The sequence below is a fragment of the Streptomyces sp. NPDC058579 genome, from assembly GCF_042718575.1.
GTDB lineage: Bacteria > Actinomycetota > Actinomycetes > Streptomycetales > Streptomycetaceae > Streptomyces.
Genome location: NZ_JBHXPI010000041.1, coordinates 1 through 57,671, shown reverse-complemented (window position 1 = coordinate 57,671; position 57,671 = coordinate 1). Strand labels below are relative to the sequence as shown.

Here is a 57,671-nt window from a genome sequence, read left to right as displayed (position 1 = left end):
GTCCATGAGGGGTACGGGCTGCCGCCAGCCACGCCCCGGCGCCGCGCCGGACAGGATGATCAGGCTCTCGGAGTGCCGGCGCATACGGGTCGTGAGGTGGTCCAGGCGGAAGAGGTCCTCCAGCTCCACCGGGTCGTCGTTGCGGCGCTCCATGGTGTCGAGGAGCGCGAGCTGACGGTGCAGCAGCGCCTGGCTGCGGCGGGCCAGGTTGACGTACACGCCGGAGATCCCGTGGAGGACCTGGGCGCGTTCGGCCGCCGACGTGACGGCGGCGCGGTGCACGGCGACGAGCGCCGCGCCGACCTGCCCGACCTCGTCGTCGCGGTGCGCGCGCAGCGGCGCCAGGACGTCGAGGTCGACGGTCTCTCCGGTGTGCAGCTTCCGGATCGTCTCCGGCAGTTCGCGGCCGGCGAGGGTGAGGGCGGAGTTGCGCAGGTCCGTCAGCTCGCGGACCAGGCCGCGGCCGATCCGGACGGAGATGAAGAGGGAGAGCAGCACACCGAGCAGACCGAGTGCCACGGCCACGCCCGAGCCGCCGAGGACGGCGAAGGAGACGGGGCTCGTTGCGTCGATCGCGGCCGTGCTCACCTTCGTCTGAGCCGCGCCGAGCTGCTGGAGCACCGCGTCGGCGGACGCCTTCCACTCGACGGACCCGGCAAGCCGCCCGGCCGCCGACGCGCCGCCCGCGGCGCGCATCCGGTCCTCGGTGGCGCGCAGTTCACGCATCGCGCTGCCGTTGAGGACCGTACGGTACGCGGCCGCGTCGGCCGGCGGCAGATCGTCCACGGCCGCGAGGAGCCGGCGCTGCGTGTGGGCCGAGCCCACGAACTCCTGGTACTGCTCACGGCTGAAGCGGTCCGACGCCTGCGCGGCGCCCATCAGGGCGTCCTCACGGGCGATCATCTCCCGGGCCCAGGCCAGTTCGAGGACGACCCGGGCCGGGGAGGAGTGCTCCGGTTCGTGCAGTGCGGCCAGCGCGCCCTGGACGGCGAAGCCGTGCTCGATGACGCGCCCGTAGGCGTCGTAGACGTTCTGCCACGCGTCGTCCGAGGCACGGGCCTGCTTGCGCAGCGCCGTCAGGCCGTCGAGGTCCGCGAGGAGCTGGTCGACGCGCCCCGAGAAGTCCGCGCCGACCGCCTGGACGTCCAGGGTGGACGCCTGGGCGCCGCGGCGGAGGGCGGCGGAGGCGGCGTCGGTGTCCTTCTCCAGACCTCCCTGGGACTCGGCCCGCTCCGTGCTCGGGGCGGCGAGGTGGCGCAGGGCTCCGGCGCGCTCGGCCTGGAGCGAGGCGACGAGCGAGTCGATCGGTTTCAGCAGGGTGGAGTTGGCCTCCTGGACGCGGCTCAGCTCCGAGACGCCGGTCGCGGTGGTGACGGTCGCGTACGCCCACAGCGCCATCAGGGACACGGCGGGGACCATCAGGAGGCAGACAATCTTCGCCCGGATAGAGCGTGGCACCAGACGTGCTCTCATCGGTTCCTCGAACAGTCAGGGGCAGGGGGGCAGGGGACAGGGGGCGGTGCTCAGTGGGCCGGCACGTCCGCGGTGTCGAGCGACGCGGCCGCGGCCGCCTCCGTGGCCTCGGCGTTCGCGGCGTTCTCCCGCGCGGTGGGCGACAGGGCGACGAAGGCGGAGGCCAGGAAGAGGAACGAGCCGAGGACCACGGCGAGGGGGAAGACGAACTCCGTCGCCGTGACCCCGTCGAGCACCGTGCGGCGCGGGGCGAGCTCGATCATGACGGCGCCCATCCCGGTGTAGTGCATGCTGCTCACCGCGACCCCCATCACCAGGGAGGCGATCACCGCGCCGGCCGCGCCGCGCACCGTGAGCGCCGCCCACAGCGCGGCGGTCGCCGCGACGACGGCGATGACGAGCGAGAGGACGACCAGCGGCGGGTCGTAGCTGACGGTCCCGTTCAGACGCAGCGCCGCCATGCCGAGGTAGTGCATGGCGGCGACACCGAGTCCGGTGCCGAGGCCGCCGAGCAGCAGGGAACGCCACCGGTTGCGGCCGTGACCGACGGTGAAGACACCCGCGCCGACCACGGCCATCGCGACCACGAGGCTGAGGAGGGTGAGCGGGACGTCGTAGCGGATCGCCGAGCCGGCGACGCCGAAGCCCAGCATGGCGATGAAATGCATGGTCCAGATGCCCGAGGCGATGGCGACGGACGCCGTCACGAGCCAATTGCGCCGCGAACGGCCTTCGGCCGCAAGCGCCCTGACGGTGCACCGCAGTCCGAGTGCGGATCCGACACAGGCCATCGCATAGGCGAGGACCGGGGAAAGCCAGCCGGCGCCGAAGTGGTGCAGATGCGCCACAGTCCCTCCGTTCACGTTTCACGGGTTCAACTTCGCGGCGACGGACGCTAGCACCGAACGTGACGGGGGAAATTCGGCAAAAACAATCGGGACTCTGATTCGGTTCGCGGGGGCGCACGGAGTGCTGCCCTACCAGCGAGTTCAGTGAGCGTCAATGCGCGTCATCCGGACAGATCCTCGACCCGGGAACCGTGTGATCCGCTCGTCGAGTGATGTGGATCACCGGAATTCCCAAGGAAATTCATCCGAGGGGGACCACGGGGTCTTGACGACCTCGCGGGCCGTGGAACGCGAGGTGCAAAAGGGAACACCGCACGGAGCCCAGTTGACGGGGGATTCGGCACTCCGTGCGGTGTCAGTTCAATTCTGAGCGGTACGCGGACGGTTCCGCGGTGTCCTTGGTGACGGGTCTCGCTGACGAAAGTCACGGGTCACCACGGGTCGACGGACTCCTCGACCACCCGGAGGCTCTGCCCGTCCGCGTCGGCGGCCCCGCTGATCCGGCCGCCCTTCGAACGGGCCACCGCGTGAAGGAACGCCACCGTCTCCGCCGTGATGACCTCACCCGGCATCAGGACCGGGACACCGGGCGGGCAGGCCGTGACCGTGGCGGCGGAGACCATGCCCACCGCGGTGGCCGAGGGCACCACCCGGTCGGTACCGAAGAAGGCCTCGCGGACGGTGAGCCTGCCGGGCCCCGGTTCGGGGAGCGCGAGCCGCAAGGGCTGCGGGAGGTCGGTGTGGAGGACCGGCAGGGCGTGGAGCGCGTCGAGGAACCCCTCGGCGTCCGGCTCGACTTCGGTGCCGAGCACGACGGAGAGGACCGTCTCGGTGGCCGTCTCGACGGTGACACCGCGGGCCACCCCCGCGAGCCTGCGGAAGGCCTGGTGGCCGGAGATGCCGCCGTCACGCGTGTTGACGGTGATGCGGAGCGGTTCCGTCGCGGCGATCCCGCCGATGCCGGCGAACCCCTCGTCGACCAGGGAGAACCGGCCCTCCTTCCGTACGGCGGCGCGAACCGTGACGGCCGCCTCCAGCGAGTCGAGGACGTGGTCCCAGCTCCGCGCGGGCTGTTCGGCGGGCGGCACCTCCCCGCTCGCACGGCCGGCGAGGTCCACCGCGCGATCGATGAGCGGCCGCAGCAGGTCGGCGTGCGGCCCGTCTCCCAACCGGAGCACGGGAGTCGCGCCGCGTACGACCGTGAGGTCGGCGCCGTGCGCGAGCGCGTCCGGCAGTACTTCCGGATGCCCACCGAACAACGGGGACCGCCAGGTCTCGTCGACGATCAGCGGAATCCCCGCGCCATGGGCCGCGTCGGCGAGCGCGCGGATGTCCGCCACGGCTCCGTACCGGGTGGGGGAGACGATGTGGGCCACGGCAACGTCGGGGCGTTCCTCCGCAGCCTCGGCCAGGTCCTCGGCCCGGACGCAGTGCGCGATCCCGTGGACGAGGTCGACCGAAGGCCGTAGGAAGGCCGCGTCGAGCCCGGAGAGAACGAGACCGTCGAGGACGGAGGCCGGGGCGTCCCGCTGGACGACCATGCTCCGGCCCAGGGCGGGCACGACCAGAGCCGTGATGAAGTGTTCCAACGGGCTGCCGTGCGACAGCACCCAGATCTTCCGCGCGGGCCTGACCTCGGTGGGGGACATGTCTGCCGTACCTCTCCCCACCGACTTGCGGCTTCAGCGAACGGTCGACGCCGTCCGGACAGGTGGGGGTACGCCTCCGCACGGCATCCCTTCCATCGTCACCGGCGTCCGACGGCCCCCGACCTGTCGAAGGTCAGGGCCGGGTCCCGACCTCCGACAGGCCGAAGGACCCGGAGGGCCCGGAAGGCCCGGAGGACAAACCCCTAGGGCTCTTACGGCTAGTCGCTGGAGAGGCCCGACCGGTAGGCGATCCGGGCGGCCTCGACGCGGTTCGAGACGCCGAGGCGGGCCAGGAGCTGGGTCACGTGGGACTTGACCGTGCCCTCGGTCATCCCCAGTTCGGCGCCGATGCCCGCGTTGGACAGGCCGCGTCCCAGGAGACGCAGGACGTCGACCTGGCGGGCGGTCAGCGAGGCGATGAGCGGGTCGTCCTCGGCGGGGGTCCGGTCCGCCCCTCGGGTGGTGAGGTCGATGACGTGGCCGGTGACGGAGGGGGCGAACACGGCGTGGCCGGCGGCGATGTCCCGCAGCGCGCCGAGCAGGTCCGCCGGCGGGGTGTCCTTCACCAGGAACCCGACCGCGCCGGCGGCGAGTGCCCGCTCGACGTATTCGTCCTGGCCGAACGTGGTGAGGACGAGCACCGCGGGCGGCGTCGGCGACTCCCGCAGGAGCCGTGTCGCGGCGATGCCGTCGAGCCCCGGCATGCGCAGGTCCATGACCACGATGTCGGGCTGCAGGGCGCGCGCCCGCTCGATCGCGGAGCGCCCGTCCCAGGCCTCCGCGACCACCCGGACGTCCGGGCTCGCGTCGATGATCCTCCGAAGACCGTCGCGGACCGCCGGATCGTCGTCCGCGACGAGCACGCTGATCATGACCTGAACCTCATCCCCTCATGCTCGCCCAGTCCCCGGCCGGGGGCGACGGGACGGCCTGGACGGGGCAGCACCGGCGGCGCTCACCGAGCCCCGTCGGCAGGGGCTGGATACCGTGACAGCATGGCCGCGCCCCCGCACTCCCGCTGGCCACCTAGGCGCGTGGATGCCTTGGTCACCCTGGTCGTCGTCGCCCTGGGCATCGGCGACTCCTGGGTGAAGCCGTCCAGCGGCCTGCTGACCGGGCTTCCCACACCGGTGATCGCGGCCTGCGCCGCGCTCGTCGGCGCCACGCTGTGGTGGCGCAGGCGACGGCCGTACCTGGTCGCCGACTTCGTGCTCGTCATGCACGTCGTGTCCTTCACCCCGGTGGCCCTGGCCGTCGCGATGTACACCGTCGGCAGCCTCGACCGGCGCCTGAAGGTCCTCATCGCCTACGGAGTGGTCGGCTTCGCCGCTGGTCTCGTGGGTCTGCATGGCGGGCTGCCGACCGCCGGCGTGCGGGAGGCCGCCTATTCGCTGGCGGCCATCGTCGGCCCGCTGGCCGTCGGCTACGCGGTCGGCGTACGACGTGACCTGACGGCGACCGTCCAGGCCCGCGTCGCCGACCTGGAGCGCGAGAACCAGCTCCTGGACGAACGGGCCCGGACCGAGGAGCGGGCGGAGATCGCCCGGGAGATGCACGACGTGGTGGGCCATCGGGTGAGCAACATGGTGCTTGCCGCCGGCGCCCTGGAGGTCGGCCCGGGCGGAAGCGAGCCGGAGACCGTCCGTACCGCCGCGCTCATCAGGTCCGACGGCTGGCAGGCGCTGGAGGAGTTGCGCGAGATCCTCGGCGTACTCGCCCCGTCCCGTACGGCCGCGGGGAAGCAAGGGACGGCCTCCGAACCGGACGCGGAGGGGCTGTCCGACCTGGTGGACCATGCGCGGGAGCGCGGACAGCAGGTGGAGCTGCGGGTGGACGGCCACCCCGAGACCCTGCCGCCGGCCGTGCAGCGCGCGCTCCACCGGATCGTGCGGGAGTCGCTCACCAACGCCTCGAAGTACGCACCCGGTGCCACCGTGCGCGTGGACGTGGACTGCCGCGCCGACGGCGTCTATCTGAAGGTCGCCAACACCGCTCCCACGGGGCCGCCCCCGGTCGATCTGCCCAGCGGGGGCCACGGCCTCGTCGGCATGACCGAGCGCGTGACCCTGCTCGGCGGGACACTCACAGCGGGGCCGCACGACGGCGGCTTCCTGGTCTCGGCCGTCATCCCGCACCGCCGAGGAGCGTCATGAGCATCCGGGTCCTGATCGCCGACGACAACGAGATCACCCGCCGCGGGCTGCTGTGGATCATCGACACCAGCGGGGACATCGAGGTCTGCGGGCAGGCGGCGGACGGGGAGGAAGCCGTGGCCCTGGCCGAGGAGACCCGGCCCGACGTGGTCCTCCTCGACGTGCGCATGCCGCGTGTCGACGGCCTCGCGGCCCTCGGCCGACTGCTCGCGCGGCCCGAGCCGCCACGGGTGCTGATGCTCACCACCTTCCACGAGGACGAAGGGGTACGGACGGCCTTGCGGGCCGGAGCGGCCGGCTTCCTGCTCAAGGACACTCCGCCCGAGGCCCTGCTGCGCGCGATCCGCGACGTCCACGGGGGCCACGCGGTCCTCGGCCCGCCCGTCGCCAAGCGGCTGGTGGACGGCCTCGCCCGCAGCGCGCCGTCGATCGGCCCCGAGGAGCAGGAGCGGCTCGACTCACTCACGCCGCGCGAACTCGACGTCCTGCGGCTGCTCGCCGTCGGACTGACCAACAGCGCGATCGCGGCCGAACTCGGCACCACCGAGGGCACGGTCAAGGGATACGTCAGCTCGGTCCTGGCCAAGCTGCAGACGGAGAGCCGGGTCCAGGCGGCGCGGACGGCCTACCGCGCGGGCCTGGACAGGGACTGATCACTCCCGATGAGTGTCCCGATCGGGGCTGATCGATCCGTCTTCGGATACGAAGGTCTATCGATCAGACTGATCGGAAGAATTTTCCGTCGCCTCGCCGCAGGAAGCGCGTACCCGCAGCTCAGGCAGCAGATCGACGTGCCGACGAGCCCCGCCCGAGGTCCCCGCGGCCCGTTCGCGTACCCGCTGGAGCAGTAGCTCGGCGGCGGTCGCCCCGACCTCGTACTTGGGCGGGGCCACCGCCGTGAGCGGGAGGTCGGAGAGCGCCGCCACATCGTCGTCGTACGCCACGAGGGCGAGATCCTCCGGGACGCGGAGGTGGGGCGCGCGGCTGCGCAGGCTCTGCAGGAGCAGGATCGCGTCGATGTCGCTGAGTACGAGCGCGGCGGTGACCTCGCCGCTGTCGACCAGGGCGGCGAGCCGCTCCGCCACGGTGTCGATCCGCTCCGTGTCGACCTCACCGCCCTGCAGCGCGAGGGGTTCGACCGGGGGGCCGGACACGCCGAAGGCGCGCAGCGCCGCCTCGTAGCCGCGCCGTACCTGTACCGCGGTCGGGCTCTCCCCGGCGACCAGGGCGATCTTCCGGTGCCCGATCTCGACGAGGTGGCGCACGGCCACGCCCGCGCCCGCCGCGTGGTCGGTGCAGACGTGGTCGAGCCCGGCGACGCGGGTGCCCACCTCGCCGCGGCGCTCCACGAGGACCGCCGGCAGCGTGAGCTCGCCACCCGTGGTGGCCGCCCCGCCCGCGTCCTCGGCCCCGCCGGTGCCGGTCGGCCAGCTGGGTGTAAGGAGCAGCCCGTGGACACCGGCTTCCAGCATGCGGTCCACCTGGGCCGCGTCCTGCTCGGGCCGGTAGCCGGAGTAGCCGAGGATGAGCCGGCCGCCGACCGCGGCGACGGTCTCCCGCGCGCCCCGGATGATCTCCCCGAAGTAGTGCTGGGACTGCGGGACGACCATCCCGATCACCGGCGCTTCCGGCTCCGGCGCGGTGGACGGGCGGAGCTCGGGAATCGGCTGTGGCGCCTGCCCCCGAGGCGCCGGTGTGCCCGGCCAGTGGACCGCTCCGCGCACCCGGTCGAGTCGTCCGCGTGACGCCAGCGTCTCCACGTCCCGGCGCGCGGTGACCAGGGAGATGCCGAGGTGGTGGGCGAGGTCGGAGACGCGCAGACTGCCGTGCTCCCGCACGAGTTCCACGATCCGCTCGTGACGTTCGTCCACCGTGTATCGCACACCGTCTCCCCGCGTTCCGTGACTCCGCGCCGACTCCGCGCCGACTCCGCGCTCAGCTCTCTGCTCAGCTCCGAGCGATCACCCTACTTCTTCCGATCAAACCGCGTGTTTTCGTACCATCGCTCAAGCGATCTTGACGATCGAAAGAGCGATCAATATGGTCGCGTCATGACCTCGCTGTACATCCGCACGGCCGAGCAGATCATGCGGGACGCCCGCGATCACGCCGGTGGCGGGCCCGGGCTACGCAGAATTCCGAGCGAGCGCGACCTCGCCTCCTCACTGCGGGTGAACCGGCAGACGGTGCGGCGCGCCCTGGAACACCTCCGTACGGGCGGGCTGATCCGCACCGACCGGAGCGGCACCTACGCCTACACCGGGAAGGGCGCACCGGACCGGCCCGCCGTGGGCCTGGGCTCACAGCCTCTGTACCCCGGCGGGGCCGACTTCAGCGGCCTGACCGTCCGTGCCGCCGCCACCCTCTCGTACGAACCCGTACCACCGCCCATCGAGGCGCTGCTGGGGCTCTGCCCGGAGCGGCCCACGCTGGTCCACCGGCACCAGCTCGTGCTCGGCTCGGGGGAGACGGTGCAGCGGGCGGTCTCGTACTTCTCGCCCACCGCCCTGTCCCACGTGCCCAAACTGAGCCGGCGCGTCCGCCGGGTCCGCCGCCAGCCGCACGGCCCTCAACCCGACCTGCGCCACCTGTACCTGTGGATGGCGGAGGCCGGCCTGCGGCCCGTGCGACGGGACCGGGTGCGGGTGAACCCGGGCCAGTGCGGCGAACTCTGGCTCTCCATACGGAAGCTGGTGCACGACCAGCACAACCGGCTCCTGGAGGTCACGGACCTGAACATCGACCCGCAGCGCGGGGAGGTCGGGTACGAATTCGCTCTTCCCGCCCTCCCCTGACGCTGGCCTCCCCTGACGCTGGCCTCCCCTGACGCTGGCCTCCCCTGACGCTGGCCTCCGCTGGCGCTCGCGTCCGCTGAAGCGCCGCCGGCGCCTACAGCCAGGTGCCGAAGCGGCGGACGTACCAGGTCTTCACGAGCTGGGTGAGCGCGCAGTACGCGAGGAGGACGCCGACCAGCCACGGGAAGTAGCCGAGCGGCAGGGCGACGAACCCCAGGCTCGCCGCGAGCGGCGAGAAGGGCAGGAACAGCCCCGTGGCGACCCCGAGCACGGTCATGGCCAGCACGGGCCACGAGGCGCGGGACTGGATGAACGGGATCTTCCGGGTCCGGATCATGTGGACGACCAGGGTCTGCGAGAGCAGGCCCTCGATGAACCAGCCGGACTGGAAGAGCGACTGCTCGGCCACCGTGTTCGCGGCGAAGACGTGCCACATGACCAGGAACATCGCGATGTCGAAGATCGAGCTGATGGGCCCGATCGTCAGCATGAACCGGCCGATCCCCTTCGCGTCCCAGGTACGCGGCTCGCGCAGGTACTCCTCGTCCATCCGGTCCCAGGGCGTGGCCAGCTGGGAGATGTCGTAGACCAGGTTCTGTACGAGGAGCATGATCGCGAGCATCGGCTGGAACGGGATGAACGCGCTCGCCACGAGGACCGAGAAGACGTTGCCGAAGTTCGACGAAGCCGTCATCTTGATGTACTTGATGGTGTTGCCGAAGGTCGTCCGGCCCTGGACCACGCCCTGTTCGAGGACGGTGAGGTCCTTCTCCAGGAGGATGATGTCGGCGGACTCCTTGGCGATGTCGACGGCCGTGTCCACCGAGATGCCGACGTCGGCGTCGCGCAGCGCCGCCGCGTCGTTGATCCCGTCGCCGAGGAAGCCGACCGTGTGGCCCTCGGCCTGCAGCGCCCGTACGACGCGGGCCTTCTGAACCGGGTTGACCTTCGCGAACACCGTGGTCCGGGCGGCCAGTTCGCGCAGCGCGGCGTCATCGAGGGCGTCCAGGTCGGCCCCCGTGACGACGCGGCCGGCGTCCAGGCCGACCTCCGCGCAGACCCGGGCCGCGACCAACTCGTTGTCGCCGGTGACGACCTTCACGGTGATGCCGTTGTCGGCGAGGCCGCGCAGGGCGTCCGCCGCGTCCGCCTTCGGCGGGTCGAGGAAGGCGAGGAAGCCGACGAGGGTCAGCTCCGCCTCGTCGGCCACGCCGTACGTCTCGCGGCGCGCGCCCATGGTCCGGGTGGCGACGGCGAGGACCCTCAGGCCCTGCCGGTTGTGGTCCTGGGCGGTGCGGGTGACGCGCCCACGGAGCTGGTCCGTGAGTGCGACGGTACGGCCGCCGTCGCGCAGGTGGGTGCAGAGGGCGACGACCTCTTCGACGGCTCCCTTGGTGATGAGGACGTGGCCGGGCGGCGCGGCGGCCTCGTCCGGGGTGAGGGCGTTGCGGCGCAGGACCACGGACATGCGGCGCCGGGCGAAGTCGAAGGGGATCTCGTCGACGAGGGTGAAACGGGAGTCGACGACGACCTCCTCGGCCTCGTGGACGCGGTCGATGACGGCCTGGTCGAGCAGGTTGCGCAGACCGGTCTGGAAGTGGGCGTTGAGGTATCCGTACTCGAGCACGTCGGCGTTCTCGGCGCCGTGGACGTCCAGGTGGCGGGCGAGGACGATCCGGTCCTCGGTGAGGGTGCCGGTCTTGTCCGTGCACAGCACGTCCATCGCGCCCAGGTTCTGGATCGCGTTGAGCTGCTTGACGACGACCTTCTTCTTCGCCATCGCCACCGCGCCGCGCGCCAGGTTGGTGGAGACGACCATGGGCAGCATCTCGGGGGTCAGCCCGACGGCGACGGCGATCGCGAACAGGAAGGCCTCGTGCCAGTCGCCCTTGGTGACTCCGTTGATCGCGAAGACCACGGGGACCATGACCAGCATGAACCGGATCAGCAGGAAGCTGACCTTGCGGACGCCGACGTCGAAGGTGGTCTGCGGGCGCGAGCCGACCAGGGACCCGGCCATGGAACCGAAGTACGTGTCGGAGCCGGTGGCCACGACGACACCGGTCGCGGTGCCTGAGGTGACGGAAGTGCCCATCAGACAGAGGTTGTCGGCCTCGGCGGGGTCGAAGCCCGTACGACGGCCAGGGTCCGGCGCCGTCCCGGTGTCGGCCTTGGCGACGGGCAGCGACTCGCCGGAGAGCGAGGCCTGAGAGACCATCAGGTCCTTGGCCGTCAGCAGGCGCAGGTCGGCCGGGACGAGGTCGCCGGCCGCCAGTCGCACCACATCACCGGGTACGACCTGGTCGATCGGGATCTCGACGGTGGTGGGGGCCGCACCGCGTCCGGCCCGGCGCTGGACGGCGGTCGTCGTGGTGACCAGCGCCTTCAGCGCGTCCGCGGCCCGGCCGGACCGGTACTCCTGCCAGAAGCGCAGCAGCCCGCTGATCGCGACCATCGTCGACAGGATGACGACACCCGGGTCGGCGGGGTCCTGCCAGTACATGACGGCGGCCAGGAAGAGGAGTACGGCGATGAACGGGTTGCAGTAGGCCTTGACCAACTGCGTGGCCCAGCCGGGCGTCCGCTCCTCGGCGACGACGTTGCGGCCGTGGACCTGCAGACGGTGGGCGGCCTCACGGTGCTCCAGGCCTTCGCGGCCGGCGGCGAGGTCGGCAAGCACGTCGGCGGAGCTCCGGCCCCCGACCTCGTGGAGCCGTCCGGCGGCGGCGCTCGTACGGGCCTGCAGCTCGGCGAAGCCGCGCTCGCGGCGCAGCGCGCCGGAACGGCGGGGCGAGGACTTCTTCTGGGTGGTGAGCAGGGCCATGGTGAGCCTCCCTCCCGAGATCCGGGCGCGGCAGGGCCGGGCGCGGCTCAGGGAGTGGTCGTGCTGAAGGGGTGGGTCCACCGGGCGGGGGCGGCCGACGGGACGTGGCGCGTCGGCGCGGCACGCGGCGGACAGGCGGCCGGTCTGGCGCTCAGGCGCTCAGGAGACCAGCGGGGTACGGCAAGGACTTCCTTCGGGACTCATCCCGAACACCTCCTTGCTCCGTACCGACAGAATTGCCGCCTCGGCCTGCTCACGCGGCACGGCGACATATCGACCGTAGCCGCGCCCAAGCGGCGCGGAGGATGACGAAAGTCGCGACGTGTCATCGGCCAAAAGGGTGATTTCACGTCCCTGACCTGCAGTTTCCTCGGCGATCCCGCGGAGCGACCGCGGCCGACCCCTTTTGCTGTCTCTTTATCGACCGATAGCTACGACAGGGGGTTCACGCGCGCGGAATGCCCCCGCCCCATTTAATGGAAATGTGGCGCGGCAGCGAGAGGTGACTCGGTGACTGGTGAGGGATCAGAGCCTGCGGTGATCAGTGTGCTGGTCGCCGACGACAGTGAGATCGTTCGCCGGGGACTGAGCGAGATCCTCGCGTCGGCCGACGACATCCATGTCGTCGGCCAGGCGTGGGACGGTCACAGCGCCGTCGACCTCGCACGCCGGATGAGCCCGGACGTGGCTCTCGTCGACATCCGCATGCCGGGCATGGACGGCCTGGCCGCCACCCGGGAACTGCGCGCGCTGCCCGCGGCGCCCCGCGTCCTGATCCTCACCACGTTCGGGGCGGACGAGTACGTCGAGGAGGCGATCGCGGCCGGGGCGGGCGGCTTCCTGCTGAAGAACAGCCCTCCCGAGGAGCTGCTGAGGGCCGTCCGGTACGTCGCGACCGGCCAGGGGATCCTCGACCCCGCGGTGACGGGGTGGGTGATGGAGCAGGTGGCCCAGCAGAGCACCCGGCTCACGGCAGAGGAACAGGGACTGCTGGACGGTCTGAGCGACAAGGAACGCCGACTGCTGGGCCTGATCGGCCGCGGGCTGTCGAACGCCGGTATCGGCGAGGAGATCCACGCCAGCGAGGGAACGGTGAAGAACCAGGTCAGCCGCCTGCTGGCCAAGATCGGCGCGGGCAACCGCGTACAGGCGGCCCGCCTGGCGTACCGGGCGGGCCTGGAGGACTGAGGGGGTCGGACAGAGGTCCGGACAGGGGTCGGGACAGAGGTCCGGACGCGGTCGCGGCGGGTTCAGGGTACGGGCGAGGCAGCCCGCCGAGCCGAGGGGTGGACGTCAGGCCCGGCATGAGAAGGAGCCGCATCCAGCCGGTCACGCGGCGGCCGGGACCTGGAACCAGACCCACTTCCCCTGAGAACCCACCGTCGCCACGCCCCACGCCTCGGCCAGCATGTCGAGCAGGTCGAGACCGCGCCCGGTCTCCAGACCCGCGTCCTCGGCCGCGGTCACGTGGCAGGAGCGGACGCCGCCTCCCAGACCGGGCTCCGCGTCGAAGACGGCGCCGGTGATGACCCCGGTGCCTTCGTCGAAGCCGACCGCGACCTGGATCTCCTCGCCCGTGGCGTAGCGGACGGCATTGCCCACGACCTCGGAGAGCAGGAGCTCGGCGGTGTCGCTGCCGCTGTGGTCGCCAGGAGCGACGGCCTTCAGCACCACACGGGCCTCGGCGGCCGCACGCGGGTGACGGGACAGGACGGCCGTACCGCACAGCTCGTTCATGATGGCTCTCCACATCGAAGTGGTCGGCCCCCCTGGCTTCCTCTTCCAGCGTGACCGCGAAAAGGCCGCCGATCCGCTCACTTTCTCCCTCGCCTCGCGGTACGCACGTCACTGGGGGGAGTGACGATCGTCATCGCCACCACGCACGTCACAGGGAGACGCCGAGACCGCGAAGGTACGCGACGGGGTCGATGTCGCTGCCGTGGTCGGGGCCGGTGCGGACCTCGAAGTGCAGGTGCGGGCCGGCTCCGGGTCGCTCCGTGGCCCAGGAACTTCACGGTAGGAACCTCGCGCCCCGCGGTGCTTCGGCCGTGTGGCCACACCCACCTCGGCCATTCGGCCGAGAAACGTGCCCGGGGCATCGATCCGGTTCCCGCCCCCGCGCCGTCAAGACCGCCAGGTCTCCCCGCCCGGGAACAGGGCGTCCACCTGCCAGCCGCCCTCGGGCATGGGGCCCGCCGTGAGCCGCCCGCCCAGAACGTCAGCCCGCTCGGTCATGCCGACCACCCCGAACCCGTCACGGCGGCGCCGCCGGTCGTCCGAGTGCGGGGCGGACCGGCCGTCGTCGCGGACCGTGACACGTACCCCCGTTGGACCCTCGGCGCGCACCGACACCCGTACCTCGGTCGCGCCGACCGCGTGCTTGCGGACATTGGTCAACGACTCGCGCACGATCCGGTGCACGGTCACCGCGAGCAGCTCGTCGACGCGTTCCCCCACCCCCGGCTCCACCTCCAGGACCGCTCGCGGTCCGGTCCGCGAGAAGGCGTCCACCAGCTCGCGGACCTGCTCCATCCCGGCGACGGGCTCCAGCTGGGTTCCCTCCCGCAACATCCCCACCAGGCGGTGCATGGCCGCCAGCGCCTCGTCGCCCTCCGCCGCGATCCGGGTGAACGCCTCCGCGGCGCGCTCACCCGCTTCCGACGTACCGGCGGTCCAGTGGCCCGCCTGGGCCATCACCACGATGCCCGCGACATGATGGGCCACCAGGTCATGCAACTCCCGTGCCAGGTCCCGGCGTTCATCCGCGCGCACGGCCGCCAGGTCGGTGGCCCGCCGGCCGTCGTGCACGCGCAGGGACAGCGCGTTGGCCGCGACGCCCGCCGTCGCCGCCATCTCCAGGAGGTTCAGCGCGTGCAGATCACGCGGGGGTACGGCCACCGCCGCCACCGCGAGCAGCGGGCCGAGCCGCACCGCCGTCCGTACGTCGCTGCGCCGCAGCACCGGCCACAGCAGGAACAGCAGGGCGATCGACTCACCCACGCCCCAGTTCCGAAGGGGCAGGCCCGCGAGCAGCAGTACGACCGTCGCCCCGAGCGACACCAGCGCCGCCGTCGCCGCCCTGACCTCGAGCCGTACCCGCCGTACCGGCAGCGCGCACAGACAGACCAGCAGACCGGTGACCAGACCGGTCGTACGCTCCGTGGCCGACTCGTAGTCGACCCGCAGGTACTCGGCCACCACGAGCGCGGGCAGCAGCACCGCCAGGAGACCGATCGCGATCCGCTTGCGCACCATGGTGTCCCTCGCAGCCGGCGGTCGGCAGGCACCGTACCTGCCGATTCCGCCCGTGAGCATCCCAACACGGCACGGCCCGGCCGACCGTCGTGACGGGCACCGGCGAGTCGGCGGCGCGCCGGGGGAGTGGAGGGTACGGTGACCCGGATTTCTCGTCCGTTCGTGTGCCCCGGGAGGCATGACGTGACCCGTTCCTACGACGTCATCGTGGTGGGCCTCGGCGCTATGGGCAGCGCCGCCGCCTACCACCTCGCCGGCCGTGGCCGGAGTGTCCTCGGTCTGGAACGGTTCGGGCCGGCCCACGCGCTCGGCGCCAGCCACGGCGGCTCGCGCATCTACCGGCAGAGCTACGCCGAGGGCGAGTCGTACGTCCCGCTGCTCCTGAGGGCCCGTGAGCTGTGGGAGCAGCTGAACGCGGACTCGGGGCATGAGGTGTTCACCACCACGGGCGGGCTGGTCATCGGACCGCAGGACAGCCGGATGGTCGCCGGCAGCGTGCGGAGCGCGAAGGCGTGGGACCTGGCGCACGAGGTGCTGGACAGCGCGGAGATCCGGCGCCGTTTCCCCACCTTCGCTCCGGCTGCCGACGAGGTGGGTTTCTTCGAGCGTGAGGCGGGGGTCGCCCGGCCCGAGCTGACGGTCTCCACGCATCTCGACCTGGCCGCGGCGCGCGGCGCCGAACTGCACTTCGAGGAGCCGGTCCTGCGCTGGGACGTCGACGCCGGTGGCGGAGTCCGGGTCGTCACCGCCCGGGCGACGTACCTGGCGGAACGTCTCGTCATCGCCCCCGGCGCGTGGGCGCCGCGGCTCCTTGCGGACATCGGCGTCCCTGTGCGCGTGGAGCGCCGCGTCATGTACTGGTTCGCCCCCGAGGGCGGTACGGCGCCCTTCGTACCGGAGCAGCATCCCGTGTACGTCTGGGAGGACCGCACAGGCACCTCGATCTACGGATTCCCCGCCCTGGACGGCCCGGACGGCGGCGCCAAGGTCGCCTTCCACGAGGGCGTCGCCGCCCCGATCGACCCGGACACGCTCGACCGGGACATCCACCCGCACGAGGTGGAGGAGATGCGCACGTACCTGCGCACGCGCATCCCCACACTGGCCGGGGACCTCATCAAGGGCGCCGCCTGCACGTACTCGCTGACGCCGGACGAGCACTTCGTCGTCTCCGCACACCCCCGCCACCCCGAAGTCACCGTGGCCTGCGGATTCTCCGGCCACGGCTTCAAGTTCGTCCCGGTGATCGGCGAGATCCTCGCCGACCTCGCCACCGACGCCGCCACGCCCCACCCCATCGACCTCTTCGACGCCGGCCGCCCTCGGACCTCCGCCGTCGGCGGTTAGTAGGAGAGGGGGACAGAAAGCGCTTGCTGACCACCCCTGGAACGGCTCGGCGTGTTGGGCGTACAGTACGGCCCCATGACGGTCATTCCCACTGACGCCCAGCTCGCCTGGCAGGAAAGCGCTTTCGGGCTCTTCCTGCACTTCGGCGTCAACACGTTCCACGGCAAGGAGTGGAGCGACGGGACGCTCGACGCCGCGACCTTCGACCCGACGGGGCTGGACGCCCGGCAGTGGGCGGAGACCGCGGCCGAGGCGGGAGCGGGGCATGTGATCCTGACCGCCAAGCACCACGACGGATTCTGCCTCTGGCCCACCGACACGACCCCCTACTCCGTGGCCTCGTCGCCGTGGCGCGGCGGGCGCGGAGACGTCGTCGCGGAGCTGGCGGAGGCCTGCCGTGAGGTGGGCATCGGACTCGGGCTCTACCTCTCGCCGTGGGACCGCAACGCCGCCTGCTACGACGATCCGAAGGCGTACGACGCCTTCTACGTCCGGCAGTTGACCGAGCTCTGCACCCGCTACGGACCACTCACCGAGCTGTGGTTCGACGGCGCCGGATCGGAGAACCGCAGCTACGACTGGGACGCCTTCATGGCCGTCGTCGACACCCACCAGCCCGACGCCATGGTCTTCAACATGGGCCGTCCCAACCTTCGTTGGGCGGGCAACGAGGACGGTCTCGCCGCCGACCCCTGCTGGTACGCCACCGACGCCACGGGCATCAGCATCTACGACGACGGCGCCCAGGGCCTCGACGGGGTGCGCTACCTGCCGCCGGAGTGCGACGTACCCATCCGGCGGCACTGGTTCTGGCAGCCCGACGACCTGCACACCCTCAAGAGCCGGGAACACCTGCTCGCCATCTGGTACCGGTCCGTGGGACTCGGCGCCGGTCTCCTGCTCAACGTTCCGCCGGACCGTCGCGGCCTCATCGACGCGGCCGACCGGACCCGTCTGCTCGACTTCACCGCCGAGCTGCGACGCCGCTTCGCCGAACCCCTGCGGGGCGAACTCAGCCCCGCCGGCGAGGGCGAGATACGCGTCCGTTTCCCCGGACCGGTCACCTTCGACCACCTTCAGCTGCGCGAGGAGCTGGCGTCGGGCCAGCACATCACCGGGCACGAGGTCCTCGCCGACGGCGACCCCGTCGCGGAGGGCGGCACCGTCGGAGTACGACGGGTCCACGCGACGCGGACCACGACGGCGAGCGAGCTCCGCGTCCGCTTCCAGGGCGGCGGCACCCTCTCCTCGGTCACCGCCTACCGCACCGGCCACACGGCCAGGCCCGATCTGCAGCCCCAGCCCGCCTTCATGGCGGACAAGTTCGACGAACCCGACCCCCGTTGACCCCGCGGCGTCCGGATGCGAAACGATGGCCGGATGAACGCGCAACGGGGAAGCACGACAGAAGAATCCATCGGCGAGCTCGCCCGGCGACTCGTCGCGGCCGACACCGACGGCTGGACGCCGGAGGGACTGCAGGCGGCCGCGGCCGAGTTGGGGTGGGCCTGGGGCGGCACGCCGGAGGCTCCGGTGCTGGCCACCGGTCGGGCCGCGGGCGATGCTCGAGTCCGCCCGGTCGGCCGGTACGAGAAGCGGTACGTCTTCGGCGAGTCGTACGTGGAGATCGCCGTCCCGGTGGCGCTTCCCGCCCCGGACGCCGCGGCGCAGGCAGCCGCCTTCCGGGCCGCCAAGGAGGAGTTGACCGAGGCATTGGGTACGCCGTCCATCATGGGCTCGCACGGTGAGATGGGCCCGTTCTACGACAGCGAACCGTCCTGGGGAGCGCCGTTCCTGCGCTGGCGTGGCCAGCAGGACACGCTCGAACTGCGCGCAGGGAAGGCGGGGCCGGAGCTGGTGCTGCAGCCGACCGGCCCTGCGGAGAACTGGTTCTGGCGGCAAGGCGTCGGCGAGGAGCACGCGATCAGCGGCTTCTTCGGCAGCAACCGCGACCGGGCCAACATCGGCCTCGGCTTCCCGGGCGGCTGGACCGCCCAGAGCTGGGAGACCGTCACACGGTCGCTCGCGGACTTCCTGGGCGCGCTGCCCGCCGAGACCACCGCCCTGGGCATCCGGATCGCGATGCCGCTCTACGGGCGCAACGCACAGAGCGCGCCGCTGCTCTTCGAGGTGACGTGCGACGAGCGGCTCTCGATCGGCTGCTTCGCCCCGGACGACGTGGACGCCGCCGCACTCGGCTGGGGCACGGTCGCCGAACACCCGCACACCGCGTCGGTCTTCGACGACGACGATCCGGTGTGGCGCGTGGACGCGGGCGGCCCCGGCGAACCGAAGAGCCGCGCCCTCGCGGAGATGATGGTCGCGACCGCCAGGGCGGCGGGGGTGAGCGAGCCCACCGACCTGATCGTCGGCGGTGAGGCCGGGTACGTGAACGGCTACGACATCACGTACTACGGCCTGGGCCTGCCGACCGGCTGACCCAGCACCCATCAGGCCCGTCACCCATCGCAGCCATCACCCGTCACACCCATCACCGATCGGCTGAGGGGGCGCACCACAAGCAGGGTGCGCCCCGGGCCCCGTGCCCGTACGTCGTCCCAGCGTGCCGGGAGACTCGAAGCCGGTGGCTCGGCCCTAGAGTGCGCACGTGCGTAGTGAGACCTCCTCGTCGGACCGTCGGCTCAGCGTGTGGCGACGGGGATGGCTCTGGTGGCTGCCGTTCCTCGGGGTGGGCCTCGCCCTGATCGTCGATGTGGCCCTCGGGGGCCGAGAACCGGTGAGCTTCGTGCTCACGGGTGTCCCGCCGCTGGTCGCGGCCACGCGTGGGCCCAAGGGCACGGCCGTGTCGGCCGTGGTGTGCCTGGGACTCCAGATGCTCCTGGCGGCGCGGCGGCCGGGCCACTTCGACGAGGAGCACCACGTGGCCCTGTACGCCGCGACGCTCGTCATCGGAGTGGTCAGCGTCCTCCTCGCCCAGCAGCGGGAACGCGCGCAGCGGCACCTGATCCGCGCGAACTCGGTCGCCGAGGCCATGCAGCGCACCCTGCTGCGGCCCGTGCCGCCCCAGGTCGGAGACGTGCGCGCCGCCGGCTACTACACGGCCGGTGAGGGCGGCACCCTGGTCGGCGGTGATCTCTACAGCCTGTGCGAAACACCCTTCGGCGTACGGGCGGTCATCGGTGACGTACGGGGGAAGGGGCTGGACGCCGTGCAAGCGGTCGCCGCCGTCCTCGGCAGCTTCCGGGTCTCCGCCCACGAATGGCGGAACCTCCCCGACCTGGCCGACCGCCTTGAGCTGAGCATCGACCGCAACGTCCCACGTGAGGCGGCCGGCGATCCGGAACTGTTCGTGACCGCTCTCGTCATGGAGCTCACCGAGGGCACCGTACGCATCGTGGACTGCGGCCACCCGCCCCCGATCGCCGTCGGCCCCCACGGGGCCCGCCCCCTGGACACGATCCCGGAACTCCCCCTGGGCCTTCGCGAGCTCGGTCCCGACGCGTCCCGGACGACCGAGCACCGGCTCCATCCGGGTGAAGCGCTCGTCGTCTACACGGACGGCGTCAGCGAGGCCCGCAGCGCGGAGGGCACGTTCTACCCGGTCCTGGAACGCCTTGCCGCACGCTTCCGTGACGGGTGCGCGGTGGATCCGCACGAGGTCGTCTCGTTCCTGGAGAACGACGTCAAGAAGTGGTCGCCCACGTCCGACGGCGACGATCAGGCCGTTCTCGCCATGACCTTCGTCCCCCGCGAACCGGCCTGAACCCGGATCTCACCCCTGTGGAGGCACGCGACAGCGGCGGCTAGGGTGAGGTGAGGAGCCTGTGGATGCCGGGAGCCGTCATGCGCGGAGAGCGCGGAGACCGCGGACACCGTCCCGAGCCGCCCGACAGCGTGCAGCAGCTTCTGGTCGCTCTCGGGCAGCTCGTCGACCAGGCCGTGGAACGGATCGAGTTCCAGCGGGCCCGCGTCGAGCTGGCTGTGGCCCTGCAGCGCCACATGCTGCCGCCCGGGCTGCCCGAGCTGCCCGGGCTGCATCTCGCCGCCAGGTACGCGCCCGCACGAGACGGTCTGGACGTGGGCGGCGACTGGTACGACGCCTTCGTCATGCACGACGGGTCCCTGGGGCTCACGATCGGCGACGTACAGGGCCACGATGTGGAGGCGATCGCCTTCATGGGCCAGGTGCGTACCAGCCTGCGCGCCCTCGCACAGGCGACGAGCGACACCCGAGAGGTACTTGGCCGCGCCAACGACCTGCTGATCGCCATGGGCGTCGGCCGCTTCGCGACCTGCTGCTTCCTCCGCTTCGACCCGGTCACGCGCGATCTCACGGTCTCCAGGGCCGGCCATGTCCCGATGGTCTGGGCCACGGCAGGCGGTCGGTACGGCATCGCGCTCGACAACGGCGGGCCGCCGCTCGGCATCGTGGCGGGCGAGCGGTACCCCGTGACCCACCGGCGCCTCACCGAGGCAGGGGCGCTCGTGCTGCTCACCGACGGTGTTGTCGAGGGCCCGCACTACCCGATGGAGTCCGGGCTCGCCGAGGTGGCAGCGCTGGTACGCGCGGGGTTCGACGCCGATCCCGACGTGCTGGCGTCCGCGGTCGTCAAGGTGGCCGACCTGACGGGACACCGCGACGACGCCGCGGTCCTCGCCGTCTGTTACGACGGCCCGCGGGACGACGACGGGCCGCAGGACGACGACGGCTGGCATGGCTTCGACGGGCCGCATGGCTTCGACAGCCCGCAGGACCACGACGGCCCCGACGTCCCGGCCTGACCGATGGACGGCGCTGGGTCGCAGGCGGCGGGTTCCGCGTGCAGACTGACGTCGTGCGCAGTGTGGAGATGGGTCGTCACGGGTCCGCAGCTCTGCGCATCCTCGCCGTAGCCGCCGTCTACTACGCCTCGGCTCGGGTCGGCCTTCTCCAGCAGCTGGTACGCGACCAGGTCACGCCCCTGTGGCCGCCGACCGGCGTCGCCCTGGCCGCGCTGTTCATGCTGGGGCTGCGCGTCTGGCCGGGCATCGCACTGGGCGCCTTCCTGGCCAATGTGTCCCTCGGGCCGTCGCTGCTCTCGGTGCTGGTCATCACCCTGGGCAACACCCTGGCGCCGGTCTGCGCCTTCCTGATGCTCCGCAGAGTGGGGTTCAGGACCCAGCTCGACCGCCTGCGGGACGTACTGGCGCTGATCTTCCTCGGGGCGCTCGCCGGAATGCTGATCAGTTCGACCATCGGCAGCGGAGTCCTCGTCCTCTCAGGAGCACTGGACGCCGAGGACTTCTGGCCGACCTGGTCGGTGTGGTGGACCGGCGACGCGATGGGAATCCTGGTCGTCACGCCGTTCCTGTTCGTGCTGCGCAGGGCCCGGTGGCCGTCGCGGGCCGGACCCGGCCGCTGGATCGAGGCGGTGGCGCTGGCGCTCGGCACGGTCCTCGTCACGCTCCTGGCGACCCGCACGTCCGACACGAACCTGCTCTTCCTCGTCTCGCCGTTCCTGATCTGGGCGGCCTTCCGCTTCCGCCTGGCGGGCGCGGCGCCCTGTGCGCTGGCGGTGTCGATCCTCGCGATCCTGGCCGCGGCCGGCAGCCGGGGCCCTTTCGACGGCGAGGACGTCTTCGCGGACATGGTCACGCTCCAGGCCTTCAACGGCACGACGGCGCTGACGGCCCTGCTGCTCGCGGCCGTCATCACGGAACGTGACGAGACGCATGATGAGATCAAGCAGGTCTGCGCGCGGCTCGCGGAGATGGTGGCCCGGCTGGATCCGGGGCCCGAGTCGTACGACGACCCGCCCGAGCTCCTGCCCGAGCCCCCACCTCAGCCACCGTCTCAACCTCCGCCCGAGCCTCCACCCGGGCCGCCTCCCGAGCACCCGTCGCCCTGAAAACCGCCTGCCCGTCCTCGGCCCAACAGACCGAGGACGGGCAGGGGAGGCTGGGGCGGCGGCCTTACGGTGCCATCTCGTACGAACCCGACAGCGCCTCGACGCGCTGCCAGACCCGGCCCGAACGCGCCTCGTCGACGACCGGTCGCCGGACGGCGCCCAGCGACCAGCGCTGCTGCTCGTCGGTGGCCGAGTCCTTGCCGTGCAGCTCGACGGCGTGCGCGGAGAAGTCCCGTACGAGCACGGCGAACAGCTCGTCCAGGACGTCCTCGTCGAGCTCCGTGAGGCGGGCCTGCTCCAGGACCAGCTGGCCGTGGACGACGAGCGCGAAGAGCTGGCCGACGGCGAGCAGCAGGTCGAGGTCGCGGCTCTGCTCCTCGTCGGGCGCAGCGGTGGCCACGAACGCGCACAGGGCGTCGGCCTGCTCGCGGAAGCGGCCGACGTTGGGCAGGTGGGCGTAGGCGTCGTACGCCGTGCGCCAGTCGTGGAAGCGTACGGACCCCAGGCCGCGGGCCGGTCCCTGGCGGAAGAGGAAGGCGTCGTCCGCCGCGTCGAGACGGGTCGGGACGGGCTCGTACGCGACCGGGTCGAGCAGGTGGTTCCGCATGAACTTCAGGATCAGCGCCAGGTTGACGTGGACCGTGCCCTCCAGCTTCGGCAGGCCGCGGATCTCTACGGCCGCCTGGGCGAAGTAGTTGTCCTTCTCGAACCCCTTCGCGGCGATGACGTCCCACATCAGGTCGATGACCTTCTCGCCCTCCGTGGTCACCTTCATCTTCGTCATCGGGTTGAAGAGGAGGTAGCGGCGGTCGTCGGGGCCGGCGGAGCGGAAGTAGTCGACCGCGCGGTCGCTGAACAGCTTCATGCCGACCAGACGGACGTAGGCGTCGGTCAGCTCGCGCCGCACGTGCGGGAAGGCGGTGACGGGACGGCCGTAGAGGATGCGGTTGTGGGCGTGGGTGACCGCCTCGTACATCGCGTGCTCGCAGATGCCGATCGAGGCGGTGCACAGGTTGAACTTGCCGACGTTCACGGTGTTGAGGGCGGCGTCGAAGGCGGCACGGCCGGTGTGCAGGACGTCCTCGGCCGCTACGGGATAGCCCTCGAGGCGGAACTCGCTGACGTACTTCGACGAGTCGACGACGTTCTTCACGAGGTGGTACGCCTCGTGCCGGCTGTCGGCGGCGAAGAAGACGTAGCCGTCGGGGCCCTCGACGTCGGTGCGGCGGCCGAAGACGGAGACGAGCCCGGCGGCGTTGCCATTGCCGATGTAGTACTTCGAACCGGTGGCCCGGAACCCGCCATTGCCGTCGGGCTCGAGGAGCATGTCGGTGGAGTAGATGTCGGCGCCGTGGGTCTTCTCCGACAGGCCGAAGGCGAACACCTCACCCTGGGAGAGAAGTTCGGCCGCGCGGGCGCGGGCGGCGGGGTTCTCGCTCTGCCAGACGGGGCCGAGGCCGAGGATGGTCACCTGCCAGGCGTACCAATAGTCGAGTCCGTAGAAACCGAGGATCTCGTTGAGGGCGGCGATGCGCGCGGTGTCCCAGCGCTTGTCACCCGCGCCCTGACCTTCGCCCTCACCCTCCGCCGCGGAGGACGGCGTAAGGAACGTCGCGAACAGTCCCTCCTTGGCCGAGAAGGCCAGGAAGTCGGCCAGCCAGGCACGGGACCGGTAGTCCGCTATCAGCTGGCGCTTGCCACGCTCCTCGAACCAGTCCACGGTGGCGCGCAGCAGCCGACGGGTCTCGGCGTCGAAGTGTGCCGGGTCGTAGGTGTGCGGGTTGAACAACAGCGAGTCGGCCATGAGCTCCGTCTTTCCGTCCGGTGAGGGATGAGGGATGAGGGGTGGTGCTTCAGCGTTCGGATTCGAGCCGGTGGAGCGTGGCGAGGACGTCGTCGAGCCAGGCGAGCGTCATCCGCTCGTACGCGATACCACCGCGCAGCACGACGTGCTGGAGCTCCCTGCCCGCAGCGCCCGGGTCATCGGGAGGCGCCCCGGGACCCGTGAAGTCCCGTTCCTCGCCCGCGAGATAGTGGGCGAGGCGTTCGGTGTGCGCCTGCCGGTGCCGCTCCACCTCGCTGATCAGCGCGGCGGGGTCGTCGAACGCGGCGCCGCGGATCTTCACGGCGAGGTCGTGCCGGACGCTCTCGGGCTCGATCGGCTCGTGCAGCCAGGTGGAAAGGGCCGCTCGTCCGGGACCGGCGACGGAGTACTCCTTCTTGTCCGGCCGGCCCTGTTGCGGCACGTCCCGGACGTCGATCCAGCCGTCGCTCTCCATCCGCTTGAGGACGCGGTAGATCTGCTGATGGCTGGCGGTCCAGAAGTACCCGATGGACCGCTCGAAGCGCCGGGCCAGTTCGTAACCGGAACCCGGCTTCTCCAGCAGGGAGACAAGAATCGCGTGCTCGATCGCCACGGAGGAATCCTTCTATGCAACTCGTTGCATAGGCAAGCCCGGCCGCCCCGGTGAGACGTGACTCACCACCCCTCACCGGGTGCCTGGCGCACGGTCAGGACTGCTGCCCGCTGATGTTGACGAGCCAGGTGATGCCGTAGCTGTCCGTACACATGCCGAAGACATCACCCCACATCTGCATCTCCAGCGGGACGGAGACCGTGCCGTCGCCGGAGAGCTTGGCCCAGTACCCGCGCAGCTCGTCGTCGTCCTCCCCGCTCACGCTCACGGAGATGGTGTTCCCGGGCCGGAACTCCATCCCCGGGGCGACGTCGCCGGCCATGAGCGTGAAGCCGCTGTCGGTCTCCAGCATGCCGTGCATGATCTTGTCGACGGCGTCCCCGGCCTCCTTCTCGCCGAACTCGCCGTAGGTGTTCAGCGCCAGGGTGCCGCCGAAGACCTCCTTGTAGAACTCCATGGCCTGCCGGGCGTCTCCGTCGAAGGTCAGGTACGGGTTGAGTCGGGACGGCATGAGGCTTCCTTTCGTGGCGATCTGTCAGCTCTGCGTAGATTGACATCTACGCCCGGAAACGCGGATGCCGTGGGGGCTCGCCGACGGTAGGTTGACCCTGCTGGGTGAGGGGTGGGCGAAGCAGGGGGGCGACGCCGATGATGTTCGGGTACTCGGACGACTGGTGGGCGCTGCTCATGCTCCCGACGCTCCTGTGGGTGCCGTTCGGGCCGTTCGCCATGGTCTCGCTGGGGGTGTGGTGCGCCTCGGCGCCCGGTCGCCGGCCCCGGCTGTGGTCGGTCCTCGTCCCGCTGACACCGTTGCTGACCTCGACGATCCTCACCACCTTCCCCTTGGAGAAGTGGGAGCGGCCGAGGCGGGTGGACGGCGGCTTGGACCCGCCGGCGGCCCTGGACGACTTGCTCGGCCATCTGCTCGTGTATGTCGGCGGCATCACGGTGCTGCCGTGGCTCCTTGGCTACGTCATCACCCGCCTGGTGCGCTTCGTACGGGCCCGCCGACGCGGCCCGGCGGAGCAGCCCGAGGCGGACGCGGCGTAAAGGCCGCGCGGCTGCTCGCCGGCTGTGCGAAAGTGCCCCGGTGACCACGCCGGAGAAGACCGAGACGACCGACCACCGACTCCTCCTGGGCTCCATGGGCCTGGGCGGAAGCTGGGACACGAGCCCCCACACGGCCGCCGACATCGACGCCGCGGAGGCCGCCGTCGAGGCGGCCCTCGACAGCGGCATCACCGCCTTCGACCACGCCGACATCTACCGGCACGGGAAGGCGGAAGCCGTCTTCGGCGAGGTCCTGGCCCGCTCGACCGGGCTCCGCGAGCGGATCACCCTGCAGACCAAGTGCGGCATCCGCCTTGCCGACGGGGACCGGCCCGGGATGTACGACCTGCGGGGCACCTCCATCGTCCACCGGGTCGAGGAGAGCCTGGAGCGGCTGCGTACCGACGTCGTCGACGTCCTCCTCCTCCACCGCCCCGACCCGCTGGCCGACCCCGCCGAGATCGGCGACGCCCTGACCTCCCTTCACCGGCAGGGCCTCGTCCGCCGTTTCGGCGTCTCGAACATGAACTCCGCGCAGATCGCCCGGCTCCAGGCCCACCTGGATCTGCCGCTCGTGGCCAACCAACTGGAGATGAGCCTCCACCGGCGCGCCTGGCTGGAGGACGGCGTCCTCGTCAACACCCCCGAGTCCGCCGCCAACGGATTCCCCGCCGGCACCGTCGAGCACTGCCTGACCCACGGCATCACGCTCCAGGCCTGGGGCGCGCTTGCGCAAGGGCGCTACGCCGGGGCCCAGCAGACCCCGCAGGAGACGGCCACGGCCGCGCTCGTCACCTCGCTCGCCGCGGCCAAGGGCACCACGCCGGAGACCATCGTCCTCTGGTGGCTGCGGCGCCACCCGGCCCGGATCGCCCCCGTCATCGGCACGACGAACCCGGGGCGCATCCGCGCCTGCCGCGACGCCGCGACGGCCGAGCCCGCCCTCAGCCACGACGAGTGGTACGCCCTGTGGATCTCCGCCCGCGGCGCAGCCCTGCCGTAGCCGCCGACGCGCCGGGGCCTGCCTCCATCCGTCTCCGTCGCTCTCCGTCCGTCTCCGCCTCTCTCTGCCTGTCTTTGTCGAATCGGCCAATCCGACGGTCCGTGAACGCGCCGCTTCCCCGTTGTTCCAGGTGAGCCATGGCCGCAGGCTCACACGGAACCCGCGGACGAGCGGGTGCACAGGGATCCGAAGGAGACGCCATGGGCTCATTGGCCAGGGAGTTGACGCGGCGCAAGCCGCTCGACCTGATGATCGCGGAGGCCGGCTCCGCGACAGAGTCCGCGACCGCAGGGCCTCCGCTGCGGCGCAGCATGGGGCTGTGGCAGCTCACGCTGCTCGGGATCAGCTCGGTCGTGGGCACGGGGATCTTCTTCGTACTCGGTACGACCGTGCCCAAGGCCGGCCCGGGCGTGGTCCTGTCGTTCGCCCTGGCCGCGGTGGTGGCCGGGCTCGGCGCGCTCTGCTACGTCGAACTGGCCGGTGCCGTCCCCGTCGCCGGCAGCACGTACTCGTACGCGTACGCCTCCCTCGGTGAGGGCGCCGCGTATCTCGTCGCCTCCTGCCTGATCCTCGAATACGGCGTCGCCGTCTCCACCGTGGCGGTCAGCTGGGGCCAGTACCTCAACGAGGTCACCAGCAGCCTCTTCGGCTTCGCCCTCCCGGACGCCATCAGCCAGCCGCCGGGCGCCGGGGGTTACGTCAACATCCCGGCCCTCGTCGTGGTCCTGCTGTGCTCGCTGCTCCTGGCCCGGGGGACGCGGGAGTCCGCCGTCGTCAACGCGGTCATGGTCTGCGTCAAGATCGGTGTGCTGGTCTTCTTCGTCGCCGTCGCGCTGACCGCTTTCAACGGCGACCACTTCTCCGACTTCGCACCTCACGGCATGGGTGGTGTGGCCGTCGCCGCCTCGGGCGTCTTCTTCTCCTTCATCGGGTTCGACGCCGTCTCCACCGCCGGTGAGGAGGTGCGCAATCCGCGCCGCACGATCCCTCTCGCGCTGCTCTTCACCCTGCTCACCGTCACCGCCCTCTACATAGCCGTCGCCGTCGCCGGTGTCGGCGCCCAGCCGGCGGGCGAGTTCGGGAAGCAGGCGGACGCAGGACAGGCCGTCCTTGCGGAGATCCTGCGCGATGTGACCGGCGCCGGATGGCCCGCGCTGCTGCTCTCCGCCGGAGCCGTCGTCTCCATCTTCAGCGTCGTCCTTGTGACGCTGTTCGGCCAGACCCGCATCCTCTTCTCGATGGCGCGCGACGGGCTCGTACCGGAGATCTTCCGCCGCGTCGACCGCAAGCGGCACACCCCGGTGGGCAACACCTGGATCGTCGGCGCGGGGGTCGGGCTGCTCGCCGCGTTCGTCCCGCTGCAGCACCTCGCGGACCTGACGAGCCTGGGCACGCTGATCGCCTTCATCGCCGTGGCCGGCGCCCTCGTCGTCCTCCGCCGGATCGCGCCGGACGCCCCGCGTCCGTTCCGGGTGCCGTTCTACCCCGTCGTACCCGTCCTCTCCGCGGTGTCGTGCCTGTACCTGGCGTGGCTGCTGCCCGGGCTCACCTGGACGCTGTTCGGGTTCTGGCTGCTCCTCGCGGCCGCCCTCTACGTCGGCTTCGGGCGCCGGCATTCGCGGCTGCGCCCCGGAGCGGACGCGCCCGCGCCCGTGCCCGCGCCCGGTTCCGGAGCGGACGGCGGCGTGGCTACGGCCGCCGCCGAGGGGCTGCCGCCGGCCGGTCGGAACGAGCCCGCTCCGCCGCACGTCTGAGTTCGATCCAGGCGACCAGGCGTACGTCGGGGTCGTCGAGATCGATGCGGAAGAGTTCGCGTATCCGCCGCAGCCGGTGGCGCAAGGTGTTCGGATGCACCTGCAGCCGTGCCGCGGCGGACGCGACGTCCCCCACGGCGTCGAGCCAGGCCGTGGCCGTCCTCGCGTACTCCGTCCCCTGCGTCTCGTCGTGGGCCACGAGGTCGTCCACGGCGGAAAGCCGCAGCCAGGGGTCCCGTTCGAGCTCGTCCCCCAACCGGTCGAGCAGGATCTGGTGCCGTACGTCCTCGGCCGTGGCGGCCGGACGGTTCGGCCCGTTCTGCGCGACGGCGCGCAGGACGCCGTCCGCCTCACGGCGCAGCACGGCCGGATTGCCGAGATCGGCGTACGGCCGTGTCACCGCCGCGCACACGTCGTCCCCGACCGCCCGCCGAACGGTGGCGAGCGCGGCATCGGCGAAGCGTCTGCCCGCGCCAGGACCCGTGGCCGGCAGCAGGACGTAGGCGGCGCCGGCCGTGGCCGCGACGGTGGCCTCCGCACGATGAGCGGCGCAGTGCCGCACGAGCACCAGCTCGATGTGCGTCAGCAGCGCGGACTCGACCGCGCCCCGGGGACCGTCCACCGAGACCCGGTCAGGCCGGTCCGGCGGCGCGAAGGCGACCAGGCAGAACTCCCCGCCGGGGCGCAGCCCCAGCAGCTCCGCCGCCTCCTCGGTCGATGGGCCGGAGTTGTTCAGGACGGCCCGCAGGGTGTCTCGCCGCATGCGCCGCTCCGCCTCCGGGAGGTTGAGCGCGCGCAGCAGGTGCGGTGCGGCGAGCCGGGCCGCCTCCACCAGCGCCTTCTCGGCGGTCGCGGTCAGTCCTTCCTCCGGCTCGATCGCCCACAGGGTGCCCAGCGGCAGGGTTCCCGCCCGGATCGCCACGGCGGCCCGGGGCAACTCCTCGCCCATGGCGGGGAATCGGACCGCTCCCGAGGCCGCGAGGACCTGCCGGTACTGCCGCCGCTGCTCCGGCACGTCCGGTACGCGGCGCTGGAGGATGCCCCGTTCGCGTACCGCGTCGATGCGGGACCCGGCGACCTTCGAGTACGCGACGATGTTCTGGTCCAGGTCCTCGATCGCCACCGAGCCGCCGACGACGGCCGCGAGGTCGTCGGCGAGGGCGAAGAGCTCCTCGCCGCCGGCCGGGGCGGAACCGGTCGGAATCCCGCATCCGTGGGCCGCCAGCAGGGAGCTCAAGGCGGCGTCGGCATCCCGCCACGACGTGTCGTCGGCCACCGCGAGGACGGCGATGCCGCAGGACCGCGCCTCCTCGACGAGCGCCGACACGTCGCGGCCGCGCTGCTTCACCACGACTCCGGCGAAGCCCCGGTCCGCCGCGCGGCGCAGCAGCCCCGAGGCGCGGACGTCCAGGACGTTGACGCCGACCAGGAGGAGCAGGGCGCCCGGCGAGGGCGCCAGGTCCTCCTCCGCGTCGTGGATCACGGTGCCGCGCACCGGGACGTCGAGACCGGCGGGCGCCACCAGCGCCCGCGCGGGGGAGTGGCCGAAGCCGTCCACCAGCTCTCTCAACGTGCCCGTTTCCCCGGCCGCCTCGACGGCAGCCATCATTGTCGACTCGGACAACGCAGACCTCGCTTCATGGGCTGATCGGCCATCTCAGGCCTCCTCGGCGGCTGCCAGGATAGCCGTGCACCGTACAGCCGACGACGATGGGAACCCTCGCTGATGAACGTGCCCGCACTCTCGCCCGCCTCCGCCTCCGATCTCGTCTCGCTCTTCCCGCAGGGCTCCCACCTGGACGAAGACGGTCATCTCGTGATCGGTGGGTGCCGCGCGAGCGACCTGGCGGACCAGTTCGGCACCCCGGCCGTCGTGGTCGACGAGAACGCGCTGCGCGCGCGGGCGCGCCAGTACGTGCGGGCGCTCGCCGAGCATTGGCCGAACAGCCAAGCCGTCTTCGCCTCGAAGTCCTTCCCGTGCACGGCCGTCGTACGCACCCTCGTCGAGGAGGGCCTTGGGGTCGACGTGGCCGGAGGCGGTGAACTCGTCGCGGCGCTCGCCGCCGGCGTCGATCCCGCGAAGCTCGTCGTGCACGGCAACGCCAAGACCGACGAGGAACTGGCGATGGCGGTGGAGGCCGGCGCCGGGACGATCGTCGTGGACAACTTCCACGACATCGACCGCCTGGAACGCCTCGTCGGCGACGGCGGGCAACGGGTCCTGCTGCGCGTCATCCCCGAGGTCGACGCCGACACGCACGAGGCCATGGCGACGGGACAGCGCGGTTCGAAGTTCGGCCTCTCCGTCCCCGACGCGATGCGCGCCGCCGCACGGCTGCGCGCCAGTGACCGCCTCCGTCTCGACGGACTGCACGTCCACGTGGGCTCGCAGCTGCTCGACACCGAGCCGTTCCAGCGCGCCGTCGAAGCGCTGGCCCGGCTCGACGAACTCGGCGAACACGCGGTGTACGACCTCGGCGGCGGCCTGGGCGTCCGCTACACGTACGACGACCGCCCCCCGACCGTCGAGGAGTACGTCCGCACCCTGACCGACAGCGCCCGCAAGCACCTCCCGGCCACCGCCCGTCTCGTCATCGAGCCCGGCCGCTCCCTTGTGGCCGAGGCCGCGACGACCCTGTACCGCGTGGTCACGGTCAAGCCGGGCGAGCGGACGCTGGTCGCCGTCGACGGAGGCATGGCGGACAACCTCGAACCCATGCTCTACGGCCAGCGATTCGAGGCCGCCGTCGCCTCACGGGTGGGCGGCGGAGAACCGTGCGACCTCGTGGGCCGGCACTGCGAATCGGGCGACACCCTCATCCGCGGCGTCCACCTGCCGGCCCCCGAGGCGGGCGACGTCATCGCCGTCCCGGTCACCGGCGCCTACTGCTACTCGCTCTCCAACAACTACAACGGCGCCCGCCGCCCACCGGTCGTCTTCGTCCGGGACGGCCAGGCTCGCGCGGTGGTCCGCCGGGAGACCTACGAGGACCTCCTGCGCCGCGATGTTCCCGAGGCCTGACCCGCGGGGCGCGGTGCGCGGCGGCCGGCTCGGTCAGTCGGCGGCGGCCGCACGCCGGATCGCGTCCAGTGTGCGCCGTACGTCCTCGTCGGTGGTCGACCAGTTGCTCACCGAGATGCGCATGACGCGTGTGTCGTGCCAGGTGGAGCCGCTGATCCACGCCGTGCCGTCGTCGAGCAGCCGGGCCAGTACCCGGTCCGTACGGGCGTCGCCGCCGAACTCGGCGCAGACCTGCGTGAACGCGACGTCGTTGAGCACCGTCGCGCCGTCGATGTCGGCGATGCCTGCGGCGAACGCGGAGGCGTGACGGCACAGCCGCTCGACGAGCTCGGCCACGCCCGACCGGCCGAGGGACCTGAGCGCGGCCCACACGGTGAACGCCCTGCCGCGCCTCGACAGCTCGGGAACCTTGTCGATGGGGTCGCCGTGCTCGTGCTGGATGAGGTAGTCGCCCTGCTCGCCCATCGCCGCCCGGAGCGCCGACGGATCGCGCACGATCGCGAGCCCGCAGTCGTACGGGACGTTCAGCGTCTTGTGGGCGTCCGTCGCCCAGGAGTCCGCGTCCGCGCTGCCCGCCGTCAGGTGGGCGTAGCGCGGCGAGGCGGCCGCCCACAGCCCGAACGCGCCGTCGACATGCACCCAGGCGCCCGCCTCGCGCGCGATACCGACGCACTCCGCGAAGGGGTCGAAGGCGCCGGAATGGATGTCACCGGCCTGGAGGATCACGATCGTGGGGGAGGGGTCCTGGCTGTCGCCGGCCGTCAGCGCGCGCCGCAACGCATCGGGCTCAAGGCGTCCTTGACCGTCGGCCCGCACCAACTCGGGCCTGCCGAGCCCGAGATAGCGCAGGGCCAGATCGATGGCCATGTGCCGGGACTCGCCGGCGACGACCCGTACGCCAGGCCCACCCGTGAGGCCGTCGCGAGCGACGTTCCAGCCGGCGCGCCGCAGCACCGCGTCCCGACCGGCGGCGAGGCAGGTGAAGTTCGCCATCGTGGCGCCCGTGGTGAAGCCGACGGAGCTGTCGCCCGGCAGTCCGAGCAGATCGAGCAACCAGGCGCCGGCGATCTCCTCGACCGCCGTGTACGCGGGCGACACCGTACGCATCACACAGTTCTGGTCCCAGGCGCTGACCAGCCAGTCCGCGGCGAGCGCCGCCGGTTCGGTGCCGCCGACGACGAACCCGTAGAAGCGGCCGCTGGGGAACGCGGTGAGCCCCGGCTCGCAGGAGGTGGCCATCAGCTCGACGACATCGGCGGGCGGGCTGGGGCCGGCGGGCAGTTCCTCGCCGAGCGCGCGCACGATCTCGTCGACCGAGGCACGGGCGGGCACCCTGCGGTCGGGCAGACTCGCCAGCCACCGGACCGCATGGTCGTACGCCTTTTGGAGCGCCACCTCGCGCGCGTCCATACCTCGGACTATGCGACTGTCGCGGGCGCACGGCAAGTGGTGGACGTGAAGGAAGTGAATGACAGGTGCATGACGATCGCGGCGCGGGGGCATGACGTCGGATGGCCCCGGAGCGCCGACCGTCCGGTGCAGCTCTTCCCGCACTCTCGGTTCCGCCAGGTACCGAGCCCCCACGAGTGAAGGAGAAGCAATGCCGCTCTGCACATGGCTGAAGGCGGGCACGGTGACCGCGTCGGTCATCCTCGCCACGACGACCGCCGCGTACGCAGCGCCCACGTCCTTGTCCGCGCCCGAGCCGTCGGCGCCGAGCGCGTCGGCCGTGGTGACCCTTCGTTACGACGACAGCCGGGCCGGCGGCTGGGAGGCCGCCATCGCGGCCGGAGTCGCCTCGTGGAACGCGAGCGTCGACAACGTCGAGCTGGTCGAGGCCGCGCCGGGCACCCGGGCCGAGATCGTGATCGTCGCCACCAGCGGCTGGCCCCAGGCCACCCTCGGCCCAGTCCGTCCAGGCAGGCAGGTCCGCGTCGAACTCGGCAGCCAGGCGGTGACCCAGGGCTACGACAAGACCCGCATAGCCGCGCACGAACTCGGCCACAGCCTGGGCCTCCCCGACACCAAACCGGGCCCGTGCTCGCAGCTCATGTCGGGCTCGAGCCCCGGCACGGCGTGCACCAACGCGGTCCCGAACGCGACGGAGCGCGCCCGAGTGGAGTCCGCCTACGCCAACGGCGCCGCCACCCGCATTCCGACCGACGGCCGCGTCCTCGTGGACATGCCCTGACCGACTGACGGACTGGCTGACCGACCGACCGACCGACTGACCGGGCCGCAGGGACGTTCGAGCCATCAATGATCGGCATCGGCGTCCCTGACGGCCGGCCGCGACGTGTCCGCCCCTCAGATCGTCAGCGTCTCCCCGTCCGGGAACGTGACCTCCACCGTTCCGTCGTCCCGGACCGCGCACGTGATCGTCGTACGCAGGGCCTCCGGATAGACGGAGTCGCGGGTCAGGGCCACCAGGGAGACGTGGACGCTCGGGCCGTCGGTCGTACGGGTCGTCGCCCGTAGGACGGGGGTCGCCGAGTACGGTCCGAAGGCGTTGGACTCCACCTCCTCCGCGATCGCGGTCTCCTCGTCCCACCCGTACAGCCCCACCATCACGCTGGTCAGGCCGCTCTCCGTACGGGTCAGAGCCCAGCCGGGGCCCCGCGCGGACTCGGGGCGGGTGCCGTCCGCGACCGCGTAGCCGCCCTCGCGGACCGCGATGTCCGCAGGGGCCCGTACGCGGTGCACCCGCAGCTCCCAGGGGCCGTGCAGCACGCTCGTCGACTCGACCGGGAACGGTTCCTCCCGGCCCGGGACGTGGGCGTCGTGGCGGGAGGACGCGCGGCGGCCCTCGCAGGTGAGGGGGTGGATGCGCACGCGGCGTGACGGGGTGCCGTCGGGGGCGAGGAGCGTCAGGTGGTTGTCCGTGGCGCGGGCCCAGGCGTGCGGCGCGGCCTCAGGGGCGGTGGCCGTGGAGTAGGCGAGCTTGGCGTAGTGCGGGTCGTCCGTGGCTGGCCCCTCGGGCGGATTGTGGTCGCTGCCGTGGTTGACCAGCCGGACGATGCCGTCGTGCGGGGTGCCGTGCAGCAGCCAGCCGGGTGCCGGCAACGCCGTGTACTGCACGGACCGCTCGACGGGCAGGGGGAGTTCGCGTTCCGTCCACACCGGGTGGTCGGCCGGGAGGAGCAGACCCAGGAACCCCTTGCTCGCCCAGTACGGCGACGCGGGCCCGGAGTACGGCTGGGTCGCCGGCAGGAACGTGCCGTACCAGCCCAAGGGCAGGAGCCCCCGCCGGTCCGGAGCCCCGCGCTCCACGAAGTGCCGGGCCACGCCCGAGGCCAGCCGCCGGGTCAGGCCCGGGGCGAGCGGGGTGCAGTCGGCGAGGGCCCCCATCCAGACGGGCGCGGTCGTGGCGAAGCGGTACGTCAGCGAGCGCCCCTGGTGGACGGGCGCGCCGTCCGCGCCGAAGAACTGCGGGTACGTGGCCAGGAACCGGGCCAGGCGGTCGCGGTATATCGCGGCGCGTCCTCCGTCCCCGCCGGGCCCGGCGATGCGCGCCCACATCAGGGGGTACAGATGCATGGCCCAGCCGTTGTAGTAGTCGAAGTTGCGTCCGTCGCCGTCGGTGTACCAGCCGTCGCCGACGTACCAGTCCTCGATGCGGTCGAGGCCGTCGTCGATGTCGCTCCGGCTGTACGGAGCGCCCACCGAGGCGAGGAACTGCTCCGACACGACCTGGAACAGCCGCCAGTTGTTGTCCCAGGTGCGGGCGGAGACGAAGCCCGACAGCCAGTCGACGACCCGCTCCTGGACCCGAACGTCCAGCCGGTCCCAGATCCAGGGGCGCGTCTCGTGCAGCCCGATCGCGATCGACGCGGCCTCCACCATCTGCTGCGAGCAGTCGGTGAGGACGGGCCAGGCCTCGGGGCTGTCACGGTCCGTGCCCGTTGTCAGACCCTCCGTATACCTTTCGATTAGGTGGGGAGACACGTCCCCGCCACCGGGCCCGCCCGCGCCCGCGATCCGGAAGGAGGCCAGCAGGAATGTCCGTGCGTACCCTTCGAGGCCGTCCAGGACCACCCCCGACCAACTGGCCCGACCCGGCAGCCGGTACTGCGCGAGGCCCGGTGTCGCGTACGGGAGCACAGCGTCGAGCTGCCGGTCGGCGAGGGCCTCCCAGTGCGCCCGGGTCCAGCCTGTCAGCGGGGAGCGGACGCGGTCGGTGGGCGGCAGGCGCAGATGCGGTGCGGGGTCGGTTACGGGCATGGCTGCGGGGTCTCCTCTCAGGAGAGTTCGGCGGTGTGGCTGTGACCCCGGGAACCGCCGACAGCGACCGTCAGGACGGGACGCCGGCCGGGGACGACCGTGACGGAGTCGTCGGCGCGCACGACCCGGCGGACCGAGCAGGGAAGCTCCACGGTCAGGGTCTCGGCCGTACGGCCCGGGTCGGCGACCGACACGGAGACACCGCCCCGGTGACGGCGCACCAGGATCGTGCCCGGGCCGGAGGAGGCGAGCCCGGTGACGGAACCGGGCTGCCAGAAGTGCGCGGCGAGCAGGCCGTCCCTGCGCGCCTCGATCGCCTGCGCGGTGTCGTCGTTGGCCAGGACGCGCACCGGACGCGAGTGGTGCCAGACGCCCGTGGCCACGGCCGACGCGCCCGGGAGCAGGACGTAGGCGTACGAGGCGGCCGTGGGGGAGACGCCGTGGTCGAACCAGAGGGTGGCGTAGCGGCGGGTGACCGGTGTCGTGCTCCCTCCGGTGTCCGCGCCGATGTTCAGCGCCCGCCAGCTCCCGGTGCGCTCCTCGCGCAACGCGCGCATCACCGAAGTGGCCTCCTGCCCGGGGTGGTCGGGGAAGACGTAGCCGCCGACCCCTTCGAGATGGGCCCAGCCCGCGCCCGCGAGGACCGCGGACCAGCCCTGTTCCCGGGGCTGTCGCCGCCCGTCGACCCGGAGGTCCGGGACGCCGTCGGCGTGCAGGTTGCGGTTCTCGACGATCGTCTCGACCGTGCGTCCGTCGCTCGCCGTGATGCCCGCGCCCAGTGCCACGACCGCGTTGTCGAGGAAGAACCACGCCTTCGAGGCCCGCAGGGAACTGCCGTCCGCGACGAGCTCCATCGCGGCGGCCCCGAAACGGCCGCCGAGCGCGGCGCCGCCCGCGACCGTGTTGGCGGGACGGAAGGTGCCCGTCCCACTGCCGGTGCCGATGTCCGCGCGCGGCCGGGTGTCCACCGTCGTGCCCGGCAGCCGGTAGGGATCGACCGTGGGCCAGAAGGCGTCTGCGAAGGCGTCGAGGTCGTCGCCGTCGTACAGGTACGCCATGCCGTCGCCGGTGTACCAGCCGCGCAGGTTCTCGCCGTTGCCCGCCTCGTACGCGGCGATCCGTCTCGACGACAGGGACAGCGCCAACGCCCAGCCGGGCCGCCGGTGGACCACGCGGTCCATGTCCGCGAAGACATGGTGGCCGGTCAGCCGCTCCGCCGGCCGCACCTCCGGGTCCGCGAGCAGCGCCTTGGCGCGCGCCAAGGCGGGGATGCCCACGAGGCCGACGTACGGGGTCTCGCGGTTGCGCTCGATCCAGCCACGGGCGGCGGAACGCCACCGCGAGGCGTACGGCTCCGGGGCGCCGGCGGCCAGCTGGACGATGTGGCTCATGGTGGTCGCGCCGTCCTGATGGTCCCGGGCGCGCTCCCGGGAGACGGCGCGGCCGCGTACCGCGTCCATCATCAGACCGTCGAAGAGAACGGGGGCGAAGGACCGGTCCACCGCCTCGTACAGCACGTCGACGCGCGGGTCGGTTACGGCCCACGTGGACCCGGCGAGCAGGGCGATCAGCAGGCCCGCGCCGCCCAGCAGGACGGAACCGTAGGTCCCGGTGTAGGCGACGTAGCCATGCTGGACGAACGAGCCGTCGGCGTAGAAGCCGTCGCCCGAGGTGACCTGGGCGAAGAGGCTGTTGCGCCCGCCGTCGCGGACGTCCGACAGGCCGTCGCGGGCGAGCGCGACCACGGACCCGTCACGCGCGAGCAGACCGCGCAGGGCGACGATGAGCGCCTTGTCGGCGCGGTTGGCCCCGGTCTCGGCGAGCGTCGGGATGTTGGTGCGCCGGTCGGGGTTCGGGACGAACCTGGCGACGGTGGCGAGGTACGCGGTGAGGTCCTCGGCCGGGAGGTGCGCGCGCAGCAGGACGCATGTGTCCATCAGGGCGCGGGGCGAGCCGATCTCCCAGAACCACCAGTTGCCCGACTCGGTGCGGTTCGGGTGGTAGCCGACCGTGTGGAGGAAGCGCAGGCTCGTGATCAGGGTGTCGAGGACGTCGGCGCGTGCGGTGAGGGAGGTTCCGGGCGTGGCCGAGGCGAGCGCGATCGTACGCAGCCGGGGGTAGCTCTGGCCGAACTTGTCCGGGCTGGAGGCGGGGGAGAGGTCCGACCACAGCGCGACCCGGCCCGAGGAGGTGTCCAGAGCCCGAAGCCAGGCGGTGGCCTGGGCGTCCAGGGCGCTGAGCGCCGCCGCGAAGTCGGGGTCGGCGGAGTCGAACGGTCCGCCCGTGAGCTGCTGTTCGGCACGGGCGAGCCACGGCTCGAAGGGGTCGTCCGCCACCGTGGGTTCGGCCGCGTGCGCCGCCTGGCCGGGGAGCGTCAGTACGGTCGAGGCCCCGACGGCACCCGCGGCTCCGGCAAGGGAGAGGGAGAAGGCGAGGGTCTGGCGTCTGGTGAGATCCATGGTGATCGCGTGGCCCTTCGGTTCAGTCCGTCAGAGTGGCCGGGTCCACGGCCGGAGTGGGCAGCTGGAGGGCGGCGAGGGCCGCCCGGCCCTCGCCGTCGATGGGGAACGCCCAGGTGTGCGCGAAGAAGCCGGTGAGGTCGTGGCCGGCGACACGGCTGGCGTACACGGCGAGGTTCCGGTACCTCTTCGCGGTCTCCGCCGGGTCCGACTGCGGGTTCTCCTCCCGGACCAGCCGGTGCACGCGCGGCCAGAAGTCGGCCCCGAACGCGAGCTCCAACTGCCGCAGGGGCACGAGCTTCTCGTACGCGCCGAAGGACTTCTCGTAGCTCAGGCCCGCCGTACCGAACTTGGCCAGGGCGGACTGGAAGTGGTTCAGGCCGGTGGAGGCGTTCACGGTGAGGAGGTTCGAGGTCTGGCCCAGGGCGCGCTGCACGGCGAGGGAGTAGATGTTCACCGTGACCTCGGTGAGGCCGGCGGGCTTGTACGCCATCTGCTGATGGAGATGGCCCAGTTCGTGGTACAGGCCCCAGCCGCGCGTGCGGAGACCCTCGACGGTGATGGCGCGGTCGAGGTAGGCGCGCGGGAAGCCGTTGTAGCCGTGGGTGGCATAGGCGCCGACACCGGAGGGGACCACCGACACCTCGGTGAAGTGGAAGCGCCCGGCCTGGCGCCGGTGAACCGGCCTCGACCCGTCGAGACCGCTGACGGCCGCCTCCGCGTCGATGATCGTCTCCAGGAGGCGGAGGAGCGCCGCGTGGTCCTGGTCGCGGTAGAGCAGGGCGCCTTCCCTGGTCAGCGTCACGATCGAGCGGGGCCCGTGGAGTTCGACCACGGGCACGTCGGTGAGTGCGTCGAGCGCGTCCTGGAACTCCGCCTCCCGCGTACGGCCGAGGCGGAACACCGGCATGGGCGTCGAACCGGAGACGAGGCGTACGCCCGCGCGCTCCCCGTCGCCGGCGAGCGTGAGGTAGACCGGGCCGCCGTGCGGGTCGACGACGGTGTGGGTGCCGGCGGCGAGCGGGTAGGAGCGGGGCGCCTTGAGAGTCGCGTGGTAGTAGTCCCACTGGCCGATCCAGAGCGTCGGCACAAGTCCGTCGTACGGCCGTACGTGCACGCGGAGTTCGCGACCGGCGGGCACGTACCGGCCGGTGGGCTGGAACTCGCTCGCCCGCAGCGCCTGCCCGAGGCGCAGCCGCTCGGCCTCGGCGGCCGGTCGGCCGACGGCGGTGACGGAGCAGCCGCCGGCCGCGTGCGCGGAGCTTTCGGTGCCGAGTGCGAGAGCGGCGCCCGTGAGCGCGGCCGCGCTGAGGAACGTACGGCGGGAGGGTGATGGGGAGGCGGATGAGGAGGGGAACGAGGACGGGGACGAGGGGCGCATCGCGGGCTCCTGGGGCAGGGAGGCGGTGGTGTGCTGCTGCTGAGGGTGCGGTGCTGCGGCGCCAGCCAGCATGTAAGCGCTTGCTATGAAGTCGCAAGAGGTCCCGGCGAGTTACTACCTGTTTCTACGTCACCTGCGCGGCGCTGCGACGGAGTCGCGCACCACGATGTGCGTCCCCAGGCGCAGCCTGCCGGTGGTCGGCGCGCGCCAGTCGTCCTCGTCGCCGCCGTTGAGGGCGACGCGTACGGCCTGACGGCCCATCTCCTCCAGGGGCACCCGCACCGTCGTGAGCCGGGGCCGCAGCTCCTGGGCCACGGGTACGTCGTCGTAGCCGACCAGCGAGACGTCCTGGGGCACCCGTACCCCCGCCTCCTCCATGGCCTGCAGGGCGCCCGCCGCGACGATGTCGTTGGCGGCGAAGACGGCTGTGAAGTCAAGGCCCTCCCGCAGGAGTTCGGCCATCCGGCGGTAGCCGAAGGACCGGCTGAACGCCCCCGGCTGCTCCAGCTCCGGGGCGTGCCCGACGCCGCGCAGTTCAAGGGCGCGGCGGTGGCCGGCGAGCCGGTCGATGGTGGTGGAGAGGCCGACGGGCCCGCCGAGGTACAGGATGCGCTCGTGTCCCTGCGCGATGAGGTGGTCGGTGATGGCGAAGGCGCCGCCCTCGTTGTCGTACTCGACGCCCACCGTGGGGTCGTTGTCGCCCAGGGAAGGCCGTCCGCACAGCACGAGTTTCGCGCCGCCGGCGTCCAGCTCGTGGGCCCTGCGGGCCAGTTCGGACTGGTACGCCCGGTCGGCGTAGCTGCCACCGACGAGTACCACCGCGTCGGCGCGGCGCTCGTGCATCAGCTCGATGAAGGCCAGCTCGCGCTGTGGGTCACCCTGGGTGCAGCACACCAGGCACAGCCGGTCCCCGGCGGTCGCCTCGCGTTCGACGCCCCGGGCGATGTAGGCGTAGAAGGGGTCGACCACGTCGTTGACGATGATGCCGACCGTCCGGCCCGAGGCCCCGGCCAGTGCCCGTGCGTGGGCGTTGACCACGTAGCCGAGTTCCCGCATGGCCGCCTCGACGCGCTCGCGGGTGGCGGTGGCGACCGGGTAGTTCTGGTTCATCACGCGGGAGACCGTCGCCGTCGACACCCCGGCGTGACGGGCCACGTCGACGACGGTCGCCCGCCGCTGCCCACCCGCACCGGGAGCGGCGCCTGTGCCGGGGCTCGTACCCGTGCCGGTGGCCGTACCCGGAGTCGTTCCCGTGGGCCCGTTCATGCGATGCGCTCCAGGTCTTCGAGGAGTACGGGGTGGTTGAGCGGGACCCCGCGCGCGTAGCGGGCGAGTTCGTCGACGGCGAGCGCCCCGAGGCTGCCCACCTCGTTGCCCTGGGCGCCGGCCAGGTGGGGGGTGAGGAAGGCGTTGGGCAGCTCCCACAGCGGATGGTCGACGGGCAGCGGTTCCGGGTCGGTCACGTCGAGGACGACGTCGATGCGCCCCTCGGCCACGTGGGCGGTGAGCGCCTCGGTGTCGACGAGCGGACCCCGCGCGGTGTTGACCAGGAGCGTCCCTGGCCGCATCAGGTCAAGGCGCCGCGCGTCGAGGAGATGACGGGTCGCGTCCGTGGCGGGCGCGTGCAGGGTGACGACGTCGCTGGTGGCGACGAGGGTGTCGAGGTCGGTGAGTGTCGTACCGAGCCGCTCGGCCTCCGCCGCGTCGACGTACGGGTCGTACAGCAGGATCTCGGCGTCGATGGAGCGCAGCAGCTGGATGACGCGACGTCCGATGCGCGACGCGCCGACCACGCCCACGGTGATGCCGTGGGTGCCGAGCCAGCGGAAACGGTGGAGGTCGGAGGCGGTGCGGTGCGAGCGGCGGTGGCGGTAGAGGTGGGCGAGCGGGAAGGCGCGTTTGGCGCCCAGGATGATCGCGGCGAGCGTGAACTCGGCGACCGGAACGGCGTTGGCGGCCGCCGCGGAGGAGACCGTGATCCCCCGCTCGTACGCCGCGCGGTCGAGGAACGTCTTGACGGTGCCGGCCGAGTGGATCACCGCTTCGAGCCGCGGCGCCCGGTCGAGGACCGTGGCATCGATGCGGGGACAGCCCCAGCCGGTCAGCAGCACCTCGCATTCGGCGAGCGCGGCGACCGCCCGAGGGCTGGTGAATTCCTGGAGGAGGTACGGGGGTTGGATGTTCGCGATCTCCTCGAGGCGGGCGCGGACGGCCGGCGGGAAGACGTCGTCGAGGAACGCGACATCCATCGCCAGGACCGTACGGGGCCGCCTGCGGGGCGGTGTGGCGTCGAAGGGGCCGGTGGGTACCGGCGCCTCATCAGTGGTTCGCACCCTGCCTCCGGACAGTAAGCGTGTTCTATGAGGTGACCGAACGGTAAGGACTGCGAGAGGGGGCGTCAAGCAGGCGGTCCCCATCGGCGGGCCGCATGAGGCCGCATCAGGCCACATCGGTGTGGGCCGGATCCCTTGACGCCCAGGGTAAGCGGTTACTACCTTGCCGCCTCATGGCAGACACAACACCCTCTCCACCCCTGGCCGTTCGCCGCCTCTCCCTGCGGCAACGGCTCAAGCGGGACAAGGTGATGCTGCTGCTGACCCTGCCGGGGCTGCTGTACTTCGTGGTGTTCCACTACGTGCCGCTGCTCGGGTACGTCGTGGCGTTCCAGGACTACCAGCCGTACCTGGGCTACACGCAGAGCGCATGGGTCGGCTTCGCCAACTTCTCCTCCGCCTTCGCCGATCCGGCGTTCTGGTCGGCCACAGGCAACACCCTGAAGATCGCGCTCGTGCAGCTGGTGTTCTTCTTCCCCGTGCCGGTCGGACTCGCGCTGCTGCTCAACAGCATCGTGAGCGACAGGGTCAGGCGGTTCGTGCAGAGCGTCGTCTACCTGCCGCACTTCATCGGCTGGGTCATCATCGTCTCGATCTTCCAGCAGATCCTGGGCGGCGCGGGCGTCGTCCCCGACCTCCTCGGCCAACTCGGCCTGCCCCGCTACGACATGACGACCGATCCCGGCGCCTTCCCCTGGCTGCTCGCCCTTCAGGTGATGTGGAAGGACGCGGGATGGGGCACCATCATCATCCTCGCCGCACTGCTCAACATCGACCGCGGCCTCTACGAGGCATCGGCCATCGACGGCGCGGGCCGCCTGCGCCGGCTGTGGCACGTCACCCTGCCGGGCATATCCCCGGTGATCATCCTGCTGCTCATCCTCAACCTCGGTCAGATCCTCTCCGTCGGCTTCGAGCAGATCCTGCTCCAACGCGACGCGGTCGGCCCCGGTGCCGGTGAAGTCCTCGACACCTACGTCTACTTCCACGGCATCAAGGACAACGACTGGGGCACCTCGGCCGCGGTCGGTCTCGTCAAGGCGGTCATCGGCACCGTCCTCGTCCTCGGCGCGAACAAGTTCGCGCACCGGCTCGGCCACGAAGGGGTGTACCGAGGTGCTGACCGCTGATTCACAGAGGACCAGGTCGGAGCCCCCGGCCGGCACCGCGTCGAAGGGCGCCACGGCATCCGCCCGGCGGACGGGTTCAGCCTCGGGCTCGGGCTCGGCCTCGCCGGCGTCCTCCGGGGGACGGCCACCGTGGATGGAGAAGCCCACCCGCCTCGGCCTCCTCCTCAAGGGGCTGGTGCTGGTCCTGGTCGTGTCCGCGGTCGCCTACCCGCTGCTGGGCGTCATCGGCACGAGCTTCGCCTCGCAGACGGACATCATCAGGAGCCCGGGCCTCGTGCTGTGGCCCGACCACCCCACCCTGGAGGCGTACCGCACCGTCCTCAGCGGTGGCGTCGTCACCCGCGCACTCCTGACCAGTCTCGTCGTCACGCTCGTCGGTACGGCGTGCAGCCTCCTGGCCACCATCGGCATGGCGTACGGACTCTCCCGCCGCGACGTCGTGGGCTCCCGCTTCATCCTGATGACGGCCCTGTTCACCATGCTGTTCGACCCGGGCATCATCCCCAAGTTCCTCACCGTGAAGGAGCTCGGCCTCTACAACAGCCTGGCCGCGCTGGTCCTGCCCACCATGGTCAGCGCCTTCAACCTCGTCGTCCTGCGCTCCTTCTTCATGAACCTCCCCGAGGAGCTGTACGACGCCGCCAAGGTCGACGGCGCGGGGGACTTCCGCACCCTGGTCCGCATCGTCCTTCCGCTCTCGAAGGCCGTCCTCGCCGTCATCGGCCTCTTCTACGCGGTGACGTACTGGAACGCCTTCTTCAACGCGATGCTCTACCTCAACGACGCGGAGAAGTGGCCCCTGGCGATGGTGCTCCGCACCTTCGTCCTGCAGGGGCAGTCGCTGGAAGGCGCCTCGGTCGGTGAGTCCGTCGCCCCTCAACAGGCTGTCCAGATGGCCGTGTTGGTGATCGCCGTCATCCCGATCCTCTGTGTGTACCCCTTCCTCCAGCGCTACTTCACCAAGGGCGTGCTCACCGGCGCCATCAAGGGCTGAACCCCGCTCACCTCCCCGCCGCCACACACATCACCCCCCCTCGCTCACCGCCCCTCGCCCAAGGAGTTGCTCGTGCCGTTCGCCCGTAGATCCGCGTCGTTCGACCGCAGGACCCTCCTGCGCGCCTCCCTCGGCCTAGGCCTGGGACTGGCCGTCGCGCCCCTCCTCTCCGCGTGCGGCGAGGGCGGCGGCACCGCCGGGAAGGCGGCCGCGAAGAGCCGCGGCGCACTCCCTCGTACGGTCGCCGTGAACACCGTCACCGCAGACCTGGCGGGTACCGCCACCGGCGTACCCCACGCCTACTTCAGCTACCCCAAGTCCCCGGTCCGCTCCGTCCAGGGCACCCCGTTGAAGGGCGTCGCGCCCATCAAGGCCATGACGGAGACCTTCGTACCCCCGGCGCCCGGCCGCGCGGAGAACGCCGCCTGGCAGGCCATCGAGAAGCGGCTCGGCGGACAGGTCGACATCACCGCGGTGCCGGCCGACGACTACGGCACCAAGTTCTCCACGATGATCGCGAGCGGCGATCTCGCCGACCTCTTCATGTACCCGGAGACGGGCGGCGTCGCCCACAAGGCCGCCTTCTTCGCGTCCCAATGCGCCGACCTCACACCCTTCCTCTCCGGTGACCACGTCAAGGCGTACCCCAACCTCGCCGCGATCCCGGCGAGCGCCTGGCAGGAGTGCCTGTACGGGGACAAGCTGTACGGCGTCCCCATCACCCGCTACGGAACATCCGGCGCGGGCTTCTACCGGCACGACCTGTTCCGCGAGGTCGGAGTGGAGAGCCTCGACGACATCTCAGGGCTCGATCGCTTCCTTGAGGTGTGCAAGGAGCTGACGCGCCCCAAGGAGCGGCAGTACGCCATCGTCGCGGGCGCCACCAACCTGCTCGCGATGTCGGCCGGCGCGCCGTACCAGTGGGCGATGGACAAGAAGACCGGCAAGTTCACCGCGGACCTGGAGACCGTCGCGTACCGTCACGCGGTCGAGACGGCCGCCAAGCTGTACAAGGCCGGCTGCTACTACCCCGGCACGCTCCAGATGACCGGAGCCCAGAAGGCCCAGTACACGGACCTGTTCAAGAACGGCAAGGGCGCGTACGTCTACGACGGCATGCCCCCCTACCTGGCGCCCTCCACCGGCTACGTCGAATCGATGGCCGCCGTCGACAAGAGCTTCGACGTCCGGCCGATGGTGCCGTTCGGCCCCACGGCCGTGGCCTGGTCCGACAACACCACCCTCAGCGAGACGTACATCAAGAAGGCGCCCAAGGAGCGCGTCGAGGCGATCCTGCGGCTGCTCGACTTCATCGCGGCGCCGTTCGGCAGTGAGGAGTACACCCTCATCAACTTCGGGGTGGAGGGCGCCGACCACGCCCGTGACGCCCGCGGCAACCCCGTCCTCACCGCGCGCGGTTCGCTGGAGGTCGGCGTCCCCTGGGGGAAGCTCTCCTCCGCCACCCCGGCGCTGTTCTCCGCCACGAACAAGGACGCCGTGACCCATGCCCATCAGGCGTACACGCGGCTCATCCCCAAGCTGGGACGCGCCGACCACCTCGACTTCACGTCCCCGACCTGGGACTCCGAGGGCACCGGCAGCCTCGGCACGCTGAAGGGCGACGGCCTGAAGGACATCATCTCCGGACGCAAATCCATGAAGGATTACGACGCCCTCGTCAAGGACTGGCTGGCCAAGGGCGGCGAGAAGGCACGAGCCGAGTTCGAGGAAGCGGCCCAGCAGAGCACGAAGGAGACCGCCAAGTGACCCGCACCCTGCGCACGGCCGTAGCCACCGCCACCGCCTTCGTCGCCCTCACCCTCTGCGCCGCGCCCGGCGCGCGGGCCCACGACGCGTTCGACCCGAAGCCCGGTGCGGACGGCGCGGGCGACCCGCTGTTCCCCACGCTCGGCAACGGCGGCTACGACGTCCTCCACTACGACCTCTCCTTCGACTTCACCCCCGTCACGTACGACTTCAGCGGCGTGATGAAGATCTACGCGACCGCGACCCAGGACCTGTCCTCCTTCAACCTCGACATCGACTCCCTCGCCGTCGACGAGGTGAAGGTGAACGGCAAGGCGGCCACCTGGGCCGTCTCGCTCGGCAAGAGCGGCCAGGAGCTCACCGTCACGCCCGCCCGCGCGCTCCACGACCACCTGCCCTTCGTGGTCACCGTCGCCTACCGCGGCAACGGGAAGACGAAGCCGGTCGGAGCCCCCGGCTGGCGCTACATGAGCGACGGCGGCTTCGTCTCCGCCGCGCAGGCGTCCCGCGCCGACACCTTCGCGCCGGTCAACGACACCACCAGGGACAAGGCGACCTGGTCCTTCCACCTCACCGCCCCGGACGGCTGGACGCCGGCCGCCAACGGCACCCTCCTCGGCTCCCGCGCGGCCGCCGGCTCGGCCGACCCCAGGACCACCTGGGACTTCGTCCTCGGCTCGCGCATGGCGCCGGAGCTCCTCGGCATCTCCGTGGCGCGGCAGACCATGCTCACCGGCGACGGGCCGCACGGCATCAGGCTGCGCCACTACGTCCCCGCCGACCAGGTCGCCACGTACCAGCCGATCGTGGAGCAGACCGGCGAACAGATCGAGTGGCTGGAGCAGACCCTCGGCGTCCGCTTCCCCTTCTCCACCTACGGGATGCAGATCGTCCGCGACGGCTACGGCGACGCCCTGGAGAACCAGACGCTCTCCCTGTTCGGGCCGGGCTGGTTCAAGAACGCCGCCACCTCACGGACGTACACCAACGTCATGATCCACGAGCTGACCCACCAGTGGTTCGGCGACTCCGTCACCCCGACCACCTGGCAGAGCGCCTGGCTGAACGAGGGTCCGGCGGTGTACTACGCCGCGCTCTGGGCCGACCAGCAGGGCTTCTCCTCGATGGAGGAGAAGATGCGGACGGCGTACGCCAAGCTCGACGCCGTACGCAAGACGGACGGCCCGCCCGGGCTCCCCACCGCGCTCGGCGGCTTCAACATCTACGACGGCGCCGCCGTCACCCTGTACGCGCTCCGGCAGCAGATCGGCCAGGAGGACTTCGACGCCGTGATCACGTCCTGGCTCGTGAAACACCGCGGCGGCAACGCCGACACCCAGGACTTCATCGACAATGCCGTCGAGGTCACCGACGACCCCACCCTGCGACCCTTCCTGGAGGACTGGCTCTTCAGCACTGAGAACCCGCCCATGCCCGGCCACCCGGACTGGACCTGACGAACTGTCCACTCCCCACCCTCCACCCCCCACCCCCACCCGCCACCCTCCCCACAAGAGAAGGGCCGATCGATGACCGACCTCCGTCTCGGAGTCCTTGGCTACGGACTGCGCGGCTCCCTCGCGCGCACCGCCCACCGGCCGGGAGCGGGCTCCCGCGTCACGGCGCTCGCGGAGCACGACGCCCAGACGCGGACGGAGGCGGCCGTCGCGTTCCCGGGCGCCCTGATCAGCGGCGATCACCGGAAGGTCGTGGACGATCCCGACGTCGACGCGATCCTCGTCCTGACCCCCGACCACACCCACGCCGACCTCGCCTGCGAGGCGCTGCGAGCGGGCAAGCCGGTCTTCGTCGAGAAGCCCCTCGACATCACCGTCGAACGCTGCGACAGGATCCTGCGCACCGCGTACGAGACCGGGACCCGTCTCTACGTCGGACACAACATGCGCCACATGCCCGTCGTCCGCCTGATGCGCGACATCATCGCGCGCGGCGAGATCGGCGAGGTCAAGACGGTGTGGGTACGGCACTTCGTCGGCTACGGCGGCGACTGGTACTTCAAGGACTGGCACGCCGAACGGCGGTACACCACCGGACTGCTCCTCCAGAAGGCCGCCCACGACATCGACGTCCTGCACTGGCTCGCCGGCGGGACCACGCGGCAGGTGCAGGCCATGGGAGACCTGATGGTCTACGGGGACAACCCGCACCGCCGAGCGCCCGGCGAACCCAAGGCCGAGGACTGGTACACCAAGGACGGCCACTGGCCGCCGCACACCCAGCGCGCGCTCAACCCGGTCATCGACGTCGAGGACGTGTCCCTGGTCAACATGCGCCTCGACAATGGTGTGTTGGCCGCGTACCAGCAGTGCCACTTCACCCCCGACTACTGGCGCAACTACACCGTCATCGGTGACGCGGGCCGGCTGGAGAACTTCGGCGACGGGCCCGGGGGAGTGGTGAAGGTGTGGAACTCCCGCCGCTCCGGCTACCGTTCGGAGGCCGACGCCGAGTACCCCGTGCCCGCCGCCGAGGACAACGCCGGTCACGGCGGCGCCGATCCGCTCCTGATCGACGAGTTCGTGCGGTTCGCCCGCGAGGGAGGCCGCGCGAGGTCCCGGACCTCGACCCGGAGCTGATCGCGTACTTCGAGCGCGGTCAGACGCGTCCGGGCCGGGGTCCGGGGAGGTGAGGGATCGAGGGATCAGCAGGCCGGTGGTGTAGTACCGCCGACGCTGATGCGCAGGTCCGCCCCCGAGGCGCCGACCGAGCACACCTTCACGGCGGCGTTCGCGGTCTCGTCCGCCAGCGTCATGCCCGCGGCCAGCGGCGCGTCGTCGGTCGTCGCCGTCCCCGGTGTGGCGTCCACGAGCCGGTTGTGCACGGTGCCGCCGGCGGTCACGATGCGGACGATGACGCCGTTGACGAGGGGATCGGTCGAGAGGTAGTCGTCGTACGGCGGGGTGGCGCGGCGGTACTCGAGCGACAGGTGGCCGCCGTCACCGCGAGGGATACGAATCTCCTGGGTCCCGCTCACCCCGAGCACCCCGAGCTGGTAGGTGCCGCTGCTCGCCGGCCTGACCACCTGGGCGTCGGGGATCCAGCCGGCGAACTGGCGGTAGTCGACGGGGTAGAGGTGCATGCCCCCACCGCCCATGGTGTCGGTCGGGTCGTCCCCGCCCGCCACCGTGCAGGAGGCGTTCACCCGCGTCACGCTGCCGGAGACGGGGCAGGCGCGCAGCGTGTCGGAGTGCTGGAAGCCCAGGTTGTGGCCGAACTCGTGGGTCCACATCCACGTCTTGTGGCCCACGCCGTTGGAGATGATCCAGTTCCCCGGCATGGAGGCGAGCCCTTCGAAGGAACAGCCCGCGTGGCGCGAGATGTCGATGAAGAGGTAGTCGTACGCATCCGGATTCACGCCCCGCGCGAGGGCCGCCGCCCGTGCCGACGCACGGATGTCCCCCGATACGCAGGTGGCGGGGCGCGCGCCCAGGTCCACACCGGTGAGGACGTCACCCGTGAGGTTCAGCTTCCCGTCGGACACCTCGGTGAGGTACGAGCGGAGTGAGGGGTAGCCGGCACCGAGGACCGCCTGCTCGACGGGGGCGGGGTCGACGGGGGTGGCGTCGTTCCAGTGGGTGGCCATCAGGAGCACCCTCTTCTGGCCGGTCACCGGCCGCACGGGCCAGCCCGCGAGGAAGCCGTCGGCGCTCCACCCGCGCATCGAGCCGTAGTCGGTGGCACCGCCCTGCGTGGCGCAGTCGCCGACCTGAGGGACGTTGCTTCCGTTGAACGTCCGCAGGCAGTTGCCCAGTTGGGCGTCGGCCCGGTACTTGTTCCGGAGCTGGACGTAGCCGTTGCCCTGGTCGACGGCCTGCCACAGCCGCATGGACGTGTAGTCGGTGGCGCCGCCCTGCCCGGTGCACTCACCGACCTCGACGGCGCTGCTGCCGGAGAACGTACGCAGACAGTTCCCGAGCCCGGCGTCCGCCCGGTACTTGTTCTGCACCAGGACGTACCCGTTGCCCTGGTCGACGGCCTGCCACTGGCGCATCGAGGTGTAGTCGGTGGGGCCGCCCACAGCGGTACAGTCACCGACTTCGACGGCGTTGGCACCGGAGAACGTACGCAGACAGCTCCCGAGCCCGGCGTCCTCCTGGTAGTCGTTCTCCACCAGCGCGTATCCCGCGGCCGGTTCCGCGGCGGCGGGCGTGCTGCCCGGACCCGGTGGCGCCGCGGTGGCCGGCGCGTACGAGACCATCGCCCCGACCGCGAGGAACGCGGTCAGCAGGGCGGTGACCCGCCCGGTGAGCACTCGTGCGAACGGTCCTGGCATGTGTCCTCCGAAGGCGTGCGGCGGGGGTGTGCCGAGGGGAACCGCGTCCGGGCGTGGCTCTGCGCGGGCGTTCGGCCACCGATTGCCCGACAGGATGTAAGCGTTTGCTATGCCGGGCAAGAGCGGCCACAAAGTTTCTACGCGTTACTGTGCGGGCCCGGTCGACGCCGAAGGCGGATGGTCGTCGCCCCGCGCGCCTTGTGGGCGCTTCGCGAGCGACGAGGGGGGCGTCGGGTCGACGCCGTAAGGCCGGGTTGAAGTGGCCGCTACTTCTGCTGGGCTTCGTCCCGGGCGGCCTGCTGGGCGATCTGCTCCAGCACGGTCTTCGGGTCGGCGGACGGCGCGACGGCCTTGCCTATGTTCCGCTTTATGGTGTCGCTGACCTGCAGCCAGGACGGTTCGTTGACGGGGTAGAGCTGGGCACTGCGCAGCGCCGCCAGGAACTGGCCGTCGCTGGGGTCCGCCGCCGCGTCCTGGGACGCCTGGGTGGCGGACACCGTCGACGGCAGCAGGTGGTAGCGCCCGGCGAACTCGCTGAGGTTCTTGTCCTCGTAGACGAAGTTCAGGAACGAGCCGACCAGTTCGCGATTGCCGTCGTGCTTGAAGGCCATCATCCAGTCGGCGATGCCCGCCGCCGGCGGCTCCTCCCCGTCGCGCAGGGCGTCCGACACCGGCATGCGCAGCGTGCCGACCTTGAGGCCCTTCGCCTTCGCGTCGTGAAGGAGTGAGGGGTAGCCGTTGACCATGCCGACCTCGCCGCGCAGGAAGGCGGTGAAGGCGTCCTGCCGGTTGAGCTGGGCCGGCGGAACAGGGCCGGTCAGGTCCGGCACGACCAGGTTGTCCTTGATCCAGCGGAACGTCTGCGTGTTCCTCTCGGACGCGAGGCTGTAGGCACCGCTGCTGTCGGTGTAGCCACCGCCGTTGCTCAGTTCCCAGATCAGGGCCTCGGCGTGCGCCTCCTCCGGGCCGAGCGGCAGCGCGTACGGGTAGAGCACGCCCTCCTTCTTCAGCGCCTTGGCCGCGTCCTTCAGCTCCGACCAGGTCTGCGGCGGCTTCGCTCCGGCCTCGTCGAACAGCTTCTCGTTGTAGAAGAGCAGTCGGCTGCTGGCCACGAAGGGCAGGCCGTAAAGGGTGCCGTCGACCGAACCCGCCTCGGCGAGCGGCGGCAGGAAGTTCGCCTCCGCTTTGATCGACATGACCTCGTCGGCGGAGTAAAGGCGGCCCTGCGCGGCAAAATCCGAGTACGCGCCCATCAGCGCCACGTCCGGGGCGTTGTTCTCCTTGACCATGCGGGTGACCTCACGGTCGATGTCAGCCCACGGGTGGAGCGTCACCTCGATCTTCTTGTCGGGATGGGCGGTGGTGAAGGCGGCGGTCAGCTCGTCCCAGTACGCCTTGGAGCTGGTGGCCGGAGTGGTGCCGTACTCGGGAACCACGAGCCGCAACGTCGTCCCGTCGCTCCCGGACGAACCGCAGGCGGTGACGAGTGAGCCCAGGAGGCCGAATGCGGCCGCGGAGGCGGTCATGCCGAAGAGTCTTCGTCGCACGGATCTTTTCCTCTTGATCTTTTTTGGACAGTGCGTCCGAAATTCTCTCCTGGTCCGGGAGGTATTCGCGCCTCTTGCCGAACGGTTGTGTTCGTATCTCCAACGGCGAAGATTCCGAATGGTGTTTTCCGATATACCGGCGCCTATTCCGACGCGCGTAGACCTCTCCGCACCGACATTCGGTGTGGGCAAGGACACCTCTCACACCTCGATGTGCGAGCCCATGATGACCGTCTGGTTGCGGGGCAGGCCGAAGTACTCGGCGGCATCTGCGGTGACGTATGAGGTGGCGATGAACAGGCGCTTGCGCCAGGGCGCCATCGTCGGCGCCTTCCCGCGCCGCAGCTCGATCTTCGACAGGAAGTAGGACGCCTCGTCGAGCTGCAGACTCCCCTCGGTCGTCGCCGGGTCGAGCGTCGCGAGGGCGGTGGGTACGTCCGGCGTCTCCATATAGCCGAACCGGGAGGTGACGTGGATGATCCCGTCGTCGGCGTGGCCCAGATCGTCGACGACGCTCCGCTCGGCGTCCGGAACCCGGGGAACGAGCTCGGTCTCGAGCGACAGGATCACCACGTGCTCGTGGCGCACGTGGTTGTGGTCGACGTTGGCCCGCATGGCCAGGGGCGTGGTCTCCTTGCCCCGGTTGAGGAAGACGGCCGTTCCGGGGACGCGCACCGTCGACGCCTTCCCACTGTGCAGCTCCTCGATGAACTCCTGCAGCGGGCCTTCGCGCGCGGCCCGCTCCCTGGTGACGATCTCCCGGCCACGCTGCCAGGTGGTCATCACGGTGAACGCGATGAGACCGATCAGCAGCGGCAACCACGCGCCGTGCACGAGCTTGGTCAGGTTGGCGGCCACGAACAGCAGGTCCACGGAGAGCAGCACCGCGCCGCCGATGCCGAGGATCCACACCGGTGTCCCCCACTTCGCGCGGGCGACGAAGAAGAACAGCAGGGTGGTGATGGTGATGGTCCCGGTGACCGCCATGCCGAACGCGAAGGCCAGGGCCGTGGAGGTGCGGAAGGCGAAGACCAGGGTGAGGACCGAGACCATCAACAGCCAGTTGATCCACGGAACGTAGACCTGCCCCACGGCGGACTCCGAGGTGTGAGCGATCCGCAGCCGGGGCAGGTAGCCGAGCTGCGCCGCCTGGGAGGCGACCGAGTACGCGCCGGTGATCACCGCCTGGGAGGCGATCACGGTCGCGGCCGTGGCCAGCAGGACCATCGGCCAGCGCCCCCAGCCGGGCACCAGGAGGAAGAACGGGCTGCTGATGTTGGCCGGATCGTCGAGGATCAGCGCACCCTGGCCGAGGTAGCTGAGGATGCAGGCGGGGAAGACGAGGACGAGCCAGGCGCGGGTGATCGGCCGCCGGCCGAAGTGCCCCATGTCGGCGTACAGCGCCTCGGCGCCGGTGACCGCGAGCACGACCGCGGCCAGGGCGAAGAAGGCGGTGCCGAAGTGGCCGAAGAGGAAGTCCAGTGCGTACGTCGGCGACAACGCCTTGAGGATCTCGGGATGGTCGACGATGCCGGCGAGACCGCACGCGCCGATGGCCAGGAACCACACGATCATCACAGGCCCGAACACCCGGCCCACCGCCGCGGTTCCCCTGCGCTGCACCAGGAACAGCGCCACGATGATGACCGCGGTGATCGGCACGACCAGGTCTTCCAGCGACGGCTCGACGACCTTGAGCCCCTCGACCGCGGAAAGGACCGAGATGGCCGGGGTGATCATGCTGTCGCCGAAGAACAGCGAGGCGCCGAAGATGCCGAGCGCCGCCAGTACGGTCGCGGTCCGCAGCCCCAGTCGCGCGTTCCACCGCCGCAGCAGCGTGATCAGGGCCATGATGCCGCCCTCGCCGTCGTTGTCGGCGCGCATCGCCAGGAGGACGTACGTGACCGTGACGATGATCATCACCGACCAGAAGACGAGCGAGACCACCCCGTACACGTTCTGCGTGCTGACCGGCACGGGATGCGGGTCGCTCGGGTTGAACACGGTCTGGAGGGTGTAGATCGGGCTCGTCCCGATGTCGCCGAAGACGACGCCGAGAGCGCCGATCACCAGACCGAGGCGCAGCGCCTCACGCGGGCCCGGACCGGTTGCCGTGGACGACCGTGACGCTGATCCGTCGTCCGAACCGGCTACGTGCCCGCGATTGGTCACAGCGCTCCTCCTCGGCCGCGGGCCGGCTTGCCGACGGCCCGGCGCATCGCGCTGGACGATACTGGTCCGGTTCGCGGCCGAGCGGGAGCACGGCCCGCAAGCCGGTCAGGATCACCCACAATGCGTCAGGGGTGCACCGACTGAAGGCGCGAGGAAGGCGCCTCAGCCCACCAGCGCCTCCGCGCGATCGGCGTGCAGAGCCCGCAGGGCCTCGTAGCGGCGGGTGACGTCGGCGCGGTCGGAGGGTTCGGGAATCGATCCCGATGCCTCGTGGATCATCGCCGCCTGATGGAGCAGCAGCGCGCGCTGCTCGGTGGTGGTGGCCCGCTCCATGATCTTGGTCAGGGCCTCCAGCTGACGGATCATCACCGCGGGCATGCCACTGCCCGCCTGGCGGATCTTCTCGAAGCTCCGCTGCACGAGCCGGTCGTATCCGACCTCGGTACTGATCACACGGATCACCCCCTCCCCGTCACGATGGACACCGCTGGGGTCCCAGTGGTCGGTGATCCTGCACAGGCTGGAGCTGAGCCAGTCGATGCAGGTCATCGCCGTGAACGTGTCGTTGATGGCCGGGGACAGGGCGCGGATGGCGATCTCCACGAGCTGGTCCACGCCGAACGAGATGTCCTGCGCCAGCGTGCGCGCGTGCCCGGTCACCTCGGCCTTGGCGAGGGCCCGCTGCACGACGGGGGCGGCCTCGGGCGGCCAGACCCGCGCCATTCCGCTGCCCGCGACGAGGAAGTGGCCGGGGCGGTACGGCAGCAGAATCGTGGCGTCGGCCTTGGCCGCGATCCGTACCAAGTGCTGATGGCGGATGAACTGCAGGTACCCGCTCTTCCGGACGAAGACGACGCCGTCCGATCCCTCGAGCCGGCCGAGGAGTTCCTCCGCCGAAGGCCCCACAGTCGAGCCGGGTACGTCATCACGCGTCTTGGCGCTCTGGGTGGTGATGGCCTGCGACAGCTCGGCCGCGATCCGTGAGATCACTCGCGGAAGCTGGATTTCGACGGTGATGTGGTGGATGAAGTAGATGAGCACCGCCACGTCGAGCCCCATGCCCACCATGGCGACGGTGATGGAGAGGTGCGGGACGAAGTCGCCGTGGGAACCCGGCGCGATGCTGATCAGCGCGAGGAGGACGTAGGCGAAGGTGGCGACGTAGGTGCCCAGGGTGAACTGGGCGCCGCGGTCGCGGATGAACGTACGCAGCATGCGCGGACCGAACTGCGTGGACGCCAGGGACAGCGCCACGATGATCACGGAGAAGACCACGCCGACCACGGTGACGAGGGCTCCGGCGATGACGATGAGGATCTGCCGACCCGAGTCGGCGGTGCCCGCCATGACCCACGACGGAAGGGTGACCTCCGAGCGGTAGGCCGCCCTGTCGATGAGGTAGGTGACAGTGAACAGCAGCATGACGCCGATCACTTCCAGGCTGGGAATCAGCCACAGATTGGTGCGCAGTGTCTCCCGTCGCCAGTCCCAGTGCTGCCGTAGCCATTTCCACAGTGCCATGACCGCAGAGGGTAAGGCGTTGGCCGTGAATCGATATGTGTCGTTGACGGCATCGTGAGGAAACGCGGTGTGCCTTGATGGGTTTCGGTCGCGACGTTGTCATGAATTTGACGGAGCCCGGGGGATGGTGTGACCAGAATGAGCGATGGGCACCGATGAGGGAGGCGGCGTGGACACGGGGGCTCTGGTCGTACTCGCGGGGATCATGCTGTTCGGCGGCCTGCTCGCCGCCCTCGCGGGCACCTACGGCCTGCGCCAGGCGCGCCGCGTGAGCGCGACGGGCGTCCGCGTCCCGGCCCTGGTCAAGCGCCGCCCGGGAAGGCCCGGCGAGGGGGCGGCCATACTGCTCCAGTTCGTGACGGAGGACGACAGGGTGATGGAAGTCGCCTGCCCCGTCCGCCCGACCAGGCGCCGCCCGATCCGCGACGGCGACACCATCCTGATCAGCTACGACCCGGCAGACCCCCGCGACGTCGTCGTCCAGGGCCACGAGGCCTTGGGCCGCGAACGGGCCTTCGTCGTCGGGGGTGCGGTGGTCGTACTGCTCTCGCTCACGCTGCTCGTCGTCGCGATCGCGGGCGGGTGACGTCGAGAGGGTCGCCCGCCCCGACCGCCGGTGTGCGGGGGCCGGCTACCGCCAGTGCAACCCGCCGAGCACGGCCTCCGCCGCTACAGCGCTCGTCAGCTGCGTGCTATCCGGCCGGCCAGTGCGGCCAGGTCGGAGCGTACGAGCACCAGTACTCGGGGCAGCCGACGCGGTAGGCCCGGGTGACCGTCTCCGTCAGTGAGGCGCCGGAGCGGTCCTGGGCTGTGACCTTGAGCGAGACCCAGCCGGTCTTCAACGCCGGTACGGTCACCCGCCGTTCGCCGTTCCGCCCGGAGACCCGCGCCTCCTGCCAAGTGGCGCCGTCGTCCGTGGAGTACTGCACCGACACCCGGTCCACGTCCGTGCCGCCTCGCACACCCGCCTGGCGTGCGATGCCCAGCCCGTCGGGCGTCACCCCGGGCAAGAACGGCAACACCAGCACAGGGCCTTCAGGATCCTGCTGGCCGTCGGTCGCGGCCCGGTGCCGACCGCGGCCACCAGCGGCAGCACGCTCACCCTCGGCCAGACCTCCTACGACACCGCGGCCCTGGCCTCCTTCACCCCCGCCGGCCCGGCACCCACGGGCAACCTCCAGCGGCCCACCGTCCATCTCGCCCCGGCCCAGGCCCCGTTCCAGCCCGGCGGCGCCCAGGACGTCACCGCCACCTACACCTGGTGGAACGATCAGCCCGCCACCGGCACCCAGCTCAGCCTCGCCGTCCCGGCCGGCTGGTCGGCGGCACAGACCTCCCGGTCCATCCCCGTGAGCCTGCCGGCCGGCCAGAAGGCCACCGCGACCTGGCGGGTGACCGCCCCGACCGGCGCCGCCTTCGGCGACCACACCTTCACCACGACGGCCTCCGCCACCGGTAGCCCCGCGATCAGGGACACTGCGGCCGCCGCCCTGATCCGCACCAACCTGGCCCTCGGAAAGCCCGCCACCCAGTCCTCCACCCAGGCGGGCCCGGAGCGGGCCGTGGACGGCAACACCGACGGCTACTACGGCCGCGGATCAGTCGCCCACACCCTCCAGGAGCCGTACCCCTGGTGGCAGGTCGACCTCGGTTCGTCCCAGGCGCTGGGCAGCCTCACCGTCTGGAACCGCGTCGACTGCTGCGCCGACCGCCTCCACGACTTCTACGTCCTCGCCTCCGACCAGCCCTTCGGCGACGACTCCCTAGCCGAACTGCTCGGCCGCTCCGACGTGTGGAGGGTCAAGAACCCGGGGGCGTACCCCCAGCGGCTGCTGACCGTCCCGCTCACCACGACCGCCCGGTACGTCAGGATCCAGATCGACGACGCTGCGCCCAGCTACCTGCAACTCGCCGAGGTCCAGATCCGCCCGCCCGTGTCCGGCACGACCCATCTCGCCCAAGGGCAGCCCGCCACCCAGTCCACCACCGCCTACGGCGGCGCCGCCGGCCGGGCCGTGGACGGCAACACCGACGGCGTCTGGGCCAACGGATCCGTCACCCACACCACCGAGCAGGTCCAGCCCTGGTGGCAGGTCGACCTGGGCGAGATCGCGGCGGTCAACAGGGTCGAGATCTGGAACCGTACCGACTCCTGCGCCGGCCGTCTGACCGACTACTACGTCCTCGTCTCCGAAATCCCGTTCACGCCCGGCACCCTCAGCGAAGTCCTCGCCCAGCCGGGTGTCACCGCCTACCGCCAGACCGCCACCGCCGGCCGCCCGACCACCGTCGCCGTAGGCAAGGGCGCCCGCTACCTCCGCGTTCAGCTCGCGACCGGCACCGCCGCCCCGCTCAGCCTCGCGGAGGTCCGCGTCCTGCACTGACCACCCGACTCGCTTCGCCGTCATGCCCC

The 57,671-nt window shown here is 71.3% G+C and carries 44 protein-coding genes and 1 pseudogene (1 of these 45 running past the window's edge); 22 read left to right on the top strand and 23 right to left on the bottom strand.

Going from position 1 to position 57,671, the window contains the following annotated elements; all coding sequences use genetic code 11:
* From ACFWRO_RS30775 to ACFWRO_RS30760, 4 genes are all read right to left on the bottom strand, one after another.
* Positions 1 to 1,398 carry the 5' portion of a nitrate- and nitrite sensing domain-containing protein gene (locus ACFWRO_RS30775; protein ID WP_384515923.1) on the bottom strand. It extends 966 nt beyond the left edge of the window, so only the first 1,398 of its 2,364 coding nucleotides appear in the window; its start codon is at positions 1,396 to 1,398; its stop codon lies off the left edge, out of view.
* 125 nt (positions 1,399 to 1,523) lie between these two features.
* Entirely contained in the window at positions 1,524 to 2,321 is a 798-nt protein-coding gene (locus tag ACFWRO_RS30770) for an MHYT domain-containing protein (RefSeq protein WP_384515906.1), read from the bottom strand.
* A 431-nt stretch (positions 2,322 to 2,752) separates the two neighbouring features.
* Positions 2,753 to 3,970 (bottom strand): amino acid decarboxylase, encoded by a 1,218-nt coding sequence (locus ACFWRO_RS30765; protein ID WP_384515903.1) that lies wholly within the window; start codon positions 3,968 to 3,970, stop codon positions 2,753 to 2,755.
* A gap of 218 nt (positions 3,971 to 4,188) precedes the next feature.
* Positions 4,189 to 4,842: a response regulator gene (locus tag ACFWRO_RS30760; RefSeq protein WP_384515900.1), complete on the bottom strand. Its 654-nt coding sequence runs from the start codon at positions 4,840 to 4,842 to the stop codon at positions 4,189 to 4,191.
* 123 nt (positions 4,843 to 4,965) lie between these two features.
* On the opposite strand from ACFWRO_RS30760, the gene ACFWRO_RS30755 reads away from it, so the two are divergent.
* Together ACFWRO_RS30755 and ACFWRO_RS30750 are read left to right on the top strand one after the other, a co-directional pair.
* Positions 4,966 to 6,123 carry a sensor histidine kinase gene (locus ACFWRO_RS30755; protein WP_384515897.1) on the top strand — a complete coding sequence of 386 codons (1,158 nt, stop codon included), beginning with the start codon at positions 4,966 to 4,968 and terminating at the stop codon, positions 6,121 to 6,123.
* Positions 6,120 to 6,776: a response regulator gene (locus tag ACFWRO_RS30750; protein ID WP_384515894.1), complete on the top strand. Its 657-nt coding sequence runs from the start codon at positions 6,120 to 6,122 to the stop codon at positions 6,774 to 6,776. The genes ACFWRO_RS30755 and ACFWRO_RS30750 overlap by 4 nt, the downstream gene beginning before the upstream one ends.
* Positions 6,777 to 6,833: 57 nt before the next feature.
* On the opposite strand, the gene ACFWRO_RS30745 is transcribed toward ACFWRO_RS30750, so the two are convergent.
* Positions 6,834 to 8,006, bottom strand: coding sequence for a substrate-binding domain-containing protein (locus tag ACFWRO_RS30745; RefSeq protein ID WP_384515892.1), 1,173 nt, complete (start codon positions 8,004 to 8,006; stop codon positions 6,834 to 6,836).
* Between the two features lie 168 nt (positions 8,007 to 8,174).
* On the opposite strand from ACFWRO_RS30745, the gene ACFWRO_RS30740 reads away from it, so the two are divergent.
* Entirely contained in the window at positions 8,175 to 8,918 is a 744-nt protein-coding gene (locus tag ACFWRO_RS30740; protein WP_384515889.1) for a GntR family transcriptional regulator, read from the top strand.
* A gap of 94 nt (positions 8,919 to 9,012) precedes the next feature.
* Here ACFWRO_RS30740 and mgtA read toward each other — a convergent pair whose 3' ends face one another.
* Complete coding sequence (gene mgtA, locus ACFWRO_RS30735) at positions 9,013 to 11,742, bottom strand: magnesium-translocating P-type ATPase (protein WP_384515886.1); 2,730 nt, start codon at positions 11,740 to 11,742, stop codon at positions 9,013 to 9,015.
* 537 nt (positions 11,743 to 12,279) lie between these two features.
* Here mgtA and ACFWRO_RS30730 point away from each other — a divergent pair.
* Complete coding sequence (locus ACFWRO_RS30730) at positions 12,280 to 12,930, top strand: response regulator (RefSeq protein ID WP_384515883.1); 651 nt, start codon at positions 12,280 to 12,282, stop codon at positions 12,928 to 12,930.
* A gap of 141 nt (positions 12,931 to 13,071) precedes the next feature.
* On the opposite strand, the gene ACFWRO_RS30725 is transcribed toward ACFWRO_RS30730, so the two are convergent.
* Positions 13,072 to 13,479: an ATP-binding protein gene (locus ACFWRO_RS30725; protein WP_384515881.1), complete on the bottom strand. Its 408-nt coding sequence runs from the start codon at positions 13,477 to 13,479 to the stop codon at positions 13,072 to 13,074.
* 387 nt (positions 13,480 to 13,866) lie between these two features.
* Entirely contained in the window at positions 13,867 to 14,997 is a 1,131-nt protein-coding gene (locus ACFWRO_RS30720) for a sensor histidine kinase (RefSeq protein WP_384515878.1), read from the bottom strand.
* A gap of 183 nt (positions 14,998 to 15,180) precedes the next feature.
* Here ACFWRO_RS30720 and solA point away from each other — a divergent pair, with 183 nt between their 5' ends.
* From solA to ACFWRO_RS30690, 6 genes are all read left to right on the top strand, one after another.
* Positions 15,181 to 16,344, top strand: coding sequence for an N-methyl-L-tryptophan oxidase (solA, locus tag ACFWRO_RS30715; protein WP_384515876.1), 1,164 nt, complete (start codon positions 15,181 to 15,183; stop codon positions 16,342 to 16,344).
* Positions 16,345 to 16,419: 75 nt separating this feature from the next.
* On the top strand, positions 16,420 to 17,691 hold the full coding sequence (locus ACFWRO_RS30710; RefSeq protein ID WP_384515874.1) for an alpha-L-fucosidase: 1,272 nt from the start codon (positions 16,420 to 16,422) through the stop codon (positions 17,689 to 17,691).
* A 33-nt stretch (positions 17,692 to 17,724) separates the two neighbouring features.
* The gene (locus ACFWRO_RS30705) at positions 17,725 to 18,783 is read left to right on the top strand and encodes a hypothetical protein (RefSeq protein ID WP_384515871.1); all 1,059 of its coding nucleotides are present in this window, start codon (positions 17,725 to 17,727) and stop codon (positions 18,781 to 18,783) included.
* Between the two features lie 169 nt (positions 18,784 to 18,952).
* Complete coding sequence (locus tag ACFWRO_RS30700) at positions 18,953 to 20,068, top strand: PP2C family protein-serine/threonine phosphatase (protein WP_384515868.1); 1,116 nt, start codon at positions 18,953 to 18,955, stop codon at positions 20,066 to 20,068.
* A 65-nt stretch (positions 20,069 to 20,133) separates the two neighbouring features.
* Entirely contained in the window at positions 20,134 to 21,087 is a 954-nt protein-coding gene (locus ACFWRO_RS30695; protein WP_384515866.1) for a PP2C family protein-serine/threonine phosphatase, read from the top strand.
* A 68-nt stretch (positions 21,088 to 21,155) separates the two neighbouring features.
* Complete coding sequence (locus ACFWRO_RS30690; RefSeq protein WP_384515920.1) at positions 21,156 to 22,193, top strand: MASE1 domain-containing protein; 1,038 nt, start codon at positions 21,156 to 21,158, stop codon at positions 22,191 to 22,193.
* Positions 22,194 to 22,257: 64 nt separating this feature from the next.
* Here the strand turns inward: ACFWRO_RS30690 and ACFWRO_RS30685 are convergent, their stop codons facing one another.
* The 3 genes from ACFWRO_RS30685 to ACFWRO_RS30675 form a co-directional block, all read right to left on the bottom strand.
* Positions 22,258 to 23,997: an acyl-CoA dehydrogenase family protein gene (locus tag ACFWRO_RS30685; RefSeq protein WP_384515863.1), complete on the bottom strand. Its 1,740-nt coding sequence runs from the start codon at positions 23,995 to 23,997 to the stop codon at positions 22,258 to 22,260.
* Between the two features lie 49 nt (positions 23,998 to 24,046).
* Positions 24,047 to 24,610, bottom strand: a complete 564-nt coding sequence (locus ACFWRO_RS30680) for a PadR family transcriptional regulator (RefSeq protein ID WP_384515860.1) — start codon at positions 24,608 to 24,610, stop codon at positions 24,047 to 24,049.
* Positions 24,611 to 24,704: 94 nt separating this feature from the next.
* Positions 24,705 to 25,121, bottom strand: a complete 417-nt coding sequence (locus tag ACFWRO_RS30675; RefSeq protein WP_384515858.1) for a VOC family protein — start codon at positions 25,119 to 25,121, stop codon at positions 24,705 to 24,707.
* Between the two features lie 137 nt (positions 25,122 to 25,258).
* Between ACFWRO_RS30675 and ACFWRO_RS30670 the strand changes: the two genes are divergently transcribed.
* The 3 genes from ACFWRO_RS30670 to ACFWRO_RS30660 all read left to right on the top strand — a co-directional run bounded on the left by ACFWRO_RS30670 (position 25,259) and on the right by ACFWRO_RS30660 (position 28,417).
* Complete coding sequence (locus ACFWRO_RS30670) at positions 25,259 to 25,660, top strand: hypothetical protein (protein WP_384515855.1); 402 nt, start codon at positions 25,259 to 25,261, stop codon at positions 25,658 to 25,660.
* A 40-nt stretch (positions 25,661 to 25,700) separates the two neighbouring features.
* Entirely contained in the window at positions 25,701 to 26,663 is a 963-nt protein-coding gene (locus tag ACFWRO_RS30665; RefSeq protein ID WP_384515852.1) for an aldo/keto reductase family oxidoreductase, read from the top strand.
* 200 nt (positions 26,664 to 26,863) lie between these two features.
* Positions 26,864 to 28,417 (top strand): APC family permease, encoded by a 1,554-nt coding sequence (locus tag ACFWRO_RS30660; RefSeq protein WP_384515849.1) that lies wholly within the window; start codon positions 26,864 to 26,866, stop codon positions 28,415 to 28,417.
* Here the strand turns inward: ACFWRO_RS30660 and ACFWRO_RS30655 are convergent.
* Positions 28,353 to 30,041 (bottom strand): PucR family transcriptional regulator, encoded by a 1,689-nt coding sequence (locus tag ACFWRO_RS30655; RefSeq protein ID WP_384515846.1) that lies wholly within the window; start codon positions 30,039 to 30,041, stop codon positions 28,353 to 28,355. The genes ACFWRO_RS30660 and ACFWRO_RS30655 overlap by 65 nt on opposite strands.
* A 102-nt stretch (positions 30,042 to 30,143) precedes the next feature.
* Here ACFWRO_RS30655 and lysA point away from each other — a divergent pair, with 102 nt between their 5' ends.
* Complete coding sequence (gene lysA / locus ACFWRO_RS30650) at positions 30,144 to 31,439, top strand: diaminopimelate decarboxylase (RefSeq protein WP_384515844.1); 1,296 nt, start codon at positions 30,144 to 30,146, stop codon at positions 31,437 to 31,439.
* A gap of 33 nt (positions 31,440 to 31,472) precedes the next feature.
* On the opposite strand, the gene ACFWRO_RS30645 is transcribed toward lysA, so the two are convergent.
* The gene (locus tag ACFWRO_RS30645; protein ID WP_384515841.1) at positions 31,473 to 32,849 is read right to left on the bottom strand and encodes a pyridoxal phosphate-dependent decarboxylase family protein; all 1,377 of its coding nucleotides are present in this window, start codon (positions 32,847 to 32,849) and stop codon (positions 31,473 to 31,475) included.
* Between the two features lie 190 nt (positions 32,850 to 33,039).
* Here ACFWRO_RS30645 and ACFWRO_RS30640 point away from each other — a divergent pair, with 190 nt between their 5' ends.
* The gene (locus ACFWRO_RS30640; RefSeq protein ID WP_384515838.1) at positions 33,040 to 33,630 is read left to right on the top strand and encodes a snapalysin family zinc-dependent metalloprotease; all 591 of its coding nucleotides are present in this window, start codon (positions 33,040 to 33,042) and stop codon (positions 33,628 to 33,630) included.
* A gap of 116 nt (positions 33,631 to 33,746) precedes the next feature.
* Here ACFWRO_RS30640 and ACFWRO_RS30635 read toward each other — a convergent pair whose 3' ends face one another.
* The 5 genes from ACFWRO_RS30635 to ACFWRO_RS30615 all read right to left on the bottom strand — a co-directional run bounded on the left by ACFWRO_RS30635 (position 33,747) and on the right by ACFWRO_RS30615 (position 41,749).
* A complete protein-coding gene (locus ACFWRO_RS30635; RefSeq protein WP_384515836.1) occupies positions 33,747 to 35,660 on the bottom strand; it encodes a DUF2264 domain-containing protein in 1,914 nt (637 codons plus the stop codon).
* Positions 35,661 to 35,677: 17 nt separating this feature from the next.
* On the bottom strand, positions 35,678 to 38,119 hold the full coding sequence (locus ACFWRO_RS30630; protein WP_384515834.1) for a polysaccharide lyase 8 family protein: 2,442 nt from the start codon (positions 38,117 to 38,119) through the stop codon (positions 35,678 to 35,680).
* Positions 38,120 to 38,141: 22 nt separating this feature from the next.
* Positions 38,142 to 39,500: a M60 family metallopeptidase gene (locus tag ACFWRO_RS30625; RefSeq protein WP_384515917.1), complete on the bottom strand. Its 1,359-nt coding sequence runs from the start codon at positions 39,498 to 39,500 to the stop codon at positions 38,142 to 38,144.
* Positions 39,501 to 39,629: 129 nt separating this feature from the next.
* Positions 39,630 to 40,766, bottom strand: a complete 1,137-nt coding sequence (locus ACFWRO_RS30620; RefSeq protein WP_384515831.1) for a LacI family DNA-binding transcriptional regulator — start codon at positions 40,764 to 40,766, stop codon at positions 39,630 to 39,632.
* Entirely contained in the window at positions 40,763 to 41,749 is a 987-nt protein-coding gene (locus ACFWRO_RS30615; protein ID WP_384515828.1) for a hydroxyacid dehydrogenase, read from the bottom strand. The genes ACFWRO_RS30620 and ACFWRO_RS30615 overlap by 4 nt, the downstream gene beginning before the upstream one ends.
* 257 nt (positions 41,750 to 42,006) lie before the next feature.
* Between ACFWRO_RS30615 and ACFWRO_RS30610 the strand changes: the two genes are divergently transcribed.
* From ACFWRO_RS30610 to ACFWRO_RS30590, 5 genes and pseudogenes are all read left to right on the top strand, one after another.
* Entirely contained in the window at positions 42,007 to 42,963 is a 957-nt protein-coding gene (locus ACFWRO_RS30610) for an ABC transporter permease (RefSeq protein WP_384515825.1), read from the top strand.
* Positions 42,964 to 43,096: 133 nt separating this feature from the next.
* Entirely contained in the window at positions 43,097 to 43,957 is an 861-nt protein-coding gene (locus ACFWRO_RS30605; protein WP_384515823.1) for a carbohydrate ABC transporter permease, read from the top strand.
* Between the two features lie 72 nt (positions 43,958 to 44,029).
* Complete coding sequence (locus tag ACFWRO_RS30600) at positions 44,030 to 45,724, top strand: extracellular solute-binding protein (RefSeq protein WP_384515820.1); 1,695 nt, start codon at positions 44,030 to 44,032, stop codon at positions 45,722 to 45,724.
* Entirely contained in the window at positions 45,721 to 47,181 is a 1,461-nt protein-coding gene (locus ACFWRO_RS30595) for a M1 family metallopeptidase (RefSeq protein ID WP_384515818.1), read from the top strand. Before ACFWRO_RS30600 ends, ACFWRO_RS30595 begins: the two co-directional genes overlap by 4 nt.
* A gap of 72 nt (positions 47,182 to 47,253) precedes the next feature.
* Positions 47,254 to 48,374 (top strand): annotated as a pseudogene (locus ACFWRO_RS30590) (Gfo/Idh/MocA family protein).
* Between the two features lie 12 nt (positions 48,375 to 48,386).
* Here the strand turns inward: ACFWRO_RS30590 and ACFWRO_RS30585 are convergent.
* The 4 genes from ACFWRO_RS30585 to ACFWRO_RS30570 form a co-directional block, all read right to left on the bottom strand.
* Complete coding sequence (locus ACFWRO_RS30585) at positions 48,387 to 50,018, bottom strand: hypothetical protein (RefSeq protein ID WP_384515816.1); 1,632 nt, start codon at positions 50,016 to 50,018, stop codon at positions 48,387 to 48,389.
* Between the two features lie 266 nt (positions 50,019 to 50,284).
* Entirely contained in the window at positions 50,285 to 51,544 is a 1,260-nt protein-coding gene (locus ACFWRO_RS30580; protein WP_384515812.1) for an extracellular solute-binding protein, read from the bottom strand.
* 222 nt (positions 51,545 to 51,766) lie between these two features.
* Entirely contained in the window at positions 51,767 to 53,737 is a 1,971-nt protein-coding gene (locus ACFWRO_RS30575) for a potassium transporter Kup (protein ID WP_384515809.1), read from the bottom strand.
* 162 nt (positions 53,738 to 53,899) lie between these two features.
* Complete coding sequence (locus ACFWRO_RS30570) at positions 53,900 to 55,258, bottom strand: DUF2254 domain-containing protein (protein WP_384515806.1); 1,359 nt, start codon at positions 55,256 to 55,258, stop codon at positions 53,900 to 53,902.
* 169 nt (positions 55,259 to 55,427) lie between these two features.
* Between ACFWRO_RS30570 and ACFWRO_RS30565 the strand changes: the two genes are divergently transcribed.
* The gene (locus tag ACFWRO_RS30565) at positions 55,428 to 55,844 is read left to right on the top strand and encodes a DUF3592 domain-containing protein (protein ID WP_384515803.1); all 417 of its coding nucleotides are present in this window, start codon (positions 55,428 to 55,430) and stop codon (positions 55,842 to 55,844) included.
* Between the two features lie 106 nt (positions 55,845 to 55,950).
* Here the strand turns inward: ACFWRO_RS30565 and ACFWRO_RS30560 are convergent, their stop codons facing one another.
* The gene (locus ACFWRO_RS30560; protein WP_384515801.1) at positions 55,951 to 56,280 is read right to left on the bottom strand and encodes a hypothetical protein; all 330 of its coding nucleotides are present in this window, start codon (positions 56,278 to 56,280) and stop codon (positions 55,951 to 55,953) included.
* Positions 56,281 to 56,325: 45 nt separating this feature from the next.
* Here ACFWRO_RS30560 and ACFWRO_RS30555 point away from each other — a divergent pair, with 45 nt between their 5' ends.
* Positions 56,326 to 57,642 (top strand): discoidin domain-containing protein, encoded by a 1,317-nt coding sequence (locus ACFWRO_RS30555; protein ID WP_384515799.1) that lies wholly within the window; start codon positions 56,326 to 56,328, stop codon positions 57,640 to 57,642.
* Positions 57,643 to 57,671: the final 29 nt, after the last annotated feature.

Coding starts and splice junctions, on each gene's coding strand:
- mgtA (WP_384515886.1), bottom strand. CDS start 11,742: ATGGCCCTGCTCACCACCCAGAAGAAGTCCTCGCCCCGCCGTTCCGGC.
- ACFWRO_RS30675 (WP_384515858.1), bottom strand. CDS start 25,121: ATGCCGTCCCGACTCAACCCGTACCTGACCTTCGACGGAGACGCCCGG.
- ACFWRO_RS30765 (WP_384515903.1), bottom strand. CDS start 3,970: ATGTCCCCCACCGAGGTCAGGCCCGCGCGGAAGATCTGGGTGCTGTCG.
- ACFWRO_RS30580 (WP_384515812.1), bottom strand. CDS start 51,544: ATGACCGCCTCCGCGGCCGCATTCGGCCTCCTGGGCTCACTCGTCACC.
- ACFWRO_RS30740 (WP_384515889.1), top strand. CDS start 8,175: ATGACCTCGCTGTACATCCGCACGGCCGAGCAGATCATGCGGGACGCC.
- ACFWRO_RS30610 (WP_384515825.1), top strand. CDS start 42,007: ATGGCAGACACAACACCCTCTCCACCCCTGGCCGTTCGCCGCCTCTCC.
- ACFWRO_RS30625 (WP_384515917.1), bottom strand. CDS start 39,500: ATGCGCCCCTCGTCCCCGTCCTCGTTCCCCTCCTCATCCGCCTCCCCA.
- ACFWRO_RS30615 (WP_384515828.1), bottom strand. CDS start 41,749: ATGGATGTCGCGTTCCTCGACGACGTCTTCCCGCCGGCCGTCCGCGCC.
- ACFWRO_RS30705 (WP_384515871.1), top strand. CDS start 17,725: ATGAACGCGCAACGGGGAAGCACGACAGAAGAATCCATCGGCGAGCTC.
- ACFWRO_RS30720 (WP_384515878.1), bottom strand. CDS start 14,997: ATGGTGCGCAAGCGGATCGCGATCGGTCTCCTGGCGGTGCTGCTGCCC.
- ACFWRO_RS30710 (WP_384515874.1), top strand. CDS start 16,420: ATGACGGTCATTCCCACTGACGCCCAGCTCGCCTGGCAGGAAAGCGCT.
- ACFWRO_RS30620 (WP_384515831.1), bottom strand. CDS start 40,766: ATGAACGGGCCCACGGGAACGACTCCGGGTACGGCCACCGGCACGGGT.
- ACFWRO_RS30760 (WP_384515900.1), bottom strand. CDS start 4,842: ATGATCAGCGTGCTCGTCGCGGACGACGATCCGGCGGTCCGCGACGGT.
- ACFWRO_RS30645 (WP_384515841.1), bottom strand. CDS start 32,849: ATGGACGCGCGCGAGGTGGCGCTCCAAAAGGCGTACGACCATGCGGTC.
- ACFWRO_RS30640 (WP_384515838.1), top strand. CDS start 33,040: ATGCCGCTCTGCACATGGCTGAAGGCGGGCACGGTGACCGCGTCGGTC.
- ACFWRO_RS30660 (WP_384515849.1), top strand. CDS start 26,864: ATGGGCTCATTGGCCAGGGAGTTGACGCGGCGCAAGCCGCTCGACCTG.
- ACFWRO_RS30685 (WP_384515863.1), bottom strand. CDS start 23,997: ATGGCCGACTCGCTGTTGTTCAACCCGCACACCTACGACCCGGCACAC.
- ACFWRO_RS30585 (WP_384515816.1), bottom strand. CDS start 50,018: ATGCCAGGACCGTTCGCACGAGTGCTCACCGGGCGGGTCACCGCCCTG.
- ACFWRO_RS30670 (WP_384515855.1), top strand. CDS start 25,259: ATGATGTTCGGGTACTCGGACGACTGGTGGGCGCTGCTCATGCTCCCG.
- lysA (WP_384515844.1), top strand. CDS start 30,144: ATGAACGTGCCCGCACTCTCGCCCGCCTCCGCCTCCGATCTCGTCTCG.
- ACFWRO_RS30755 (WP_384515897.1), top strand. CDS start 4,966: ATGGCCGCGCCCCCGCACTCCCGCTGGCCACCTAGGCGCGTGGATGCC.
- ACFWRO_RS30725 (WP_384515881.1), bottom strand. CDS start 13,479: ATGAACGAGCTGTGCGGTACGGCCGTCCTGTCCCGTCACCCGCGTGCG.
- ACFWRO_RS30690 (WP_384515920.1), top strand. CDS start 21,156: ATGGGTCGTCACGGGTCCGCAGCTCTGCGCATCCTCGCCGTAGCCGCC.
- ACFWRO_RS30630 (WP_384515834.1), bottom strand. CDS start 38,119: ATGGATCTCACCAGACGCCAGACCCTCGCCTTCTCCCTCTCCCTTGCC.
- ACFWRO_RS30570 (WP_384515806.1), bottom strand. CDS start 55,258: ATGGCACTGTGGAAATGGCTACGGCAGCACTGGGACTGGCGACGGGAG.
- ACFWRO_RS30750 (WP_384515894.1), top strand. CDS start 6,120: ATGAGCATCCGGGTCCTGATCGCCGACGACAACGAGATCACCCGCCGC.
- ACFWRO_RS30605 (WP_384515823.1), top strand. CDS start 43,097: ATGGAGAAGCCCACCCGCCTCGGCCTCCTCCTCAAGGGGCTGGTGCTG.
- ACFWRO_RS30635 (WP_384515836.1), bottom strand. CDS start 35,660: ATGCCCGTAACCGACCCCGCACCGCATCTGCGCCTGCCGCCCACCGAC.
- ACFWRO_RS30695 (WP_384515866.1), top strand. CDS start 20,134: ATGCCGGGAGCCGTCATGCGCGGAGAGCGCGGAGACCGCGGACACCGT.